General features: G+C 71.1%; 55 protein-coding genes and 1 pseudogene (1 of these 56 cut by a window edge). 11 read left to right on the forward strand and 45 right to left on the reverse strand.

Annotated features, from left to right (window positions below):
* The 3 genes from ACFY1L_RS35820 to ACFY1L_RS35830 form a co-directional block, all read left to right on the forward strand.
* Positions 1 to 1170: thiolase family protein (locus ACFY1L_RS35820; RefSeq protein ID WP_388833671.1), on the forward strand; the 1170-nt coding region annotated here is incomplete at its 5' end.
* A 23-nt stretch (positions 1171 to 1193) separates the two neighbouring features.
* Entirely contained in the window at positions 1194 to 1577 is a 384-nt protein-coding gene (locus ACFY1L_RS35825) for a Zn-ribbon domain-containing OB-fold protein (protein ID WP_388833674.1), read from the forward strand.
* Between the two features lie 71 nt (positions 1578 to 1648).
* Positions 1649 to 2344, forward strand: a complete 696-nt coding sequence (locus ACFY1L_RS35830; protein WP_388833676.1) for a TetR/AcrR family transcriptional regulator — start codon at positions 1649 to 1651, stop codon at positions 2342 to 2344.
* Between the two features lie 52 nt (positions 2345 to 2396).
* On the opposite strand, the gene ACFY1L_RS35835 is transcribed toward ACFY1L_RS35830, so the two are convergent.
* Positions 2397 to 3005 (reverse strand): TetR/AcrR family transcriptional regulator, encoded by a 609-nt coding sequence (locus ACFY1L_RS35835; RefSeq protein ID WP_388833679.1) that lies wholly within the window; start codon positions 3003 to 3005, stop codon positions 2397 to 2399.
* A 277-nt stretch (positions 3006 to 3282) separates the two neighbouring features.
* Between ACFY1L_RS35835 and ACFY1L_RS35840 the strand changes: the two genes are divergently transcribed.
* The 5 genes from ACFY1L_RS35840 (at position 3283) to ACFY1L_RS35860 (ending at position 8537) form a co-directional block, all read left to right on the forward strand.
* Positions 3283 to 4473 carry a cytochrome P450 gene (locus ACFY1L_RS35840; RefSeq protein WP_388833682.1) on the forward strand — a complete coding sequence of 397 codons (1191 nt, stop codon included), beginning with the start codon at positions 3283 to 3285 and terminating at the stop codon, positions 4471 to 4473.
* Between the two features lie 32 nt (positions 4474 to 4505).
* A complete protein-coding gene (locus ACFY1L_RS35845) occupies positions 4506 to 4718 on the forward strand; it encodes a ferredoxin (RefSeq protein WP_388833685.1) in 213 nt (70 codons plus the stop codon).
* 240 nt (positions 4719 to 4958) lie between these two features.
* Positions 4959 to 6497, forward strand: coding sequence for a long-chain-fatty-acid--CoA ligase (locus ACFY1L_RS35850; RefSeq protein ID WP_388833688.1), 1539 nt, complete (start codon positions 4959 to 4961; stop codon positions 6495 to 6497).
* A gap of 142 nt (positions 6498 to 6639) precedes the next feature.
* A complete protein-coding gene (locus ACFY1L_RS35855; RefSeq protein ID WP_388833691.1) occupies positions 6640 to 7041 on the forward strand; it encodes an SCP2 sterol-binding domain-containing protein in 402 nt (133 codons plus the stop codon).
* Positions 7038 to 8537 (forward strand): aldehyde dehydrogenase family protein, encoded by a 1500-nt coding sequence (locus tag ACFY1L_RS35860; protein ID WP_388833693.1) that lies wholly within the window; start codon positions 7038 to 7040, stop codon positions 8535 to 8537. Before ACFY1L_RS35855 ends, ACFY1L_RS35860 begins: the two co-directional genes overlap by 4 nt.
* 149 nt (positions 8538 to 8686) lie before the next feature.
* Here the strand turns inward: ACFY1L_RS35860 and ACFY1L_RS35865 are convergent, their stop codons facing one another.
* Together ACFY1L_RS35865 and ACFY1L_RS35870 are read right to left on the reverse strand one after the other, a co-directional pair.
* Positions 8687 to 9346, reverse strand: a complete 660-nt coding sequence (locus tag ACFY1L_RS35865; RefSeq protein ID WP_388833696.1) for a S1 family peptidase — start codon at positions 9344 to 9346, stop codon at positions 8687 to 8689.
* A 333-nt stretch (positions 9347 to 9679) separates the two neighbouring features.
* On the reverse strand, positions 9680 to 9955 hold the full coding sequence (locus tag ACFY1L_RS35870; RefSeq protein WP_388833699.1) for a hypothetical protein: 276 nt from the start codon (positions 9953 to 9955) through the stop codon (positions 9680 to 9682).
* Between the two features lie 359 nt (positions 9956 to 10314).
* On the opposite strand from ACFY1L_RS35870, the gene ACFY1L_RS35875 reads away from it, so the two are divergent.
* Positions 10315 to 10983, forward strand: coding sequence for a TetR/AcrR family transcriptional regulator (locus ACFY1L_RS35875; protein ID WP_388833702.1), 669 nt, complete (start codon positions 10315 to 10317; stop codon positions 10981 to 10983).
* Positions 10984 to 11079: 96 nt separating this feature from the next.
* On the opposite strand, the gene ACFY1L_RS35880 is transcribed toward ACFY1L_RS35875, so the two are convergent.
* From ACFY1L_RS35880 to ACFY1L_RS35890, 3 genes are all read right to left on the reverse strand, one after another.
* Positions 11080 to 12279 (reverse strand): TetR/AcrR family transcriptional regulator, encoded by a 1200-nt coding sequence (locus ACFY1L_RS35880; RefSeq protein ID WP_388833705.1) that lies wholly within the window; start codon positions 12277 to 12279, stop codon positions 11080 to 11082.
* A 113-nt stretch (positions 12280 to 12392) separates the two neighbouring features.
* Positions 12393 to 13556: a hypothetical protein gene (locus tag ACFY1L_RS35885; protein WP_388833708.1), complete on the reverse strand. Its 1164-nt coding sequence runs from the start codon at positions 13554 to 13556 to the stop codon at positions 12393 to 12395.
* 12 nt (positions 13557 to 13568) lie between these two features.
* Positions 13569 to 14960 carry a protoporphyrinogen/coproporphyrinogen oxidase gene (locus ACFY1L_RS35890; RefSeq protein WP_388833711.1) on the reverse strand — a complete coding sequence of 464 codons (1392 nt, stop codon included), beginning with the start codon at positions 14958 to 14960 and terminating at the stop codon, positions 13569 to 13571.
* A 357-nt stretch (positions 14961 to 15317) separates the two neighbouring features.
* Here ACFY1L_RS35890 and ACFY1L_RS35895 point away from each other — a divergent pair, with 357 nt between their 5' ends.
* Complete coding sequence (locus ACFY1L_RS35895) at positions 15318 to 15908, forward strand: flavodoxin family protein (protein ID WP_388833714.1); 591 nt, start codon at positions 15318 to 15320, stop codon at positions 15906 to 15908.
* 99 nt (positions 15909 to 16007) lie between these two features.
* Here ACFY1L_RS35895 and ACFY1L_RS35900 read toward each other — a convergent pair whose 3' ends face one another.
* The 11 genes from ACFY1L_RS35900 to ACFY1L_RS35950 all read right to left on the reverse strand — a co-directional run bounded on the left by ACFY1L_RS35900 (position 16008) and on the right by ACFY1L_RS35950 (position 30264).
* Positions 16008 to 16457: an acyl-CoA thioesterase gene (locus ACFY1L_RS35900; RefSeq protein WP_388833717.1), complete on the reverse strand. Its 450-nt coding sequence runs from the start codon at positions 16455 to 16457 to the stop codon at positions 16008 to 16010.
* A gap of 55 nt (positions 16458 to 16512) precedes the next feature.
* Positions 16513 to 19761 (reverse strand): S8 family serine peptidase, encoded by a 3249-nt coding sequence (locus ACFY1L_RS35905; RefSeq protein WP_388833722.1) that lies wholly within the window; start codon positions 19759 to 19761, stop codon positions 16513 to 16515.
* Between the two features lie 97 nt (positions 19762 to 19858).
* A complete protein-coding gene (locus ACFY1L_RS35910) occupies positions 19859 to 21019 on the reverse strand; it encodes an acyl-CoA dehydrogenase family protein (protein ID WP_388833726.1) in 1161 nt (386 codons plus the stop codon).
* 54 nt (positions 21020 to 21073) lie between these two features.
* Positions 21074 to 22684 carry a CocE/NonD family hydrolase gene (locus tag ACFY1L_RS35915; protein ID WP_388833729.1) on the reverse strand — a complete coding sequence of 537 codons (1611 nt, stop codon included), beginning with the start codon at positions 22682 to 22684 and terminating at the stop codon, positions 21074 to 21076.
* Positions 22681 to 23292 carry a TetR/AcrR family transcriptional regulator gene (locus tag ACFY1L_RS35920; protein ID WP_388833732.1) on the reverse strand — a complete coding sequence of 204 codons (612 nt, stop codon included), beginning with the start codon at positions 23290 to 23292 and terminating at the stop codon, positions 22681 to 22683. The genes ACFY1L_RS35915 and ACFY1L_RS35920 overlap by 4 nt, the downstream gene beginning before the upstream one ends.
* Positions 23293 to 23330: 38 nt before the next feature.
* Positions 23331 to 24164 carry an ABC transporter ATP-binding protein gene (locus tag ACFY1L_RS35925; protein ID WP_388833735.1) on the reverse strand — a complete coding sequence of 278 codons (834 nt, stop codon included), beginning with the start codon at positions 24162 to 24164 and terminating at the stop codon, positions 23331 to 23333.
* Positions 24161 to 25168: an ABC transporter ATP-binding protein gene (locus ACFY1L_RS35930; protein WP_388833738.1), complete on the reverse strand. Its 1008-nt coding sequence runs from the start codon at positions 25166 to 25168 to the stop codon at positions 24161 to 24163. The genes ACFY1L_RS35925 and ACFY1L_RS35930 overlap by 4 nt, the downstream gene beginning before the upstream one ends.
* Positions 25165 to 26037: an ABC transporter permease gene (locus ACFY1L_RS35935; RefSeq protein WP_388833741.1), complete on the reverse strand. Its 873-nt coding sequence runs from the start codon at positions 26035 to 26037 to the stop codon at positions 25165 to 25167. The genes ACFY1L_RS35930 and ACFY1L_RS35935 overlap by 4 nt, the downstream gene beginning before the upstream one ends.
* Positions 26034 to 26993 (reverse strand): ABC transporter permease, encoded by a 960-nt coding sequence (locus ACFY1L_RS35940; RefSeq protein ID WP_388833744.1) that lies wholly within the window; start codon positions 26991 to 26993, stop codon positions 26034 to 26036. The genes ACFY1L_RS35935 and ACFY1L_RS35940 overlap by 4 nt, the downstream gene beginning before the upstream one ends.
* Positions 26994 to 26998: 5 nt before the next feature.
* On the reverse strand, positions 26999 to 28621 hold the full coding sequence (locus ACFY1L_RS35945; RefSeq protein WP_388833747.1) for an ABC transporter substrate-binding protein: 1623 nt from the start codon (positions 28619 to 28621) through the stop codon (positions 26999 to 27001).
* Complete coding sequence (locus ACFY1L_RS35950) at positions 28618 to 30264, reverse strand: CocE/NonD family hydrolase (RefSeq protein WP_388833750.1); 1647 nt, start codon at positions 30262 to 30264, stop codon at positions 28618 to 28620. The genes ACFY1L_RS35945 and ACFY1L_RS35950 overlap by 4 nt, the downstream gene beginning before the upstream one ends.
* A gap of 262 nt (positions 30265 to 30526) precedes the next feature.
* Between ACFY1L_RS35950 and ACFY1L_RS35955 the strand changes: the two genes are divergently transcribed.
* The gene (locus ACFY1L_RS35955) at positions 30527 to 31225 is read left to right on the forward strand and encodes a TetR/AcrR family transcriptional regulator (protein ID WP_388833753.1); all 699 of its coding nucleotides are present in this window, start codon (positions 30527 to 30529) and stop codon (positions 31223 to 31225) included.
* 349 nt (positions 31226 to 31574) lie between these two features.
* Here the strand turns inward: ACFY1L_RS35955 and ACFY1L_RS35960 are convergent, their stop codons facing one another.
* The 28 genes and pseudogenes from ACFY1L_RS35960 to ACFY1L_RS36095 form a co-directional block, all read right to left on the reverse strand.
* Complete coding sequence (locus tag ACFY1L_RS35960; protein WP_388833756.1) at positions 31575 to 32702, reverse strand: DnaB-like helicase N-terminal domain-containing protein; 1128 nt, start codon at positions 32700 to 32702, stop codon at positions 31575 to 31577.
* A pseudogene (locus tag ACFY1L_RS35965) lies at positions 32702 to 33954 on the reverse strand (DNA cytosine methyltransferase). Before ACFY1L_RS35965 ends, ACFY1L_RS35960 begins: the two are co-directional and overlap by 1 nt.
* Before the next feature lie 5 nt (positions 33955 to 33959).
* Positions 33960 to 34862: a hypothetical protein gene (locus tag ACFY1L_RS35970; RefSeq protein WP_388834721.1), complete on the reverse strand. Its 903-nt coding sequence runs from the start codon at positions 34860 to 34862 to the stop codon at positions 33960 to 33962.
* 89 nt (positions 34863 to 34951) lie between these two features.
* A complete protein-coding gene (locus ACFY1L_RS35975) occupies positions 34952 to 35674 on the reverse strand; it encodes a DUF317 domain-containing protein (protein WP_388833759.1) in 723 nt (240 codons plus the stop codon).
* A gap of 5 nt (positions 35675 to 35679) precedes the next feature.
* Positions 35680 to 36441 carry a hypothetical protein gene (locus tag ACFY1L_RS35980; protein ID WP_388833762.1) on the reverse strand — a complete coding sequence of 254 codons (762 nt, stop codon included), beginning with the start codon at positions 36439 to 36441 and terminating at the stop codon, positions 35680 to 35682.
* Between the two features lie 90 nt (positions 36442 to 36531).
* Positions 36532 to 37131, reverse strand: coding sequence for a hypothetical protein (locus tag ACFY1L_RS35985; RefSeq protein WP_388833765.1), 600 nt, complete (start codon positions 37129 to 37131; stop codon positions 36532 to 36534).
* Positions 37132 to 37213: 82 nt separating this feature from the next.
* The gene (locus tag ACFY1L_RS35990) at positions 37214 to 37789 is read right to left on the reverse strand and encodes a hypothetical protein (RefSeq protein WP_388833769.1); all 576 of its coding nucleotides are present in this window, start codon (positions 37787 to 37789) and stop codon (positions 37214 to 37216) included.
* A gap of 106 nt (positions 37790 to 37895) precedes the next feature.
* Positions 37896 to 38354, reverse strand: coding sequence for an XF1762 family protein (locus ACFY1L_RS35995; protein ID WP_388833772.1), 459 nt, complete (start codon positions 38352 to 38354; stop codon positions 37896 to 37898).
* Complete coding sequence (locus ACFY1L_RS36000) at positions 38351 to 40138, reverse strand: type IV secretory system conjugative DNA transfer family protein (RefSeq protein ID WP_388833775.1); 1788 nt, start codon at positions 40136 to 40138, stop codon at positions 38351 to 38353. Before ACFY1L_RS36000 ends, ACFY1L_RS35995 begins: the two co-directional genes overlap by 4 nt.
* Positions 40139 to 40170: 32 nt before the next feature.
* Positions 40171 to 40932 (reverse strand): DUF317 domain-containing protein, encoded by a 762-nt coding sequence (locus tag ACFY1L_RS36005; protein ID WP_388833778.1) that lies wholly within the window; start codon positions 40930 to 40932, stop codon positions 40171 to 40173.
* Between the two features lie 2 nt (positions 40933 to 40934).
* On the reverse strand, positions 40935 to 41534 hold the full coding sequence (locus ACFY1L_RS36010) for a hypothetical protein (RefSeq protein ID WP_388833781.1): 600 nt from the start codon (positions 41532 to 41534) through the stop codon (positions 40935 to 40937).
* Between the two features lie 2 nt (positions 41535 to 41536).
* Positions 41537 to 42364 carry a DUF317 domain-containing protein gene (locus tag ACFY1L_RS36015; RefSeq protein WP_388833784.1) on the reverse strand — a complete coding sequence of 276 codons (828 nt, stop codon included), beginning with the start codon at positions 42362 to 42364 and terminating at the stop codon, positions 41537 to 41539.
* Between the two features lie 153 nt (positions 42365 to 42517).
* Complete coding sequence (locus ACFY1L_RS36020) at positions 42518 to 43324, reverse strand: DUF317 domain-containing protein (RefSeq protein ID WP_388833787.1); 807 nt, start codon at positions 43322 to 43324, stop codon at positions 42518 to 42520.
* Positions 43321 to 43704 (reverse strand): hypothetical protein, encoded by a 384-nt coding sequence (locus ACFY1L_RS36025; RefSeq protein WP_388833789.1) that lies wholly within the window; start codon positions 43702 to 43704, stop codon positions 43321 to 43323. Before ACFY1L_RS36025 ends, ACFY1L_RS36020 begins: the two co-directional genes overlap by 4 nt.
* Before the next feature lie 176 nt (positions 43705 to 43880).
* Positions 43881 to 44759, reverse strand: a complete 879-nt coding sequence (locus ACFY1L_RS36030; protein WP_388833791.1) for a DUF317 domain-containing protein — start codon at positions 44757 to 44759, stop codon at positions 43881 to 43883.
* Between the two features lie 42 nt (positions 44760 to 44801).
* Entirely contained in the window at positions 44802 to 45203 is a 402-nt protein-coding gene (locus ACFY1L_RS36035; RefSeq protein ID WP_388833794.1) for a hypothetical protein, read from the reverse strand.
* Between the two features lie 15 nt (positions 45204 to 45218).
* Positions 45219 to 45872 carry a hypothetical protein gene (locus ACFY1L_RS36040; RefSeq protein ID WP_388833797.1) on the reverse strand — a complete coding sequence of 218 codons (654 nt, stop codon included), beginning with the start codon at positions 45870 to 45872 and terminating at the stop codon, positions 45219 to 45221.
* On the reverse strand, positions 45869 to 46624 hold the full coding sequence (locus ACFY1L_RS36045; RefSeq protein WP_388833804.1) for a hypothetical protein: 756 nt from the start codon (positions 46622 to 46624) through the stop codon (positions 45869 to 45871). Before ACFY1L_RS36045 ends, ACFY1L_RS36040 begins: the two co-directional genes overlap by 4 nt.
* A gap of 24 nt (positions 46625 to 46648) precedes the next feature.
* Positions 46649 to 48127 carry a hypothetical protein gene (locus ACFY1L_RS36050; protein WP_388833811.1) on the reverse strand — a complete coding sequence of 493 codons (1479 nt, stop codon included), beginning with the start codon at positions 48125 to 48127 and terminating at the stop codon, positions 46649 to 46651.
* 843 nt (positions 48128 to 48970) lie between these two features.
* Positions 48971 to 49408, reverse strand: a complete 438-nt coding sequence (locus ACFY1L_RS36055) for a hypothetical protein (RefSeq protein WP_388833814.1) — start codon at positions 49406 to 49408, stop codon at positions 48971 to 48973.
* 103 nt (positions 49409 to 49511) lie between these two features.
* A complete protein-coding gene (locus ACFY1L_RS36060) occupies positions 49512 to 49961 on the reverse strand; it encodes a hypothetical protein (RefSeq protein ID WP_388833817.1) in 450 nt (149 codons plus the stop codon).
* Between the two features lie 237 nt (positions 49962 to 50198).
* Complete coding sequence (locus ACFY1L_RS36065; RefSeq protein WP_388833819.1) at positions 50199 to 51998, reverse strand: hypothetical protein; 1800 nt, start codon at positions 51996 to 51998, stop codon at positions 50199 to 50201.
* Complete coding sequence (locus tag ACFY1L_RS36070; protein WP_388834723.1) at positions 51995 to 53137, reverse strand: AAA family ATPase; 1143 nt, start codon at positions 53135 to 53137, stop codon at positions 51995 to 51997. The genes ACFY1L_RS36065 and ACFY1L_RS36070 overlap by 4 nt, the downstream gene beginning before the upstream one ends.
* 192 nt (positions 53138 to 53329) lie before the next feature.
* A complete protein-coding gene (locus tag ACFY1L_RS36075) occupies positions 53330 to 53551 on the reverse strand; it encodes a hypothetical protein (protein ID WP_388834728.1) in 222 nt (73 codons plus the stop codon).
* A 319-nt stretch (positions 53552 to 53870) separates the two neighbouring features.
* Positions 53871 to 54983, reverse strand: a complete 1113-nt coding sequence (locus ACFY1L_RS36080; protein WP_388833822.1) for a hypothetical protein — start codon at positions 54981 to 54983, stop codon at positions 53871 to 53873.
* Positions 54984 to 55066: 83 nt separating this feature from the next.
* Positions 55067 to 55687 carry a hypothetical protein gene (locus ACFY1L_RS36085; RefSeq protein WP_388833825.1) on the reverse strand — a complete coding sequence of 207 codons (621 nt, stop codon included), beginning with the start codon at positions 55685 to 55687 and terminating at the stop codon, positions 55067 to 55069.
* Between the two features lie 38 nt (positions 55688 to 55725).
* Positions 55726 to 56139, reverse strand: coding sequence for a hypothetical protein (locus ACFY1L_RS36090; RefSeq protein ID WP_388833828.1), 414 nt, complete (start codon positions 56137 to 56139; stop codon positions 55726 to 55728).
* A 66-nt stretch (positions 56140 to 56205) separates the two neighbouring features.
* Positions 56206 to 56620 carry the 3' portion of a hypothetical protein gene (locus ACFY1L_RS36095; RefSeq protein ID WP_388833831.1) on the reverse strand. Its footprint extends 368 nt past the window's final position, so only the last 415 of its 783 coding nucleotides appear in the window; its start codon lies beyond the right edge, outside the window; it ends in the stop codon at positions 56206 to 56208.

The raw sequence follows: 56620 nt of genomic DNA on the forward strand, positions 1-56620 counted from the left end.
GGTGTCCTGATGGGCGGCGCGGCGATCGCCGGGGTCGGTCTGACCGAGGTCGGCAAGGTGTACGGCCGCACGGCCGCGGAGTTCGCCGACGACGCGGTACGGCTCGCGGTGGCGGACGCCGGACTGAGACTCCGCGACGTGGACGGGCTTCTGATCAACCCCGGCAAGAGCCCGGATCTCGGTCTGAGCCTGGCCAAGAGGCTGGGACTGCGTGACCTCACCCTGCTCAGCGAGGTGCAGTCCTACGGTGCCTCCGTGAACATCATGGTGGCCCAGGCGGCGATGGCCGTGCGCACCGGCGCGGCGACCACGGTCGTGTGCGTCTTCGCGGACGCGCCGTTGCAGCAGAACGCGCGCTCCGGAGACGCGTACATGGCCAGTTCGCTCGGCGCCACCGGCTTCCGCAGCGCCGAGACCGCCGGCGGACTCACCACCGTGAACCACCGTTACGCGCTCGCCGCCTCCCGCTACATGGCGCACTACGGGGTCACCAACGACCACCTCGGCGCGGTCGCCGTCAGCCAGCGGAAGTGGGCGGCACTCAACCCCGCCGCCCAGTTCCGGACCCCGCTGACCCTGGAGGACTACCACCGGTCGCGCTGGGTGGTGAAGCCACTGCACTTGTTCGACTGCTGTCTGGTGTCCAACGGGGGAGCAGCCGTGGTCGTCACCACCGCCGAGCGCGCCGCGGACCTGCGCAGGCCACCGGCCCATGTGTGGGGCTGGGGCCAGGCGCACCCCGGACACACCTTGGAAAGGGACAGCATGTTCGGCCTGGTCACGGGCGCCGCCGCCTCGGGCGCAGCCGCCATGAAGATGGCCGGGATCACGCCGTCCGACGTGGATGTCCGGGAGATCTACGACTGCTACACCTACACGGTCCTGGTCACTCTGGAGGACTACGGCTTCTGCGCGAAGGGGGAAGCCGGTGAACTGGCGGCCTCCGGCGCGCTCGCACCCGGCGGCGCCCTCCCCACCAACACCGGGGGAGGACAGCTGTCCAGTTTCTACCTGTGGGGCATGACCCCGTTCCACGAAGCCGTCCTCCAGGCCCGCGGCACGGCCGGGGAACGACAGGTGCCGCGTCATGACACCGTCCTGGTCAGTGGCAACGGCGGCATCCTCGACCACCACTCCACGATGATCCTCAGCCCACACCCCCGCACCTGAACCGTGCCTGAAGGGAGATCCTCATGAACCCCGACCCCATCGCCTGGAGGGACGAGGAGTCCGCAGTCTGGTTCGCGGGGCTCGTCGTGGGCGCGTTGCTGATCCGTCGCTGTGACGACTGCGGTCATCACGGCCGGCCTGACGCCGTGGCGTGCACGGCCTGCGAGTCCCGCACCCTGCGCTGGGTCGAGGCCGTGGGCACGGCGCGGGTCGTGGCCACCGTGGCGACCCCGGAACAGAACGGAGGCCACACGATCCAGGCACTCGTGGAACTCACCGAAGGACCTTGGCTGTTCGTACCGATCATCGGGACCTACAGCGCTCCGGCCCCGGGGACACCCCTGACCCTGACCATCCTGCGCCCGCCCGAGGGGGAACCGATTCCGGCTTTCACGGTTGCCGCCTGACTGATCGTTCGTACGGTCAGCGCAGGCGATAGGCTGAGGACGCTCGTGTCCTGAACTGGAGGGTTTCTCACATGGCTGCTAGGCGGGTAGGGGCCGGAAGGTCTGGCCTCATCCTGGATTCGTTCACCCGTCGGGTGGCCCAGTACGGCTACGACGGCACCAACTTCAGCGACATCGCAGCCGAGCTGGGCATTTCCAAGGGCACCATCGTCCACCACTACGGCACGAAGGACCGCCTGCTCGCGAGCCTGCACGAGTCCTATATGCGGCGTCGGCTCGCCGAGGCGTACCTGATCCTGAACCGGCTGTCCTCACCGTCGGAGCAACTCGCGGGCCTGCTCTTCTCCTTCATGCTCTACCACGAGCATGATCGTGACGCCACGGTCGCCTTCCAGCGGGAGATCTCCCGGCTGGCGGACCAGGAGGCCATGAGCGAGGGATTGCGTCTGCGCGGGGAGTACCTCGAACTCGTACGAGGAGTCCTGCGCAAGGGCATGGAAAGTGGTCAGTTCCGCCAGGGGGATCCGAAGATCCAGAGTCTGCTCGTCATGGGGTCGGCCCAGTGGGCCTGGACCTGGTTCGACCCGGCCGGACCGCACACGGCGGACGAGGTCGGCTCCAGCCTCGTCGACATGGTGCTCGGCGGCCTGCTCGTCCGCCCCGGTGCCGTATCGGGGCTCGCGGACCCCGATGGCGCTGTGCTGAAGGTCGTCCGCTCGTGTTTCTCCGATGCCGCGTCACCTGACGAACGGCCGGAGACGGCCTGAGCGCGGGTGCAGGGTCAGGGAGGGTCTCGTCTGCCCTTCCCCGTCCGGCCGGTCAGTCCTCCACGGTTGACCGGGGGCGCCATGCGTCGACGAAACGGCGGATCATCGTTTCCATCCGCTCGCGGGTGTAGGTCTCCGGGTCGAGGGCGGTGGCGACGCCGAGTCCGTCCACGAAGATCCTGACGGCTTCGGACGCCTCCTGTACCCCGTGGGGTGGGTCGAGCAGGCCTGCGGTGTGGCAGTCCGCCAGGAGGTCTCGCATGACCGCGAAGACGGCGTGGTGTTCGCGCAGTATGACCTGGGCGAGTTCGGCGTTGTCGGCGATGCGGCCCAGGAAGCTCAGCCAGATCTTGAAGTCGAGGGTGGCGGCCTCGTCGACCGGAAGGGTGCGCAGCAGCGTGCGGATCAGGCGCTCGACGGGGTCGGGCTGTTCTTGCGGTGTGGGGATGAACTCCGACTCCCGTTGGAGGGCGAGTCGGTAGGCGAAGAGCAGCAGGTCGTCGTGGTCCTTGAAGTAGTGGGCGATCACTCCGCGGGTCCAGCCGGCCTCGGCGGCCACCGCCCTGACCGACGCGCCCTCGACGCCGTCGCGTGCCACGACGGTCCATACCGCCTGCGCCAGTTCGACCTTGCGTGCGTCGCGGTCGACGATCTTCGGCAAGGCAACCCCCGTAGGTGATCCATTTTTGGCGGAGCCTAACACCCTGTCCACGCGCCTCGGGCGGTGAGGGTTCGGCCGGACAGACAGACGCGCCTCCCTCTTGTCAAGCGACACCCCACGCGTTTTAATGACAGTGTCATTTTAACGGGTCTTCGCTTCTGCGACGTGTTTGCCCGAGTGGCAAGTCTGCCTTCATGCCGTTGTCGCGGATGGAGATTCCGTGCCGGCGCACTGTTGGCCGCCGTATCGCGGCGGCCCCACCCGCGAGGTTGTCCTGATGGCTATTTCCGTACCCGAAGTGAACCTCACCACCGAACTGCTCATCGAGGAGCCGTGGGCTCCGCTGGGGCTCGTCCCGCCCGGGACCGAGGTCGTGCGCTCGCCCCGCGGCCTCGAAGTCCTGACCTACGAGGCGTGTGCCGCGGTGCTGCGTGACACGAACCTCGGCTGTGGGCTCCCCGAGATGTTCATGGCCTCGGGTGTCACCGACGAGCGTCCGCTGAAGGTGGCGACCGAGAGCGTCAACAACGCCGAAGGGGAACGTCATGTGCGGCTTCGTACCGCGATGGGCTCGTTCTTCGTCCCAGCCCGAGTGGAGGCGGTGCGCGGTCAGCTGCGCCAGATGATCGACGACCTGCTCGACAAGGCCGAGCGGCCGGAGGGGTTCGACCTGGCCGACGAGGTGATCAAACACATCCCCGCGAAACTGTTCGCCCTGCTCCTCGGCGTCGACGAGAGTGAGAGCGAGTTCATCGGGCGTATCTCCGAGGAGATCATCGCGGTGTTCTCCATGGACCCCGAGGTGCAGGACTCGGTCCGTCGGGCCTACCAGGAGGAGGACGCCTGGGTCGAAGCCCTGCTCAGCCGTCCCGGGGCGGCCGAGGGCGACAACCTGGTCGCCCACCTGCTCGCCCAGCAGGCGGCGGGGAAGCTGGACGCCGAAGAGGTCCACAACGCGGTGATCACCAATCTCTCCGCCAGTGTGGACACCACGCAGACCCTGGCCGGCCTGATGATGTGGTCGTTCATCGAGAACCCCGACCAGTGGGAGCTGCTGCGGTCCGACATGTCCCTGGTTCCCGGCGCGGTGCGGGAGGCGTCCCGCTGGCGGCCGGGCACCCCCTACATTTTCCGCATCGCCTTGACCGACACCGAGGTGCGCGGCGTTCCCGTGAGCGCGGGTGATCCCATCTTCGCGTCTGTCGGGTCGGCCAACCGCGATCCGAAGGCCTTCGCGGATCCGGAGCGCTTCGACATCAGCCGCACGGGTGCGCCCGGCGCCCTCAACTGGTCGGTCGGCCGGCACTTCTGCCTGGGCAGGATGTTCGCCGTGATGGAGATGGAGGAACTGCTGCGGGCCACCGCGACCCGCTACAGCCGCCTGCGCCACGCCGACCCCGACGCGGCGGCGGCAGCCCCCTACATGAGCCCGATGAAGTCGCTGCCCGTCATCGCCGACGCCGTCTGAGACGCCGTCACCGACCAGGTTGGGGAACCACCATGAAGATCATCGCTGAGACCGCGAACTGCGTCGGCGCCGGAATGTGCGCCAACGTGGCACCCTCGGTGTTCGACATCGACGCGGGCACCGGCCTCGTCCGCGTCCTGACGGAGGCAGGAGACGTACCCGCCGACCAGGTGGGCGCGGTCTCCGACGCCATCGCCGTCTGCCCCGCCCAGGCCCTGCAATGGGCCCAGGACGACGGAGCGTAACCCACCTCCGGCGCGCACGTTCGCCGCGGGCCCTGGTGTCGGGAAGGGGCGCACCGACCCGACCCACTCAGGCGCCCGCGGCGGGCGCTGGAACCCTCGCTCCGTCAGCCTCATGTGATGCCCCGTGACGGCCGTAGCGGCCTGCGATCTCTCGATCCGCCTCGGGGCTTGTGCTCGTATCTACGCCCTCATAGACTGACCGTACGTACGGTCTGCACACGCCTCAATGAGGAGGCTCTCTTGACCACAGACAATTTCGGCGTCTTCGCGACAGTCGAGCGCTGGTCCACCGAAACCCCGCACCGCGAAGCGCTCGCCTTCGGTGACCGCAGCTGGACGTGGTCGCAGCTCGATGAACGGGTGCGCCGCGCCGCGGGCGCGCTCCGGGCGGCGGGGCTGGGCCCAGGGGACCGCTTCGCGACCCTGGACAAGAACCATCCCGCATGCCTGGAACTCACGCTCGCGGCGTCACTCGTCGGTGCTGCCAACGCGGTTGTCAACTTCCGGCTCTCACCGGACGAACTCGCCCACGTTCTACACGATTCGACCGCGCAACTCATCGTTGTGGGCGCCGAGTTCGCCGGGACGGTCGAACAGCTCCGGGAACGGCTGCCGAAGGTCCGGACGGTCGTCGTACTCGGGGGAGAGGGCGACGAGTACGAGGACTGGCTCGCCGACGCGGAGCCGGTGACCGAGCCGAGGCTGGCGGCGCCCGAGGAGTGTTTCCTCCAGCTCTACACCTCGGGCACCACCGGTTGGCCGAAGGGGGCGATGCTTACCCAGCGGGGCATGCTCGCGCACGCCGCAGCCGTCGCACCCGCCTACGCGATGGACGAGAACACGGTCAACGTCGTGGCCATGCCCCTGTTCCATGTCGGCGGCACCAGCTGGGCGTTGGGAAGCATGAGCGTCGGTGCCAGGACGGTCGTGGTCCGGGAACTCGTCCCCGCCACATTGCTGGACCTGATCGAGGCCCGGTCGGCGACGCACGCGTTCCTCGTTCCCGCGGTCATCCAGATGCTGCTCGGGGACGAGGCCCGGGCCCGCGCGGTGCTGGGCGGGCTGAAGGTGCTCTGCTACGGGGGGTCACCCATGCCCCTGCCGCTGATGGAGCGCGTGTTGAGCGTCCTGCCCACACCCCTCTACTCGGTGTACGGCATGACGGAGTTGTCCGGGGTCCTCGGCGTCCTGCGTCCCGACGAGCACCGCGACGAGCGGCGCGGGCATCTGCTCGCATCCGCCGGACGGGCCCTGCCCGGCAACGAGTTGAGGGTCGTGGACCCCGCGACGGGCAAGGACGTCGAGCCGGGGCAGGTTGGTGAGTTCTGGGTGCGTTCCGAGCAGGTGATGGCCGGCTACTGGAACATGCCCGAGGCGACGCGGCAGGCGATCACCTCGGACGGCTGGTTGTGCACCGGTGATGCCGGGCGCGTCGACGACGACGGGTACCTCTACATCGAGGACCGGGTCAAGGACATGATCATCACCGGGGGTGAGAACGTCTACCCGGCGGAGGTGGAGCGGATCCTGCTCATGCATCCCGCCGTCGCCGAGGTCGCCGTGATCGGGGTTCCGCACGAGAAGTGGGGGGAGACCGTCAAGGCGCTCGTGGTTCCCCACGGTGAGTTCACACTCGACGAGTCGGAGCTCATCACCTTCAGCCGCGACCGGCTCGCCCACTACAAGTGTCCGACGTCGATCGCGTCGGTCATGGCCCTGCCACGCAATCCGACCGGGAAGATCCTCAAGCGCGAGCTGCGAGCGAGGTTCCAGGCCTGACGGCGACGCCGTCCCGGCAGGTGCGAGCCGACCATTCTTGACCGTTCGTACGGTCGAGTGCATCCCCATCAACAGAGCCAGCATTCACCTGTCGGACCGACGACTGATCGGTCCGGCCGTGCTGGGGAAAGAGGGTTCGACGGTGAGTTACTTTTCCAGTGCCGAGGAGATCTACAAGTACCTCGGCGGCGTCTTCCTGGTCGCCAATGACACCGACGGCGTGGGCGATCAGCTGCGGGCGGGAAACCTCGTCCTGCGGATCGACTACTCCGCTCCGACCGCCTCCATCACCGTGGTGCTCAAGGAGCCGGCCATCGAGGTCATCGAGGGTGAATCAGACCTGACACCCGACATCCGGATGTCGATGTCCGGCGACAACGGCAACAAGTTCTGGCGAGGCGAGTACAACGTCGCCGTGGGACTGGCCAAGGGCCAGGTCAAGGCCAAGGGCCCGGTGTCCAAGATCCTCAAACTGATCCCCATGACGAAGCCGGTCTTCCCGCTCTACCGCGAGCTGGTCGCCGAGAAGGACGCTGCCCTGTGAAGCACTACCTGATGTACATCGACGGGGAATGGGTCGACACCGCCGACCGGTTCGAGATCGTCAACCCGGCGACCGAGGAAGTGGTGGCCACCGCCGCCCATGGCACGGTAGTCCACGCCGACCAGGCCGTGGCCGCGGCCCTGCGCGCCCATCGCGAGGGCGAGTGGCGGCTGACTCCGCCCGAGGAGCGGGCCGCGGTCATGACCCGGATGGTCGACCTGCTCAACGAGCGCATGGACGACCTGGTCGAGCTGCACGTCGCGGAGAACGGCGTGACCGTCCGCCAGGCCATGGCCTTCCACGTCGGCTTCTCGATATCCCATCTGCAGTACTTCGCCGACCTGGCCCGTGCCTACCCCTTCGAGGAGCCGGGACCGCTGCTGGGTTACCCCACCGCCGCCGCCGGCGTCGTCCGCAGGGAACCGATCGGCGTCGTGGCGGGGATCGTGCCCTGGAACTTCCCGCTGCTGCTCGCGGTGTGGAAGCTCGGTCCGGCGCTCGCCGCCGGGAACTGCGTCGTGATGAAGCCGGACGAGAAGACCCCGGCGACCCTGCTCGAACTGGCCAGGGCAGCCCACGACGCGGGCCTGCCGCCGGGAGTCCTGAACATCGTCACCGGTGACGGGAAAGAGGTCGGTGCCCGCCTGGCCGCCCACCCGGACGTGCGCAAGATCGCCTTCACCGGATCCACCGCCGTCGGGCGTGAGATCGCGCGTCTGGCCGCCGACAACGTCAAACGCGTCACGCTGGAACTCGGCGGCAAGGGTCCGAACATCGTGCTGCCCGACGCGGACGTGGACACCGCGGTGGACGCGGCGCTGTTCGCGTGCTGCCTCTACCAGGGGCAGGCCTGTGAGTCGGGCACCCGCCTGCTGCTGCCGGACGCCCTGCACGACGAGTTCGTGGAGAAGCTCGTGGCTCGCGCGGCGGCCGTCCGGGTCGGTGACCCGGGCGACTTCGACACCGACATGGGGCCGATCATCTCCGCCAGACAGAAGGGCCGGATCGAGGAGTACCTCGACCTCGGAGTCAAGGAGGGCGCCACGATCGCTTTCCAGGGCGTCACCCCTGACGGGCCGGGCCACTGGGTCGCACCGACGATCTTCACCGGCGTCACCAACGACATGCGCATCGCCCGCGAGGAGATCTTCGGCCCGGTGCTGTGCGTGCTCCGCTACTCCACGGTGGACGAGGCCGTCGAGATCGCCAACGACACCGAGTACGGGCTGTCGGCGGGTGTCTGGGGCGAGGACATCGACGCGGCTCTCGACGTGGCGAACCGCATCGAGAGCGGCACGGTGTGGGTGAACGACTGGCACATGGTCAACGCCCGGTACCCGTTCGGCGGTTACAAGCAGAGCGGTATCGGCCGGGAGCTGGGACCGCGTGCTCTCGACGAGTACACGGAAGAGAAGTTCGTGCACATCGACCTGTCGCGCAGTCGTGACCGACGCGTCTACGACCTGGTGATTCCGCGGGCGGACGAGGCGCAGTGAGGCGGCCGTGCCGGTCGGCCTCCGGCCGATGAGCAGATGAGAGGTGAGTGCGAGGGGGCTGTCCCAGGGGCCGGCCCCCTCGCTCGTGCGGCGTTGCCCGGGACACCTCACCGGTCGGACAAGCCCTCCGGGGGTCCGCGAGCAGGCGCTCAGGCGCCCGTGACCTCCCTGATCCAGGCGCGATGGGAAGCGACGCTGCTGTACTGGTTCGGTCCGAACAACACGCCGACCTGCCTGCCCTTGTAGAAGGCCGGGCCGCCGGAGTCGCCCCCTTCGGTGCCTCCACTGACCTTCTTGATCCAGATGGCACGGCCGATGATGTCGTCGTGCTTGACGGACGTCACGCGGGCCGTGGCCGTGTGCAGGTTTTTCGGACGGGGCGCTGAGGAACCGTATCCATAGATGTCGACGACCGCGCCGCGGGCCGGATCCGCCGCCGCGAGCTTGATGTGCGGCGCCTTGACGGGCTTGGCGAGCCGAAACAGCGCCACGTCGTCGATGCCGTCCGTGTCGAGGTGCCGGATCTTCGTCACGGCGACCTTTGTGCCGTGCCCGATGCGTACGGAGCCGACGCGAACCGACATCGTGCCCGGATCGTCGTTGTAGCAGTGGTAGGCGGTGAGCACCCACCGGTCGGTCAGCATCGTGCCCGTGCAGGCGAAGTGACCGTCGTTGTAGACCTGAACGGCCCAGGGCGCGGCCGACACCGGGCTGCCGCCGCTGATCGCGTGGGCGGCGGCCGAGGGAAGCGCGGAGGCGACGGCGAGCCCCGCGGTGGCGGCGATGGCGAGTCGCTGGAGGTGGCGCATGAGAGTACTCCTCGCTGGGCGGAGCGTCCGAAGACATCGGGCCGGGGCGGGCGCCACCGACCTGTTTCCACCTTGGGGGAGGCGAGGCAGAGGGGGCCTCGGCCTTATGGCCGGACATGACCTCGCGAATGGGCTACATGTCGATGAAAGACTCAGTCTTTCGGCCGGATGCCGAGCTGCTCCGCATCTCACGCGGGTGTCCCGTACCCTTCCGGCACGGGTGAATGTGCGGGACCCTGACACCGCCGTGATCGGCATCACCTGTGAACGGGTCTGGCGTCCTGGCCGACGCGGCACGGTTCGACGTCGGTTCCGCGGATGCCCTGGCCATGGTCAGGGTGCGGCGACGTAGATGGACCTGGTCTCGGCCTTCCGGGCGTTCAATGCTGTCAGGGCGCGCTTGCCGCCCGGCGTGGTCGCCAGCTGCCGGAGGACGGTGCGGGCTGCCTGGTCCCGGCGGGTCTGCGGCACGAAGGTCACCAACTCCTCGCGGCCCAGGTGCTGTTGAGCGGCGATGAACGGCCGCATGCGCTGCTCCCACTCCCGCAGCGCCCGGGTGGGGTTGCCCTCGTTGCGCCGCAGGCGTGCCGAGCAGGTCCGCGCCCGCAAGGCCGTTGGAGGCGCCCATGCCGGCGTAGACGTCACGCACCAGGCGGCGTCGCCCAGCCGATCTCGTGCAGGCGCAGGGCTGTGGCCAGGCCTCCTATGCCCATGCCGACGATCAGGGCGCGCGGCTTGCTCATGGCGGTCATCGCTCCTTTTCCAAGGTGCGTAGTCGTGTACGGCGGCCGGGTATCCGGCCCAGGTGCTCCTGCCCCGACTTCCTGCCCGATTCGCTCGTCCGTGACAGCCCTCCCGGCTGTCTCCCGGACGTGAACAAATAAGCGGAGATGGATTCTCCACTTGTCATCTTCACCGTAGCTCGATTACCGGAGGTGCTATCTCCACTTCGGGGTTACGGTGCAGCCATGAGCCGCAGAAATCCAGCCACTTCGCTCGCCGGGACGCCGATCTCGCGCCCCCTGAGGGCGGATGCGGAACGCAACCGGAAGCGCATCGTCGCCGCCGCTCAGCAGGTCTTCGCGGAGCGCGGACTGGCGGTCACCCTCGATGACATCGCCCATCACGCCGGCGTCGGTGTCGGCACGGTGTACCGCCGTTTCGCCAACCGTGAGGCGCTCATCGAAGCCGTCCTGGAAGACGGCGTCCGGCGTCTGGTCGCGGTGGCGGAGGCCGCGCTCACCCGAGAGGACGCCTGGGACGGCTTCAGGGAGCTGTTCCTGACCGCCGCCCGGGAGTTCGCCGAGAACCGCGGACTGAGGGAAGTCCTGCTGGACAGTGCGCAAGGGGGGACACAGGTTGCGTCCGCCCAGGACGATCTCATGCCCGTGGTGGCAGCGGTCGTCGGGCGTGCCCAGGAGGCCGGCGCACTTCGCGAGGACTTCGAGGCGATGGACTTCCCGCTCGTCCAGCTCATGCTCGGATCCGTCACCGAGCGCTCTCGGGAGGTGGCCCCGGACCTGTGGACGCGCTACGCCACCCTCCTGCTTGACGGCCTGCGCCGCGACCAGTCCGAGCCGAGCCCGCTGCCCCACCGATCGCTCAGTCAGCAGGAGTACGACCAGACGCTGAAGTGACCTGCCGGGACCGGATGCCGAGCCGCGACCGCCGTTGAAGCACTGACCCCTTTGATTGCCCCACGCGCCTGTCGCAGCATCCGCCCCCGCGGTGCGTCAGGCCACGGGACTCGTCGTCGGCACCAGGGCGTGGAGCAAAGGAAGAGCGACCGCGCGGTGGTGGTCACCCGGGTCGATCTCCTGATGGAGGCCGAGACCGAGAATCGTCGCGGCGGCGGCGTCCACCGACGCCCCGGCGGCGGGGGAAAGCGCTGTGGCGATGATCGCGTGCAGTCGACGGCTCACATCGGCCAGGGCCCCTCGGACCGGCCCCTCGTCGGGCTCGCCGAGTTGCAGGGCGAGCAGAAGGTGGAAGTCGAGGCCGCGTGCGGGGTCCAGCAGCGCCTCTGCCACGGCCGGCAGTGTCGGGGCCGGTAGGCGTTCCAGGCGTCGAAGCACAGGGTCACAGCCTTCGAGGACGGTCTGCGCCAGGAGATCCTGGCGTCCCTCGAAGTGGTGGCGGATGGCGCCGGTCGTACAGTCCGCGGCGCGGGCGATCTCGCGCAGGGTGGCCCCGGCCAGGCCGGAGTGGTGAAGGACCTCGCGGGTCGCCTCGATCAGCACTCTGCGGCGATCCGGAGCTGACGCCACCTCACCGGGGGCGCGGCCCACGGAGAGTTCGACGGAGCTTGTCGGCGAAGGCGTGAGCCGGCTCGGTGCCGGTGGCGTCGGCATGAGAAGCCGGTCCACCAGGTACGACATGGCTTCCCGAATTCTCCCGAGGTCGCCGGACTGCCGAGTGGTGTCCAGGAACAGGCCGTCCTGAAAGGCCAGGAGCAACTCGGCGAGCGAAACCGTCTGCGGGACGGAGTCGATGCCACGTTCCTCGGCCGCTGTGCGGAGGCGGTCGGCGATGAGGCCCCGCCACTGGTGGAAGCGGTCGCGGAAGTGGCCGGCGCTCCCCTCGTGTTGCAGCGAACTGGCCAGGAACGACAGGTAGACGACTGCCTCCATGTCGCGGGTCCGGTCGAAAGGCAGCGTCGCTTCCAGCGCGGCCTGCAGTGCCAGCGCGCTGGTCGTCTCGCCGGCTGCCCGGGCGAGGCGGGTTTCCACCGCGGTGACCGCTTGGTCGAACGCGAACCGCATCAACTCGCGCTTGTCGCGAAAGTAGTGGGTGAGGACCCCGGTCGAGCAGCCTGCCTCGTCCGCGATCTTGCGGAGGCTGGTCTGTTCCAGTCCTTCTCGCTCGATGACCGCCCAGGTGGCGCGGGCCACCATGGCCCGCCGGTCGTCGGGGAAGTCGTGTCGGCTCGTCATGGGAGCCATTGTCGACGATCCGCGTGAGCTGTGGCGCAGGGCACCCGAAGCTCGCGCCGGGTGCCCTGCCGTTCCCCCGTGGTCCCCATACGGCAGCCTCCGGGATGCCCTTCCTACGTGTCTCCCATGGCCACCAGCCGACCGGAGGCCGGCTCGGCCTCTGTCCGCCCGGCGGGCAGGAGCAGCGCGAGGAGCAATGCGACGGCCATCGACAATCCGGCCATCAGCGCCAGTCCGGACCCGTCTGCGTGGGTCATCACCACTCCCGCGATACCCGGCCCGAGCGCCGCACCGAGGGAACTGCCGGTGGCGACGACGGCGGCGAGCCGTCCGGACGGGTCACGGCCGGCGGCATAGACCAGTTGCACGACGAGGACCCCCGCCGTGCCGACGGCCCAGACGAACTGGCTGGCGGCCCAGCCGAACTGACCGCTGACGAGTGTGGCCCCGAGCTTGCCGACGGTGTTGATCGCGAGCGCGATGGCCAGGACCCTCTCCGCACGGCGCCGGAGAGGAAAGCCGCTGAGGGCCGCGGCGACCGCCAACGACATCAGGATCGACGACGCCAGGACGATGGAGGCACCGTTCGACGAGTACCCGCCGTGCCGCATGCCGAGGTCCTTGGCGTAGGCGTACGCGCCGACGTCACTGAGGCCGAACAGCATCGAGATCAGCAGGACCTTCACCATCAGTGAGCGTCCGTCGGACGAGGCCTGGGACGTAGTGACCGGGCGGGCAGTCGGAGGAGGCAGCCACCGACAGGCGACCCCGGCCACGAAGAACACCAAGCCCAGCCCGGCCAATGTCATCGCTCCCGTCCCGGCGACGTGCGGGACAAGGGGCAACAGCGCCGTCAGCAGAGCGATGAACACGATCCCGATCATGGACATCAGAGCCGCGGCGCGGCTGGGGTCCTCGGTCGCGGTGACACACGCGTTGGCGATCACCGCGGACACCCCCGCCCCGCAGCCCGCCACGATCAGCAGGCCGGTGAGGGCGGGGCCCGGTGGGGTGAAGGCGGCCGTGAAGAGGGCCACCCCCGCGATGACGGCCGCCGTCGTCGCGAACGGCCGGCGCAGCGGGGAGGCGGCCGCCGGAGCCGCAAGCGCGGCGGCTCCGGCGGCCGCCAGCAGCGCGAGGGTGGCCAGAACGCCGACGTCACCACCGCTCATACCTCGGTGCTCTTCGAGATCGGTGACCCATACGGGGAGCAGCTGGATGAGCCCGACTCCGACCAGGTACGCGGACGAGACCGCCGTCATGACGCCGACGCGCATGGCCCGCTCCCGCTACTCGACGCCGGCCGCGGAGCGGCTGCCGAGGATCCGCTGTGCCGCGATGACACCGGTCATGTGCGCCGACCCGACGGTGCAGCTCTCGAGCCAGTCTCCGGCCAGCGCGAGCCGCTCGGGCAGCGGCTCGGCCTGGAAGGCGGCCTTACGCTTCTGATAGCCCACGGGATACGTACACAGGCCGACGTCGTTGCGGGACAGGAACCGGTCACTGACCGTGGCCTCGGCCGCGCCGGGGATCACCCGGCACAGTTCGGCCCACGCGGTGTCGAGCACGTCGTCGTCGGACTTGCCGAGCAGCCGTTCGCACTCGCCGCCCTTCATCTCGCCGTACACCAGCACGCCGTCGTCGATGCGCCGGTAGTGGAAGTTGCTGATCACGTCGTATCCCTCGGCGGTGGGGAGCAGCAGGCCGACCCCCTCACGCGCCACCGCCGACGCGGCTCCGTCCGCCTCGCTGTCGTCCAGGTCGTCCAGCAGGAAGTAGGTGATGTGGTGGCCCCGGTAGGTGATCCAGTCCAGGAACTCCGTCTGGGCGGCGGGCAGCGTGATGCCGTTGAGCAGTTCACGCGTCTGCGGTGCGGGGATCGCGACGATGACCGCGTCGGCCTCGATCTGCTCTCCGTCCACCTCGACTCGCGCCTTGTCGGCCAGTACCTCGAGCCGGGAGACCGTGGCTCCCGTGCGGACCTCGCACCCGGGATCTGCCGACAGCCGCTCGCCCAGGTGATGCGTCAGGGCGCCGACGCCCCGTTCGGCGAAGGACCACCAGGTGAGCTTCGCCGACTTGTCACTGCGCACGCGGACCGGGCCCAGGGAGGCCAGCAGCCAGGCGAGTGAGTAGTCGCCGGCCTCGTAGCCGCAGAACATCTGCATGGTCGGCTCGACGACGTAGTCGGTGAACACCGGTGCCCACTTGCGCAGGTGGGCGCAGGCGTCGATCTCGTCGAGTTCGGCGATCGCGGCCTCGGCCTTCTGGGGCGAGCTGCTGTGCACTCGCTGGGACAGCGGCAGCAGCCGGGCCAGGTTGGCCTTCTCCGTGAGCGGGATGCCCTTCGCGGCGAGCAGGCCCGACGCGGTGAACTCGTCGACTTCCACGAGCCCGTCGCCGCGGACGATCCGTTCGCTGTGCGCGTCGGACAGGTCGAGCAGCCCGTCGCCTCCGGTTCCGCGGATCCCCAGTTCCTTGCTCAGCTCGACGAGGTTCTCGTCCGCCTCGTGGAAGGCCATCGCACCGGTGATGAGCCACTCGTCGTGCCAGTTCACCGACCGGCAGCGCCCACCGAGCGTCTCGTCGGCCTCCAGGAGGGTCACCTCCACTCCAGCAGAGCGCAGCTCATGGGCTGCGCCGAGTCCGGCGATTCCGCCGCCGACGACGATGACGTGCATGGATCCTCCAAGGCAGTGACAGGGAGATGGCCAGGTCGGCGGACACAGACGGCGCCGACGCTCTCGGATGGAATGCGATGCGCGGTTGGACGGCCTCTCGCGGCCGGGCAACCGAGGGGAAACAAGAAGAAACAAACCGGGCGGAAGCCCTTGGGGTGCCGTTACATTACAACTGTTGTGATGTGTCGTCCAGGGTTGATTCCGCGGTCGAGGTCCAAGGTGGCGTGACGTGATCTCCGTCACGAACACTTACTCGGAGATAGCGCTCACTTTATGAAAGTGCTTTCCTGGAGTGGTCGCCGATGAGCTGCACGTTCATCGGTCAGCCGTTCGTATTCGTTGCATAGGAGCATGTACATGGCCAGCGCTGTCGTCTCGATCGCCTACCACTCGGGCTACGGCCACACCGCCGTCATCGCCGAGGCCGTCCACGCCGGTGCCGTGGCGGCCGGTGCCGAGGCGCACCTGATCAAGGTCGACGAGATCACCGACGAGCAGTGGGCGACCCTCGACGCGTCGGACGCGATCGTGTTCGGCGCTCCCACCTACATGGGCTCCGCCTCGGCCGCGTTCCACGCCTTCGCGGAGTCGACCAACAAGCGCTGGTCCGCCCAGGCCTGGGACGGCAAGCTGGCGGCCGGCTTCACCAACTCCGGTTCCAAGAGCGGTGACAAGCTCCAGACCCTGAACTGGTTCCAGGTTCTGGCCGGACAGCACGGCATGCACTGGGTCAACCTCGGTCTGAAGCCCGGCTGGAGCTTCAGCACGTCCTCCGAGAACGACCTCAACCGTCTGGGCTTCTTCACCGGCGCGGCGGCCCAGTCCCACGGCGACCTGGGCGTCGAGGGCGTCCACAAGGCCGACATCGCCACCGCTGAGCACCTCGGCCGCCGAGTGGCCGAGACGGCGAAGGTGTTCGTGCGAGGGAACGCCGCGACCGGCGTGTGACGACACCCTGTACAGATCGGGCTCCCGCAGAATCCTGCGGGAGCCCGATCTGTTGCCGGTCCGGGTCGAGGGGCGCGGGACGCCCTCGACCCGGGATCGTCACTCGGGACGCATCAGCGTGCCGCCGACCTTCCGGAGCTGCTCGCTCCAGGGCGTGGGGCGTCCTGTGCCCGGGTCGACGCGGATCAGGGTGCGGGTGCCGTGCGCGTGGGTGGTGCCACCGTCGGCCGCGCAGAATCGGAAGCCGTGCGTCATGCTGCTGGAGCCGATCCGCTCCAACCACACGTGGAGCGCGTAGTGCGGGCCCGCGTGGGGCACGGGCACGTCGTAGGTGATCTTCAGTTCCTTGACCACGTGGGAGGCGTCGCCGGCGTTCCGCCAGTCGTCACCCTCGAACCCGAACCCCTCCTGCTGCCAGAAGGAGAGCCAGGCGCGCTCCACCAGCAGCGGGTAGCGGGCGTTGTGCAGCATGCCGAGCGCGTCCAGTTCGTCGAAGTGGACGGTGATGGGGATGAGACGGCCGTAGGAAAGGGTGGGGTCGGCGGTCATGTCCGAGACTCCTGATCTTCACGAGGGTTCGTATGAGGTCGATCCGGGGCGTGTGTCAACCGTTCACCTTCCGGATCGTCAGGCGGCCGACGCCGGCCACCGACCCCCGGGTGTCGGTGAGCCGGAGCTCACCGGTGAGTTCGCGCCCGGTGGTCGCGGCGGCCCTCGCCGTCACGTTCGCCGTCACGTTCGCCGAGTCGCCCGTGCCGAGTTTCACCTGTGCCGATCCGTCGGCCGCCACCGTCCCGAGCGCCGAGGAGTAGAACACGTCCTGGTAGTCGTACGCGGTCGAGCCGGACGGCGCGTCGTAGGCGTCGACCTCGATGGTGTAGGTGCCGGGGGCCGGATGGTCGAGGGAGACGGACTCCTCGGAGTCCGCGTCCGCGGAGGTCGCCACCCGGTTCCCCTTCGCGTCGTACACGAACAGGTCGAGGTCGGCGGCCGGATCCGAGGTGTCGCCGATGGCGACGTCCAGCGAGGTGGCGCCCTCGGGCACGTCCACCGTGGTGGTCCGGGTGGCCCCCTTGGCGATGGTCGGCCGCGCGGTCAGGGAGGATCCGAGCGGGCCTCCCACCAGGGTGGCGTCCACCGGGGCGTACCTGTTGGTCACCTTCCAGTCGACGGGGGCCGGAGCGCCGGCCGTGACCTCGGCGAGGGTGGCCGGATCCGGGGAGAAGTCCGCGCGGAGCACGGTGACGCGCACGGAGTAGGGGTTGTCGAGCACGGCGGAGTCGGCCGCCGCCTGGACGTCGACCTCCCAGACGCCGGGGACCGGGTCCGCGAAGGACGCCTCGGTACGGCTGCCGGAATCGGCGGGCGTCGCGGGGAAGCCGAAGGGCTGGTAGGCGCTCAGGCTCGTCGAGCTCCCCTTCGCCAGACCGCCGAGGGTGACCTGGAGCGCCTTGGCGCCCGCGGGCACGGTCACGAAGTACGGGCGTACTCCGGTGCGTTGCACCGAGCCCGCCGCCGAGAACGTGTGGTGCAGCGGTGCGGAGACCACCACCGTCGTCATGACCTGCTTGTCGACTCCCTGCGTGGCCGGGTCGTCGAGCTGGAGGATCGCGCTCTTGATGCCGACGGACGCGGGTGTGGCCCGTACCCGGACGGTCACCGGCCGGTTCTTGGCCAGCTCCACGGTGGGGGCGCCGACGAGGGAGAAGGTGTGACCGGTGTCGTTCTTCAGCCGCAGGGTGTGGCGGACCGGCCGGTCGGGACCGGAGGCGCGGGTGACGACGACGTCGTACGTCTTCGTCCGGCCCACCGTCAGACCACCCTCCCGGTCGTAGACACCTGCGCCGAAGCCCGGGGTGCTCAGGTTCGGGGCGTAGGTGGTGTCGACCGGTGCCTTGACGGTGTAGTCGTGGGCGGTGGCACCCTTCGCGACCGAGTTCCACGCAGCCGCCACGTCGATCAGGCCCGCGCCCTCCTCGTACGGTTGCAGACCCGGGACGTGCCGGGCCGTCGACGTCAGCGCGGTGCGCAGTGCCGCGGGGGAGAGGGGGCGTCCGTGCTCGTTCGCCGCGGACAGCAGCAGCGTGCCCGCGCCCATGGCCTGCGCCGCGGCTGTGGAGCTGCCGTCGTACATGGCGTATCCGGCGGGCAGTGACCAGCCCGCGGCCGGAACGGTGACGCTGGGGAGCCAGGCCGGAATGGTGCTGACCGCGGCGCCCGGGGCGATGAGGGTGGGGAAGAAGCCGCCGTCCTCACGCGGCCCCCGGGCGGAGGAGGCGAGCAGCCCCTGCTGCCTGGTCACGGTGACACCGTAGTCGGCGGCCCAGGTCTGCCTGGACACGCTCCCGCCGACCCAGACCACCTTGTCGTTCAGCCCCACCGGGTCCTCGGTGGTGTCCAGGTAGGTGCTGTTCGCGCCGGGACCGAAGTTGCCGACCTGGACGAACGGCTGGACCTTGTAGGTGTCGATGAGGCGGTTGATGATCTCGGCGTCCGCGCTGTTCGGCGGCATGTTGCCGGGCAGGCTGACGATGTCGACGTGGTAGTTGACGACGAGGTCGATCAGGCCCTCGGTCACGGCGGTGTCGGGGCAGCGCGCGGCCGAGACGCACGCGCGGGCCGAGACGATCTTCGCGCCGGGAGCGGCGCCGTTCATCCGCCCGCCGAGCAGGCCGTTCCCGGCGGCGAGCCCGGAGACGAACGTGCCCCCCGAGTTGGAGACGAGGCCGATGTTGACGAAGTCGGCCTTCTTGCCGACCCAGTCGCCGCCGTAGGGGTCCGTCGGCACGTCCTTGCGGATCTGCACCACGAACGGGACGCGTTCGACGGCCGGGGTGGACGGGTCGTCGGTACCGAAGTACCCGATCCGGTACCCGTCCTTGTACGGCTTCATCGGCTTGTCGTCGGTGAAGTCGTGGTCGCCGTCGGTGTCGACGGTGACGGTGCCGGCCTTCGGGTCGTAAAGGACGCCCCATTCGTCGGTGGTGTCGCCGTCGCGGTTCACGTCGCCCCGGAGGCTTCCGGCGGAGGTGGCGGACTCCTTGAAGACGTTGATGCCGTAGGAGCCCGCGGGGGCCTTCCAACTCTGGCCGCCGTAGGTGAAGGCGGGGCCGGTGACCGTCGTGGTCATCGGGCGCCAGGTGGCGTCGCCGTCGGTGATCGGGTCGGTCGAGGTCACCCAGTCGGTGATCTTCCGCTCGCCGGTCGTCGTCTTCTGCAGCGCGGGGGTGGTCGGGTCCACGCCGGTGTCGAGGACGCCTATGGTGACGCCGCGGCCGTCCGCCTTCGGGTGCTTTTCGACGAAGGCGACGGCCCCGGTCTCGTGGGTCGGGGTGTAGGGGTTCCCGGCGGGCGTGTTCTTCCCCGGCCCGGGGTACGGGCTGGACGCCGTCCTGGCCGACGTGCTTGTCGAGGAGGGTGCCGACTGCACGCGCGCGATGTCGTGCCGCAGGTCGATGGCGTGCACGGTGGACGACCTCGCGACGGTGGCGATGGCCGTTTCCGCCCGGTCGGTCGGGACCGTGGCGCGGACATAGCCGAGCCGGTCGTCGACGCGGCCCAGGGAGCCGCCCTTGATGACCCTGAGCTTCTTGACGGCCTGGTCGGTCTCGCCGGGCGCGGTCGCGATGGTCATGGTGACGGTCTTGGCGCCGTCGGCCTCGGCCTCGGCGAGTCGCTCGGCGTCGTCGGAACCGAGCTTGTCCGCGGCGGAGCCGACGGGGGTGCTGCGCTGCGCGTCGGCCTGGTCGGGCGCGTCGGCGGCCATGGCCGTGGGTGTCGTCCCGGCCGCGCAGAGGACGGCCACCAGAGTGATGGCGGCCCATGGAGTGGTGTGACGGGATGTGGGGGGCATTCCGAGTTCCTTGGTGGTGGAAGGCAGCCGCGCACGCCGCAGGGCGCACTGAACCGCCTGCGGCTCGGGCGCGAATGACCGGACCCGATGGTCCGGGTCAGAGTCGGGAGAGGTCCGTGGGGAGCCCCAGCAGGGCGCGGCCCGTGGTCTCCCAGGTGGCGGGGTTCACCTGGATGTGGGCGGTGGCGGTGGTCGCGTCCCGGAAGCGGCGCTGGAGGGGCGAGTCGTCGTAGATCGCGGACCCGCCACCGAGGTCGTACATGGACCGGACCACGTCGGCGGAGGTGCGGGCGGCGTGCGTCGCGGCCAGGCGCAGGCCCGTACGGAGTTCGAGGGAGACCTCGTCGCCCGCGGTCGCCGCACGCCAGACGTCGTCGACGGCCGAGTAGAAGAAGGCGCGCGCCGCCCTCAACGCCGCCTCCGCCTGGGCGACGGCGGTTTGCGTCGTCGACTTCTCGGCCAGCGTGCGACGGGCGCCGAAGGCGACCTTCTGTCCCGCGAGCTCACGCAGGTCGTCGATGGCTCCGCGAGCGTTGCCCAGCGTGGTCGAGGCGACGGCCAGGGCGAAGTAGCCGTACAGGGGGAACCGGTAGAGCGGGGCGTCGATCACGGGGGTGTCCGTCAGTGACAGCATCCGGTGCTCGGGGACGAACACGTCCTCGGCGACGACGTCATGGCTGCCGGTCCCGCGCAGCCCCGAGGTGTGCCAGGTGTCGAGAATCCGCAGTTGGTCCGTGGGAATCCCGACGATACGCATCGCCGGAGCGCCGGTGCCGTCGTCGATGAGGCAGCCGCCGAAGAAGTGGTCGGCGTGGGTGACGCCACTGCAGAAGGACCAGCGGCCGGAGACGATCACGCCTCCGTCGACCGGGCGGGCCGTGCCGCGCGGTGCCCATACCCCGGCCGGGATCGAGCCGCGGTCGCCGAGGGTCTCAGCGGCGCCCTTCGGGGGAAGATAGGCGCCGAGCAGGCTCGTGGTGAGAGCGATGGCGACGCACCAACCGGTCGCGGCGTCGCCCCGGGCGATCGTCTCGGCACACTCAAGAGAGACGGCGGGCGGGGTCTGCGTCGCACCGAGCTCGGCGGGTGCTCCGCAGCGCATCAGTCCGGAATCCCGGAGCGCCTCGACCAGTTCGGGCGTCAGCCGGCCGCTGTTCTCGTTGTCCACGGCGGCGGCCTGCGCTTGCAGGCGTATGCGGTCCGCCGTCTTGAGAAGCTCGGCGTGCGTGGGGTCGGTGGGGGAGGACGAGCTGTTCATGGGGTCTCTCTTCGACTTGTGTGTGGGGGGTCGGCGCCGCGTGAGCGCCATGTCTCAGGCGTGGGTGCGGACGGGGAGCACGATCGCGGACGGGTGGTCCGGGCCGTGGTGGACGGTCTGCTCGGCGGCACGCAGGGTCGTGGCGGTGGCGCGGGACTCACCGGTGCCGGGATTGCGGGCGTAGCGGGGGAAGGCACCGCTGGAGACCTGCACGCGGATGCGGTGGCCGCGCTTGAACCGGTGGGCGGTGGGCCAGAGCCGGACGTCGGCGAGCCGGGCCTCGTCGGCGCCGGTGAGGCTGGTGAGACCGTCACAGACGTTCCAGGAGCGGCCGTCCTCGTCGACGTCGCAGAGTCTGACGAACACGTCGGCGTGGGGCAGGCTGGAGCGGAAGAAGATCTCGGCCCGGACATCGCCGATCACTTCGACGTCCTGGTCCAGAAGGGGCGTGGTGTAGGTGAGGACGTCCTGCCGGGCCTCCAGCGCGGAGTTCTCGACGCGCCCGCTGTCCTTGACCATGCGTACGCCGCCGACGGCGGGCGTCGGATCGGCGGGGTCGTAGCGGTAGTGGTCGGGCGCCGACTCCGGGGGCGTTTCGGGGGCGAGTGCGCCGTCCGGTTGGAGATGGAAGCGCTGCGGCTCGTATCCGCGCGGCGGCCAGGACCCGAAGTCCCGCCATGCCTCCTCGCCCATGACGTACAGCCGGACGGGCAGCCGGTGCGGGGGCTCTTCACCGCGGGCGTGGGCGAGGCCGAACTCGACGGCCTCCTCGATCGGTTCGGGCCCGAACGTGGTGTGGGTCCAGGATCCGACCGTCAGCCGGGCGGGGCGTCCCGTGTCCTGCAGGACCTTGAAGTCACGCAACTGGCCCGGCAGGAAGATGTCGTACCAGCCCCCGAACGAGCTGACCGGCACCAAGGCGTCGGCGACCCGGTGGCGGTGGTCGAACCCCTCCCAACGCGGCGCGTCCGCGTCATGCGCGAGGATGTCCTGGATGTACGCCGAGCGCGTGCCGATCGCGGCGGTGTCCGCCCGGCCCAGCGGCAGGGTCCCCAGAGCGCGCGCGGTGCGCCTCGCCTGGAGCGGATGGCGCAGCATCGCCAGAGGCAGTTCCTGGGTGCCGACCATCGCGCCCCAGCCGAAGGGCGTCTCCAGGGACATGCCGTCGGGGCGCAGGAACTCGAGCGTCAGCGCGGACTCGGTGACGATCGGGATCATGGCCTTGACCTGGGGCGGCAGCCGGTCGGCGACGGCCCACTGGACATGCCCGAGATAGCTCATGCCGAACAGCACGACGGCCTCGCCGCACCAGCGCTGCTCCACCAGCCAGTCGAGGGTGGCCAGACCGTCCGCGCGTTCCTGGCGCATCGGGTCGAACGTGCCGCCCGAGCCGAATCCGCCGCGCGTGCTCTGGATGAGGACCTGGTAACCGCGCTCCGCCAGCGGCCGCGCCATCAGTGCGCCGATGGGTCCGCTCCGGCCGTACGGGGAGCGCAGCAGTGCGGTCGGCAGCCCCTCGCCACCGGCCTTCGGTGCCCAGCGGTCTGCCAGCAGGACCACTCCGTCGGGCATCGGCACGCGGAGATCGCGCTCGACCGTCAGGTCCCGGGTCAGAGGGGGCGACAGCTTCAACCGGCGCTGGAGAAGGTGGCTGACCACGTTCACGGGGACACCTCCGGGCCGGACGGGACCGCGAGACCCAGCAGGACCGTAATGACGGTCATCAGACGGTCGGTGAACGCCTCGGGGTCGAGCGGTCCGGCCGCTTCGACCAACCAGGTCGTGATGAACGCGCTCGCCCCACCGGTCACGAAGGCCGCGAGGTCCTCCAGGGCCTGCGGGGCGAGCCGGTGGCCGAGCCACTGCTCGACGCCCTCGCGGTTGACCGGGAGGAGCAGGCTGATGAGTCCGCGGTCCAGGGCGAACGCGCAGGGTCCGGTCAGCAGGGCGCGGTAGTAGCGGCGGTGCTCGGCGAAGTGCCGGCACACGGCGAGTGCCTGCTCGCGCCCGTCCGAGTCCTTGGGCAGGTCAGCCAGGTGCGGCAGCAGCTCCCGCCGCGCGAGATCGAGGCCCGCCTCCAGAAGCAGTGAGTCGCGATCACCGAAGTGCTGGTAGACGACCCGACGGCTGATGTCCGCCGCCTCGGCGAGGTCGGAGAGGGGCACCGCGGATGTCTCGCGCTCGCTCACCAGCTCGATGGCCGCACGCATGAGAGCCGTACGGGACCTGCGCACCCTCGGGTCCTGTACGGCTTCGGCGGCTTCCAGATCCATACGGCGATAATGCACAGCTGTTACTAAAGAATCAAGTGTTATTTTTCTGTGGAGGCGTGTGAAGCCGTCGGGCGTGTCCGCCGGGGACGCCAGCCCGGCCGCGGAACGGAATCGAGCAGGACCCGGGTGTACGGATGCTCGGGCGCCGTCAGGATCCGGGAGACCGGTCCCGTCTCGACCACACGACCGCCCCGCATGACCACCGCGCTCTGGCAGAGCTGTCGTACGACGGCGAGGTCGTGGGTCACGAAGACCAGCGTCGTTCCCCGTTGCTCCCGCAGGTCGGCGAGGAGGTTGAGGATCTGGGCCTGGACGGAGACGTCGAGGGCGGCGACGGCTTCGTCCAGGAGCAGGATGTCGGGTTCAACGGCCAGTGCGCGGGCGATGGCGGCACGCTGGCGCTGGCCGCCGGACAGCCGGGCGGGGCGGGCGTCGGCGAGACCGGGGAGGCCGACCGTGTCCAGGAGCTCGGTGACCCGCTCCTCCCCGTTTCCGGCCCCGTCCCGGCCGAGGCGACGCGCGTGCAGCCGCAGCAGCTCGGCCAGCCCGGCACCGATGGTCTGGCGCGGATCGAGGCAGGAGTACGGGTCCTGGTGCACGATCTGGACGGCCGCCGCCCGGGCCAGGCGCGCGGCACGCCCTCTGGGGCGGGCGTCCAGAGGGTCGCCGCGCAACAGGACGCGCCCGTCGCTCGGTTGCTCCAGGCCGGCCACGAGACGGACCACGGTCGACTTCCCGGCACCGGACTCCCCGACCAGGGCGAGGGCGTCGCCGGCGCGGACCTGGAAGCTGACGTCCTCGCAGGCCGTGGCCTCGCCCTGGCGGCCGGGGTAGCGCTTGGTCAGCCCGGTGACCTCCAGCAGAGCGCTCACACTTCCTCCTTCGTACGGTCGAGGTCGCCGGCGAGTTCGTCGGCGCGGTGGCAGGCCACGGCGCCGTCGGAGTCCTCGCGCAGCAGGGGACGTTCGGTCCGGCACCGGTCCTCGGCGAAGGCACAGCGCGGCGCGAAGGGACAGCCCTCCGGTGACTCGTCTGCCGCCGCCGGTCGGCCCGGGATGACACGCAGTCGGGCTCCGGGCTCGCCCAGTCCGGGCCGGGCCGCCAGCAGTCCGGCCGTGTAGGGGTGCCGGCGGCCGGAGTGCAGGGCGGCGGCTGAGCGCTGCTCGACGATGGTGCCCGCATACATCACGGCGATCCGGTCGCACACCGCGGTGGCCAGTTCCAGGTCGTGGGTGACGAAGAGCAGGGCGAGACGGCGTTCGTGCCGTTGCTCGTCGAGGATCGCCATGACGTCCTGCTGGGTGGTGACGTCCAGCGCGGTGGTGGGTTCGTCCGCGAGCAGCAGACGCGGCCCGGCGACCAGCGCGGAGGCGATCATCATGCGCTGTAGCAGACCGCCGGAGAGCTGATGCGGGTACTGCCCGAGGCGGCGCGCGCCGTCGGGGATGCCGATCTCCGCCAGCAGCGGCACCAACCGTTCCTCCGCCTGAGCGCGGCTGAGCCCGTGGTGGCAGATCAGGGGCTCGGTGAGGAAGTCGCCGAGCGTACGGACCGGGTTGATGTGGGCACGCGGGTTCTGGAAGATCATCGCCGCGTCGTGGGCGAGGTAGCGGGTGAGCCGGTCGCCGTGCATCGCGCGCACGTCGTGGCCGTCGAAGGTGATCGTGCCGCGCGGGCGGGTGTCCCGGGGCAGCAGGCGGATCATCGCGCGAGAGGTGAGTGACTTGCCGGAGCCGGACTCGCCGACCAGGCCCAGGGCCTCGCCGGGGGCGAGGGCGAAGGAGGCGTCGCGGACGAGGGTCCGGGGTTCCTGACGGCGGCGGTGCAGGTCGATGCCGAGGTGCTCGACCCGCAGCAGGGGCGCGGGGGCGGTCATCGCAGGGTCTCCTGGTGGCTGCGGGCGATCATCGTGTCGCCGAGGAGGTTGAAGACGACGACGGTGACGACGATCAGACCGCCGGCCATCAGGCTCTGCCCGGGTGCGCCGGCGAGCAGCGAGGACTGTCCCTCGGACACCATCAACCCCCAGTCGGGGGTGGGCGGTTGGACACCGAGCCCGAGGAAGGACACTCCGGCGAGGTCGATGAGCGCCGAGCCGAAGGCGGCGGTGGCCTGCGCGACGACGAACGGCGCCAGGTTGGGCAGCAGATGGCGCAGGTTGATCCGCCACGCCGACATCCCGGCGGCCTCCAGGGCCGCGATGTACGGCAACCGGCGCTCCCGGACCGCCACACCGCGCACGATCCGCGCCATGTACGGCAGGTAGGCGATCGCCAGGGCCACCACGGGCGCGGTCAGCCCGGGACCGAGCACGGCCACGGTCAGAACGGCCAGAAGCAGGCCTGGAAACGCGAAGAGGATGTCGTTGACGCGGCTGACGATCCGGTCGAGCAGACCGCCCCGCCACGCGCACAGCAGGGCCAGGGCGACACCGCTCACGGTGGCGCCCGCGATGACGAGGGCGGGACCGAGCAGGCTGATCCGCGCCCCGTACAACAGACGGGAGTACAGGTCGCGGCCGAGGGCGTCGGTGCCGAGCCAGTGCGCGGCGGACGGGTCCTGGCTCGCGGCGGCCATGTCCACGGCGTCCGGCTGGTGGGTGGCGAGCACCGGGGCGAACACGGCGAGGGCCACCAGGAGCGCGGCCAGCGCGCCCAGCACCGTGGTGGACGGGGACAGGCGCCGCAACGGCAGACGCAGGGACAGCCCGCGGGTGCCGAGCCGCACGGAGGACGCGTTGCTCATCGGGTGCTCACCGCCCGGATCCTCGGGTCGAGGGCCGCCTGAAGGGCGTCGGTGGCGGCGTTGACGACGATGAAGACCACGACCATGAGCAGGCCCACGGACTGGACGACGGGGGTGTCCTTCTGGGCCACGGCGGACACCAGGGTCGCCCCGAGACCGTTGAGACCGAAGGCCTGCTCGACGACCACGTCCGCGGCGATCAGCCCGCCGACGGTCAGCCCCGCGGCGGTGGTGATGGGGATCATGGCGTTGCGCAGGATGTGCCGGCGCAGGATCCGGCGCCCGGGCAGGGCACGGCTGCGCGCGGTCTCGACATGCTCGCGCGCGGCCTCCTCCCGTACGGCCGCCTTGGTGATCTGGGCGAGATAGGCGGCCGAGGTGAGCGCGAGGGTGAGCGCGGGCAGGGTCAGGTGCTGGAGCCGGTCGGCGAGCGAGGGTCCGCCGCCGCCCAGGGCCGGGAACCAGTGGACCCTCACCGCGAGCAGGGCGACGAGCGCGGAGGCGGCGACGAACGCGGGCACCGCCAGGCCGACGCCGGTGAGCGCGGTGATGAACGTGCCGGTACGGCGGGACAGCGCGGCCCAGATGCCCAGCCCCAGACCGAACACGAGGATCAGGACGGCGGCGTACCCGACGAGCAGCAGGGTGTCGGCGACGCGCGGCCCGATGAGCGAGGAGACGGACTGACGGTACGTCAGTGACGTGCCCAGGTCGCCGTGGAACAGACCCGTCAGCCAGTTCCAGAACCGGATCGGCAGCGGCTCGTCGAGACCGAGCTGATGACGGATGGCTACCAGGGTGCGCTCCGAGGCGTGGGTGCCGGCCAGGCGGCTCGCGGGATCGCCGGGCGCCGCGTCCAGCGCGACGAACAGGGCGAACGCGGCGACTAGGACACTGACGGCGACTCCGAGCAGCCGTAGCAGGGCGGTGGACGCCGTACGGGCGAAGGGTTTCATCTCGCTCACCTGCTGCCGATCAGTGCGAGGGACGGGGAGAAGATCCGGGCGAAGGAGGTGGTGGCGCCGGTGATGCGCTTGTTCATGTACGTCACCTCGGACGGGGAGAGCAGCGGTACGGCGAGGGTGCGGGCCTCCCAGCTGCGTTGTGCGCCGGTGATCAGCACGGCCCGCTCGTGCGGGTCGGAGGTCTGCTGCGCCTTGGTGAGGGCGGCGGTGACGGCCGGGTCGTTGAAACCGGCCCAGTTGAACATCGCGTCCGGCAGGACCAGGTTGGGGATCCAGTCCAGCGGGTCGGGGATGTCCAGGAAGGTCTCCGCCAGTACGAAGTCCAGCCCACGGCGGTAGGAGGGGTCGTAGAACATGCTGGAGAACTGGAGGGCGGGCAGTTGGCGGATCGTCAGCTTGATGCCGATGGACCGGGCCGCCTGCTGGATCACGGCCGCCGTGTTGACCTGGTCCTGGTTTCCGGCCCCGATGGCGAGGGTGCCGGAACGCAGACCGGGATGCTTCGCGACCAGGGCGCGGGCCTGTCGCAGGTCCGCGGCGGTGGGGGAGGCGTGGACGAGCGGCAGGGCAACGGCGGCCTTCCGGTAGACGTCCCTGGTCTCTGGGTCCCAGCCGGTGGTCGGCAGCACGGTGGTGCTGGGAGTGGCGGCGCCCCGGAAGACCGTGTCGGCCAGCTCCCTGCGGTCGATGGCCAGGGACAGGGCGCGGCGGATGTCCGGCTCCGCCGCGATCCCCTTGTCCTGGAGCGGTGCCACCTGCACGGACTTGAGGCTGGGGCCGAAGTGGAGCTGCCCGGCGACGCTGCCCTTGAGGGTGGCCAGAGCGGCGTTGGGCACGTCGAAGGCGCCGTCGATGGCACCGCTGGCCAGGCCCTGGGTGAGCGCCGTGGTGTCGGTGACGAACAGCAGTGTGACCTTGCGGGCGTGGGCGCGGTAACGGGCGTCCCAGTACTGGGAGTTGGCCTTCAGCTCGATGCTCGCGCCCGATTTCCACTGCGCCAGTTCGAAGGGGCCGGAGCACATGACTCCACCCGCCGCGGTACCGAACTTCTTGCCCGCCTGCCGGGCGTAGCGGGCCTGTACGACGGTGCCCGCGGTGGTGGCGAGTTCCTTGAGGAAGAGTTCGTCGGGGCGCGTGAAGCGCACGGTGACCGTGTGGGCGCCGTTCGCCTCGATCGACTTCACGTTGACGAAGAAGGAGCCGGCGATGGCGTTCGGGTCGAGCTGCCGCTTCAGGCTGTAGACCACGTCGGCTGAGGTGAGCGCGCTGCCGTCCCAGAACCGCACGTCGTCACGCAGGTGCAGCACCAGCGTGCGCGGATCGGGCCGGTCCCAGGAACGGGCCAGCGCGGGGGACGTGCTGAAGTCCGGGTTGAGCCGCAGCAGGCTGTCGCACAGGTTGCTGACCAGCAGATACGGCGACACGTCGCCCGCCTGCTGGTAGTCGAGGGTGGTGGGTTCGCCGGACGGCAGGTCCCACACCAGCGAGTCGAGGGAGCCGGTGGCCTTCTCGGACGTGTCGCGCAGGGTCGTGCTGCCGAGCTCGGCGCGTGGCAGGCCGGTGCAGCCCGCCAGGGCGAGCGCGAGCAGCACGAGGAGGAGCCGCCGGAGCGCGCTCACGACAGGCTCGCCGCGTCGACGACGGTCACCGACAGGTGGGAGGCGTGCTCCCCGCCGATGAGCAGGGTCTGCGTGGTGGCCTTGCCGTCGGCGGCCAGCCACGGGTTCTCCTCCGTGCCCGGGTGCGGCAGATAGGTGGGGAAGTCGCTGGAGGCGATGTGCAGCCGCAGCGCGTGCCCGGGGCGCAGCCGGTACCCGGTGTGGGTGAGGTCGAAGGTCACCGGCGCGGGCGGCCCGCCCGGGATCAGCCGCTGTCCGCGCACGAGCACGTGCGCGGCTCCGTCGGGGGAGACGTCGAGCAGCTTGAGGTAGACGTGCGCGCTCGGCCCGTCCGTGCCGACGGTCAGTGCGGCCCGCACCGGGCCGGCCAGGTCCAGTGGTTCGGTGGCCGGGTCGGTGGTGAAGACGACGACGTCCGTACGGCGGTGCAGCGGCGACTCGTCGAGGTGGTACCGGAGCGCGGAGAAGGAGTCCTCGAGGAGGCTGGGCACCAGGTCCGACGGATCGTGCACCCAGGAGACGGCCTGTTCCACGGCGGGGGTGTCCGGCCGGAGACCGCCCGAGTCCAGGTACAGGCGCTGGGTGCGGGCACCCGGGGGCGGCCAGGTCGGCGCCGTACGGTCGCCGACGTGCCCGTGGTGCCAGCGCACCCGGGGCAGCCGCCGCGCGGATCCCTCGCCCTTGACGAACACGTCGAAGAACTCGACGAGCGGGTCGAGGTGGCGCGGCAGTAGCCGGTCCACCGCCGTGTCCACGGTCCAGTGGTCGAGTTCCGGCGGGACCGGGACGTCGTCCAGGTGGTAGCCCTCGTGGTCGATCGAGTCGACATGCAGGTACTGGAGCTCGGCCCAGGCAGGGCGGGCGGCGAGCTCGGCCCAGTCGTTGATGCTGGGCTGGAGGCAGTTGTCGAACCAGCCGGCCTGGTGCAGCACGGGCAGCGGGCTGCCGTCGAAGGGGTGGCCGTGCGGGAAGGCGGGCACCTGCTTCACCTCGGGGACGAAGGCGTCCCACATGGCGGGGCGGGCGCCGATGCCCTCGGCTATCTCCTCCATCGCCTCGATCAGCGGGCGGCGGGTCAGGTCGGGCTCGAACTCGTACACCCAGCGGTCGGTCCAGTAGGCCGCGTAGTAGAGGGCGCCGAAGAGCTGGGTGACACCGTCCTGTTCCCAGTAGTCGGGGCGGATGCCGTCCGCGCCGGTGACGCGTGGGGCGATCGCCTTCAGCGCGGGGTGCCCGGCGGAGGCGGCCGCCCACTGGGTGGCGCCGTAGTAGGAGTCGCCGAACATCCCGACCCGGCCGTCCGACCACTCCTGGCGGACGATCCAGTCGATCGTGTCGTAACCGTCGTCGGCCTCGTGCACGAAGGGCATGGTCTCGCCCTCCGAGCGGAACTTGCCCCGCACGTCCTGGACGAGCACGGCGTAGCCGCGCGCGGTCAGGTAGGCGGCGATGCGGTCCATGAAGACGTAGCGGCTGTCCTTGTCGTACGGGAGCCGGACGAGGGCCGCGGGAAGTGGGTCGTCGTGGTCGGCCGGCAGGTAGAGGTCGGTGGCCAGGCGGACCCCGTCCCGCATCGCGACCATGAGCTGGGTCGCGGAGTCGGGCACGGGGGCGGGCTCGGCGCGGTGCACGGGCAGGGGCATCTCGCGGCTCCGAATAGGGAAGCGGGTGCGCGTTCGCGATGCGGGTGGGGCTTGGTCCGGCATCGCGGGGCGGGAGGGTGCGGATCACGGGTGTGTGCGATCACGGGTGTTTGCGGCTGACGGCGCCGGGAGGGGTGCGTGGCGTCGACGTGGCCCTGATTGAACAGCAATGTGAACACTGTTGTCTAGAGCGTTGTCTGGACTGGTGACCCTGATGTTCCATAGGATCACCGCAGGTATTGGGGACAGTGGAAGGAGGCCCATGGGGGCGCCAGAAGCCACCGGAGGACGACGCCGGGGCAGCACGCTCACACGGGAGCAGATCATCGAGGCGGCCGTGGAGATCAGTACGGCCGAGGGCCCCGCCGGGGTCTCGTTCCGCGCCCTGGGAGCACGGCTCGGTGTGGTCGCCACGGCGCTCTACCGGCACTTCCGCGACAAGGACGAGCTGATGCTCGCGCTGGCCGACCAGATCTTCGTGGAGATCGCCGACCGCTTCACCCCCAGCGGTGACTGGGCGGCAGATCTGCGCCGACTCGCCCTGCTGGGCCGTGAGGTGGGGCGCCGTCACGCGGTCACCCTCGCCTGGCTCGGCTACCGGAACACCGGAGGCCCGGGCGACGAGGCAGTGGCCCTGGCCACCCTCCGTCTGCTCCTGGACGCCGGGCTGTCCGAGGAACAGGCGCTGTTCCACTACGAGTTGTACACGGACACCGTGATGGGTCTACTCACGGTCGACGCCATGCGCGCCTCCTTGGGCGAGGACATCCGCCGCAAGGACGACGCGGCCCTCGCGGCCCTCTACGTCAACATCGCCCGCAACGAACCGCGGGCCTCACGGGTACCGGCCCTGGCCGTCGCCAGCGACGAGAACGCACTCTTCGCCGCCCAGATCGACCTCCACGTCGAGGCGATCCGTGCGGCGGCCACGCGCACGAGAGTGGGGGCGCCGTCGGCTTGAGGAGGATTGGTTGCGCCATATCCCCGCGCCGGGGCGTGCGGCGGCCAGATGGCCGGTTCTTCTCCTGGACACCCGCGCACTGGCACCCGGCGGCCCGGACCGCGGTCTCGGCGAGCCGGCCGGTCCGGTTGGGCGTACGCGGGCCCTCGCGCTCTCGCGGCGGCCGCAGCGTTTACACGGGGCCGCGTACCGGACGTGCGCGGAGTCCGGCATGGTGCCGATGAGGTGAGCGATGACGGCACTGGGGTGGGCGGGGTGGGTGTCGAAGCGGACGAGGACGTCGGGGGACATGGGGGGCAGGCTCGATTCGGTCCGGGCCCAGCAGCGGTGTGGGGCGCGGCGGTTGAAGTCAGCGGTGGGCTCGTGGAGCGGCCGGGGCGGTGAGCGGCGGGGGCCCGGCTGCCCGGGGTAGCGGCGCGGCGCGAGCGGGCGGATGGGCGGCAGGCGTCGTGGCGGGGGCCGTGGCGCGGCGGTAGCGGGTGCGCAGGGTGTTGAGGTCGGCCAGGGCGCGGCGGCTGCCGGTGATGAGCTGGTGGGGCGTGTTGGAGAGGTCGTCGGTGTAGGCGGTGATCCGTGTCGCGACTGTCTGGGCGCGCGCGAGGAGAGCACGCCGAAGGATCTGTTCGCCCCAGTGCTCCGGAGAGCCTGCGGGGGTGGAGACCAGGGCCATCAGATCCTTCGGGGTGAGGGCCTCGGTGATCAGTCCACGGTGCTGTGCTTCGCCGAGGACGGTGACTGGGTCGACCATGTCACCGCGGTGGACCAGGGCGGTGATGGACTGCCAGATTCCGGCGTGCAGCGGCAGGACGAAGTCGTCCGTCGTCAGCCACCGCATCTGCTGCACGTCCTGGGGGCTGGCGGTGGCCGAGGCCAGGAGTAGCTGCTCCTCGTCGAGTTCCTCCTCCCCGGCCTGCCGAGCAGCCGGGGCGGGGACCGCGGTACGGGGCAGGGAGCCTGGGTGCGGGGTGAACTCGCCCGCGAGGGTGTCCAGGAGGCGGCTGAAGTCGTCGGCGAGTACCAGGACCGTGGCGGCCGGATCGGGCAGCCCGGGGTCGGAGGCGGTGAGGCCGAGGCGCTCGGCGTGGCTACGCAGGAGCCGTCGGGCGTGGTCGGCGCGGATCATCCTCGCGTACGCGGCGGCATGGGCGGCGCGGGGGCAGAACTGGATGAGGGCGTGGAGGTAGGAGGCGTTCAGGCCGGGCGCGTGCGGGCGGGCGACGTCCAGCACGGTGTTGAGCCAGGCCGTGTCCTTGGCGTGGTCTGCGGGATCGGGTGCCGGGAGCGTACGGATCGCGGTGAACAGGGCGGCGTGGGTGTGGCTTTCGAAGTGGTCGGCGCTCAGCTGCTTGATGTCGGCGAGGCGTGCGGGTTCGAGGAGGAGGGCGCCGAGCAGGGCCTGCTCGGCGTAGTGGACGGGCTTGGGCGCGGGTACGCGGTCGATGCCGTCGTCCTCGAAGGCGTCGGGGGTGTGGGGCATCAGGCGGTGAGGGTGAAGTCGTCGGGGTTGAAGGGCTGGTCGGGGCGCAGGTGGGGCAGGAGTAGGTGCGCGGCCAGGCGTGGGGGGACCGCGTTGCCGATCTGGGAGAACTGCTGGCCCTTGGTGCCCTGCCACGGGTAGTCGGCGGGGAAGGTCTGCAGGACGCCCGCTTCCCGGGCGGTGATCTTGATCGGGGCCGGTCGCTGCTCATCGTCCGGCATGCCCGAGGGGGCGTCGGCGACCCAGGTGCATTCGTTGGCCCGGTGGCCGAAGAACAGGGTGCCGGCGGGCTCGTTGGCACGCCGCACGGTGGCGTTGGCCTGGTTGTTGCTGCGCAGCGACCATGACCAGCGGTGCGCCTCGCCGGTGAGGGCGGCGGCCGGAGGGGCCGTGGGCCGGTCGTCACCCGGCCGGGGCCCTGTCGGCGGGAGGCGGGGACGGTCTCGGTGTCGGGGTGGGGTGTCCAGGTGCCGCGGTCGCGGGCGTCGATGAGGGTCTTGCGGGAGCCGGAGGGGAAGGGTTCGGGGCCGCCGCCCGGCCCGCCGCCCGCGCACACGGTGGGTACGGGACGGTCGGTGGCGCCCCAGCCCAGGGCCTGGGCCATGGACACCCACCGGTCGCGGCCCGGCCCGAACAGCGACTCCGGCTCGGCCAAGGGTGCGTGGGTGGGCGGCGGGGGGCCGGCGGCGCGGACCCGGGAGGCGAGCAGAATCGCCCGCCGCCTCGTCTGCGGTACGCCGTAGTCGGCCGCGTTCAGGATCCCGGTCCACACGCTGAAGCCCCAGCCGCGCAGCACGGCCGCGTACTGCCGCCACAGCGGCAGGACGTCCGGGACCTCCTCCATCAGCACCCACTCCGGCTCGCCCACCGCGTTGAGGGCGTGCAGGTAGCGCATGGGTTCGGCGGCCAGCAGCGAGCGCTCGTCCGCACACGCGCCGAGCAATTGCTCGCGGGTGTCGCGTCCGGCGGCGAGATCGGCGACCGCCTGGTGCACGAGGGCCTGGTCGATGAGGCCGAGCCGCTTGCCGGCCATCGACCATGCCTGGCACGGCGGGGAGGCGATGACCCCGAGTACCCGCCCGGAGAAGATCCATACGGGGTAGGCGGCGACGTCGGTGCGGATCGTCAACTGCCCTGCCTTGGCACAGGTCTTGCAGGCCCACTCGTCCCATTCCAGGCCGACATCCCGCGCCCCGAGGACGGTCAGGGCGTGGCTCCAGCCGCCGGGGCCGGCGAACAGGTCGAGGATGATCCGCCTCACGAGGCCAGGCCGAAGTCGCTCTGCACCGGCTCGGGTTCGGCGCCGCGGCACGCCCACGGGGAGCAGCCGTCGACCACCCCCGTCTCCAGCTCCTCCACGACGGCGGCCTGGTCGTCGAGGTTCTGCTGGCGGGCCGCCCACTCGGCGGCCGTGACGTGGTCGATGGGGGCCTCGTCGAGGGGGACGCGGGAGCGGTGCAGGTACGCCTGCCCCAACAGTCGGTTCCCGGAGGCGTTCGCGCGGGCATTGCCCTGCCGGATGGCCGCATCGAATGCGACCACATCCGCCCATTCCTCAGGACTGGTATCCCGGATATTTCTCCACTGCTGATTTCCATGAAAGGGACAGCCCAGACAACTCGATTTCGGAGTATCCGCCAGACCGATAGAGGTGAGATACCGGACGCAGTCCGAGCGGGACAAGTCCAGGTCGATGAGAGGGTGCCGGTTGCGCATGTACTTGACGTCGGCGTCTTTGGCCCGATGGAATTCATCCGTCGAGATACCCACCCACTGCTCGACGAACACATCCTTCGGGATGCGCTGCGGATAGGGATATCCGATAAGGTCCCGAACCTTCTTCTTGATAGGCTTAATTTTATACTCCCCTGTACACTGGCGCCTGGTCATGCCCTGTTTCCCGTCCTGGTTGAGGACGTAGAGAGGCATGGACGCGAACCGGTGATCCGGGTCGAGAGCGTCGTTGCGGATGTTTCCCGAAGAAACCCTGAGGACGGGTATTCCGGCCGGCCGGGCGATTTCACGTTCGAGGCGGTCGAGATGGGCGTATACCGCCTGGGGTTCCCAGCCGGTATCGGCGAAAATTGCGTAATCGACCTTCGGGAGAATTCCGTGCGCGGAGAGGGCAAGTAGAGTGCTGGACTGAACTCCGGCACCCAGAGAAAGGCAGGTGAGGGCAGGCGTGTCGGAAATGACGGTGTGCTTTCGGTTATGTGATCGTTTGGGTGCGTGAATCCAGGGCCGCGGGGTCAGCGGCTCGTTCTGCGGGAGGGAGATGCCGCGACGGGCCCCGGGGAGGTGGAGTGGGGCCGGAGCTGGGCGGTGCGCCGGGGTGCCGCGTGCGGCTCGACGGGCGTCTGCGTGACGACGTGCGGGTCAAGGACCGCGCCCCTGGCTCGCAGAACGGGCTCTGAGCGGGGCAGGGCGGTGGCGAATTCGGCGACGAGGTGCGGGGGCACGGCGTGCAGTTCGGCGTTCCAGAAGTAGGTGCCGAGGTGGACGGCCGCCTCGGCGGTGCAGGAGTCCGCAGGCGTGGTACCGGGGCGGTGCCGGGACAGGACGAGGGACCCGGAGGGGTGCCGGGCGGTGACGTCGTCCTGCTCGTAGTCGTAGTGCTGCCAGCCGGCTGCGGTCAGCAGCGGCCAGACCTCGGCGGACGTGTCGGGCGCCGGGTGCAGGAGGGCGGCGGTGAACTCGGCGAGGATCTCGCAGGGGATGTTCCCGCCGAACTCCGCGCTCCACGGCTGGCCGTCGTGGGTGCCGGTGAAATACCACCACGGCGCGTACGCCGAGGGGACGGGGCGCAGAGCCACCGTCCGATCGCTGAAGCGACTGGCGTAGAAGAGATGCGCGCTGTCCGGCCGGGAGCGGCTGATCCAGCCGGCGGCCTGCAGCGGCTGGATGACCAGGGACGGATCGCCGGGGCCGGCGAGGTGGCGTGGGGCGACGAACACGGGGTCGTCGGGAGCCAAGCCTGTCACCGCCGCCTGTCGGCCGCGGCGGGAGCGGGCGCCTTGGCCATGGCGGGTGCCGGTGTGCGGGTGGGGTTCTGGGTGTCCAGGGCCAGGCGTCCGGTGGTGGTGACCGTGACGCTCTGGTCGAGGAAGACGGAGGGCCCGCGGTGGACGCGGATCAGCTTGTTGTCCGCGAGCACGGTGAAGGGCTTGTTGTGGAGGGTGCTGCCGTCGCCGGCCCGGACGCTTTCCCGGCCGCCTCGCAGCGACCGGGAGACACGGGTGCCGCCCTGGGCGACCTTCTCCAGGGCCGTGTACTGGGCCCGGGTCAGCTGCGGAAGCGGTGGCAGATGTTCCGGGTGTTCCTTGAGGTCGCGGATGATGAACGATGCGGTGTACTGGCAGCCGTTTGCACACAGGTCCAGCTGGTGGGTGGCGTCGCCCAGGGCCTTGGCCAGACGAGGGGCGGCCTCGGCGTGACGGGCCTCGCGCACGCCGGTGTCGTCGAGCGGTGGGCCGTCGGCGAAGGCGGCTCCTTCCAGCGGGTTGTCCGCCACCGCGCGCGCGAGTCCGAGAGCGGCCAGGGAGGCCGCTTCCACGATGGAGCCGAGTGCGTCCAGAGTGGAGCGGCTGCCGGGTACGAGGGTGTACTGGCTGTTGTCGAGGGCGGCCAGCCGTACCAGGACGCGGCCTGTCAGCTCGTGCACCTGGGTGATCTTCGGGGTGAGCTGTTCCAGCATTTCGCTGCCCGGCTGCGCCTTCAGCGTGCTGACGTTGGTCTTCAAGGCGTCGAAGTTGGCGCCGAGTTGGAGGAAGTGGTCGACCTGAATGGTCAGATCGATCTGGCGGGTGGCGATGAGGGGTCTCCGGGGAGGTCAGTGGCTGCGGCGCCGTGTCGGTTGGGTGGCGGGGCCGCCGGGGACGGCGGTCGAGATGCGCTGGGGTGCGGCGGGGATCGCGTCGGGGGTGGGGATGCCCAGGTCGACGTGGACGACCAGTCCGTGGGCGTAGGCGTGGGATTCGGCGCGGACGACCGCGCCCAGCAGGTCACGCTCGCTCAGGAGGACCGGCGATTCGTACGACGATCCGGCGCAGGGCGTGAAGCCGTGTTGTTCCAGGAGGGAGCGGGCTTCGTTGGTGGCGGCGGTCGCGGTGAGGGCGGTGTCGGTGAGCGTGAAGCACAGGTCGGGTTCGGGACCAGGGTCTTGTGGGCTGTGGCGGGTGGTCCAGGACAGGTCGACGAGGTCGTGGGTGTGGGACAGCAGCCCGTACATCGCGATGCCGGCCCGCTCGTTGGCCTCCTCGGAGGCAGTGGGCGGGAGCAGGTAGATGCTCCGGCCGTTGATCGTGCGGGCGGTGAACCCGGCGCCGGTCAGCAGGCGGTCGGCGCCGCGGATGGGGCGGTTGAGGACGACGAACGTGTGCGCGTCACCGGTGGAGCCGATGAACACGTCCGCGTGGTCCACGAAGGACATGGATCTCCAGGAGAAGGGGGCTGCGGATAGCGCGGTGAGCAGGCCCGGCGCGTTGACGGGTGAGGGGTAGGCGCCCCCGCCGTCAGCGCCGTGTGTGGGTGAACGGCTTCGGCGCGGGGCGTGGTGGCGCCGGGGAGGACGGCGTGGATGCGGGGGCGGACGCCTTCTCTGAGCCGTTCGCCAGCGCATGGGCGATGAGCTGCTGGTCTTCGGTGCGGGAGGCGGTTGAAGCCAGCCGCCGCGAGAGCAGTCGTGCCAGAGCGCGGTATGTGGTGGCCGCCCGCTGCATTTCGTCACCGGCTCGTCGGAGCTGGTCACGGCTGGTCTTGGGGGTGGGGTCGGCATCCTCGTACAGCAGGACCTCGGTGCGGTGGTGGATGGCGAGGTTGCACAGCGTGGCCGCCAGCGAGACCTGGGCACAGGCGCCGGCGAGGTGAGCGAGGTTCTCCTGGCCGCCCTTCATGACCGCGTACTGGCTCGTCGACAGGTCATGGAACTGCCGGGTGCATTCCATGGCCAGCTGCTGGACGCGCAGGCTGAGGGGCGCGATCTCGCGGACCGGCCGGGTGATGTCGCCTTCCCGGATGCGTTCCGCCTCCTCGCGCAGGTCCTTTAGTGCGGGGGCCACCTGGCCGAGGAGACGGGTGTGCTCGCTCATGTCGAGGCTCTGCAAGGCAACTCCGGACTGGGGACGACGTGAGGGAACGGGTGGGTGAGGAGAAGGGACGGACGGCGTACGACGGGCCGGTGCGGGCTGCGGGTGGTCAGGGTGCTTCCCACAGGAGACGGGCGGTGCGGTCGTTGCCGTGGCCGGCGCGGGGCCGGGAGGGGGTGTGCCATCCACTGCGGGGTGGGCGGCTGGCGATGATGCGCCAGCCGCTGCCGCGCAGCGACGCGCCGCTTTCGCCCTCCTGCGGGTAGGTGATCAATCGCCGGTATCCGAGCGCCTTCGCTGCCCGCCACGCAGCCCCGTACAGCAGGGAGTTGGCGTTGCGCGCGCCGTCGCTGGCGGTGCGCGTGACTTCCAGGGTGGTCCCGTCGTCGAAATGGCGGGCGACTGGCCGGCCCACGATGGCCACGGCCCGGAGGATGCCTTCTCCGTCGGCGGCTCCGACGGCGAAGATCTGTCCGGCGGGCGGTGGATGGTGACGGTGCCAGGTCCGCACGAACTCCTTCGCGTCGCGTGAGCGGACCGGCACCAGGTGCAGCCGGGATCGGTTCACGCGGCCTTGCCGAAGTCGGACTTCGCCGGGGTGTGTTTGGCGACGGCGCGCGCGGTGATGCCCCTGGAGGCCCGCTCCGAGGCGGCGGCCAGCTCACCGGCACCCGGCTCCGCGTACCACGGGCGCAGGTCGAGCATGGCGGCCCGCAAACCGGTGGCGAAAACGAGAGCGGTGCCCTTGGGCAGCGCGCGGATCGCGTCCGCGGGCAGGATCCGTTCCTGACGCATCGACACCGAGGTCGACTTCCCGGACTCGGAGGTGGAGGTGGAGGTGGTCTGAACGTCGTGGTCGCCGATGAGCCGGGAGAGCTTGTCCGCGAAGTCCGGGTCGTCGATGCCGGAGCCGATCACCTTGACGGTGGAGGCGGACCACATCGCGTCCATGCCCGCGTCCCCCCAGACCTTCTGGCCCTGGCGGTAGGACTGCAGGATCGTGATCGGGATGATCCCGCGCGAGCCCAAGTGGCTGTACAGGTCCGGCAGATCGGAGATTTTGCAGACGTTGGCGGCCTCGTCGAGGATTGCGAGCATCGGCGGGTCGAGGCGCCCGCCGGCGCGCTCGGCCTGGGCGGTCGCGGCCCGCATCACGGAGTCCGCGCACGCCGCGATCAGCGCGGATGCTCCCCCTCCGCCATCCTTGGACAGCAGGTACAGGGTGTCGGCAGAGGTGACGAACTGCGACGGCCGGAACTCGGGGACGTCCTTCTGCGGGGTGACCCAGGCGGCGATCTCGGAGTTGAGGAGGGCCGCGGCGTACTGCCGGGCGGTCTCGTAGATACCGTCACGGGTCTCGGGCGGTCCCTCGACGGTTCCCTTCAACTGGGCGGCGACCGCGGTGAACTGGTGGTCGCGCAGGATGTCCAGCGGGGTGCGGTCGGCGGGGAACGCGAGCCACTGCATGACGTCCGTGACGGGGCGTTCGTCGAGCGCGGCGGCGAGGAACAACTGCGAGAGGATGTTGCTGCCAGCCTTGGACCAGAAGTCGCCCTGCTGGGAGGCGTCCACAGAGGCGGCGAGGAAGTGTCCGGCCAGGCGGCCCGCGCCGTCGAGGGTCTTGGCGTCGGCGAGCGGGTTCCACCACATCGAGCGTTCGGCGTGCGCGATCTGCTGCGGGTCCATCGACCACACCCGTCCGATGACGGCGCGGGCGTCGAGGGTGGCGGTGTAGGCGTCGCCGGCCGCCTTGTTCGAGGTCAACAGGACCGCGCCGGGGGCCGCCAGGATGGAGGGGATCGCGAGGCTGGTGGTCTTGCCGGACCGGGGGGCCATGATCGCGACGGCGACGTCCTCGTATCCCATGCGGACTTCGTGACGGGTGCCCTGGAGGTTGCCGAGGAGGATGCCGGTGTCGGCGGCGTCGATGTGCTTGGAGTGTTTCAGGCTCGGGCGCAGGGAGCGGGCCTTGGCGGTGATCGCCTTGGCCATCAGGGGTTCGATGTCCCGGGCCTTGGCCATGCCCGTGATCTTCTTCCGGCTGGTGCCGCGGTTCTTGTGCCGCCCCCACAGGAGGGCGGCGGTGGTGGCGAGCGCGAGGAGGATCACGATCGGGGCGATGCGCGCGCCGATCAGCAGGGGCGTTTCTCCGAGGTCGGGCCAGAGCCGTTCGGGGTGGAACAGGGCGATGGCCGGCTGGTAGGGGGCCCAGGCGCCTCCGGTGAGGTAGGCGGTGATGTTCCCGGACAGCCAGGCGAGGTGGGACAGGGGGACGACGACGGCGAGCGCTCCCAGCAGGAGCCGGAAGACAACGTCGTAGCCGTCGGTGCTGTTCGTAGAGGAGGAAGGCAAGAGGGGCTAAGGGTTCCGGTGAGGCGGCGGGATCAGCGGGTGCGGCCGGTGCCGGGCGGCCTGGGCTGAATGCCTGGCGGCGAGGGCAGGGCGGGGCGGCGGGCACCGAGTGCGCGGACACGCTCTTCGAGGGCGAAGGCGGCCTGTTCGGCGGTGACTTCGCGCCGTACCCGGGTGACGAGGCGGGGGTTGAGCGTGGGCAGCCGCTGGGTGTCGAGGGCGCGGGCAACCGGGCTGGGGTCGGCGAGCGAGGTGGTGAACGCGGCGAGCAGGTGGGCAGGGGTGTGCTCGCCGAACCGGGCCTGCCACACCGGCTGGGAGCCGCTGTTGAGTACGGTGGTGGCGAAGAAGGGCCCGTGGCACTGGACGTGGGTGGTGGCGTCGGGTGAGACGAGTCTGGTCTGGGTGCTGGCGGGCACCCAGCCTGCCTGCCGCAGCGGCTCGTACGGATCTGCCTCGACGGCGGTGGCAGCGTTCGGGTCGGTGAGGGCGTCGAGGAAGGCGCCGATCACGTCGACCGGGGTACGGGCGCCGAAACTCGCGTACCAGGCGGGCCTGCCGGGCGCGGGTGCGTGGTGGAGGGTCCACCACTGGCCGTCGGGGTCGGGGTCCAGCCGCAGGTGGGCCTTCTGGTCCGGGCTGGTGAGGACGACGCGCGGCAGCAGGGGGTCCTGGCCGTAGCTCCAGCCGCAGGCGTGGTGCAGGGGGACGGTGATCCAGGCAGGGTCACCGCCGTCGGCCAGGTGACGCGGCGCGACGAAGCCGACCTCGACCATCTCTGGTCCTGGGGCCATGGTCACCTGCGCACCGTGAGGGTCGGGCCGGGCGCGGGGAGGACCGGTATCGCGACGGGGGGCGGTGCCAGCGGGGACGGGGCGTGCCGGGCCGCGGTGTTGATATCGCCGATCACGCCGCCGTGGGTGGCCCAGTCGTCGAGATGGCTCCAGCACGCGGCGTGGTGCTCGGCAAGGACGTCGTCGAAGACCGAGGCGCCGGGCGCGGCACCGGCCGGGAGGCCGTCGCGGGTGAGCAGCCACTGCTCGTGCAAGGCGTCGAGCCGGTCGAGAGCGCCGCGCAGGACGCCGAGCCGGTAGACCCAGTGCGCCTGGACCGAGCCCGGGGGCAGGGTGGGCAGTTGCGCGTCGGCCGTGGCCAGCAGGTGGCGGGCGCCGGCGCGTACGGTCTCGAACGCGGCGGCGGTGTCGGCGTCGCGCTGGCGCTGGCGCAGTCCGTAGGCGTGGTCGTCGTACGGCCAGCCGTCGAGGTCGGTGTGCTCGTCGGAGTATTCGTCCCACGCGGTAAGGATCTTCTCGCTGTCCTGGATGAAGACGTCGAGGTAGTGCAGGAAGTCGCGGTGAGCGAGATGGTCGAAGGAGATCGGAAGGGGTCCTCTCAAGATCAGCGGCGGGCGGTGGGCCGGGCGGCAGGGCTGGTCGCCGGGGCCTGGGCCGCTGTGGGTGTCTGCTGCTGTCGGCGGGCGGCGCGTGCCTGGGCGCGGATCGCGTCGAGGCGGCGGGTGTGCCCGGCGACGATCTGCTGCAGCGTGAGCGGGCTGGGCTCCTGAACGACGCTGTAGTGGGCGGTGCGTTCGTACATGCCGCGCTGGAGCGGAGCCGGGGCGGCGAGCGCGGCGACGAACGCGTCGATCAGATGGACCGGGGTGCGGCTGCTGAAGACGGCATGCCACAGGCGCGGGCCCCGGGGGATGCCGTGTCCCGGCTCGTTCGCCTCGATGTGCCAGAACCTGGTGCTGTGACCGTCGATGAAGCGCCGCTCCACCAAGCACATGTCGTCGGGCGAGCGCGCCGCGTCCGCCGCGTCGGTCGGCCAGTTCGCCGACTGCAGCCTGCGGAATGGATCGCTCTGCTCGGCCGGTGGTGGGGCGACAAGGGCGTCGGTCACGGCGGCGAGGAGTTCGGCGGGGACGAGTTTGCCGAACTCCGCGTACCAGCCGGGCTCGGAGCCGGTGTGCTCGGCCCGCAGCCGCCACCAGGCGGAGGTGGCGGACTGCGGGTCGAACTGGAGGCTGTGGCGCTGGCCGGGGCTGGTGAGGACGATCTCGGGGCTGAGCGGGTCGGAGGTGCGCCGCCATCCGGCGGCGGCCAGACCGTGGGTGACGCGGAGCCCGTCGCCGGGCCCGGCGAGGTGGCGGGGACTGGTGTCGAAGGGGATCCGCCAGGCGTGAGCGTCGGCGAAGGCCGCCAACTGCTGCTGGCTCACCGGCATCGGCCCCACCTCCGGGAGTTCGGCGGCGTGTCCGCTGACAGGGCGAGCCTCGGCCCCGTGGACGGGTAGCCGGCGGGGCGGGAGAGGAGTGAGGAGTGGACAGCGTCCACGATCGGGGCGCGCACAGGGCTCCTGGGCGGTCGGCGGGCAGGGTCAACGGCGGGCGCGGGCGCGGGTGCCGCCGGCGGAGGCGTGGGGGCGCGGTGCGGTCCGTGGCCGGTTGGCGTTCCAGGAGCGGGCCCAGGTGGCGGCACGGGCGGCGGTGATCCGGGCCTGCTGCCAGGCGGAGAGCTGGGAAGGCAGGACCGACACGGACGTGGTGCGGATCTTCGCGGTGTGCGGGACGCGCCCGCGGGGGCGCATCACCGGCTCCGGGCTGGCGAGCGCGGCGGAGAAGGCAGCGACGAGGTGCATCGGGGTGGTGGGGGCGAACTGGGCGCTCCAGCCGCTGCCGCGCGGGTCGCCCGCACCGGACCACCACAGGGCGTCACCGGTCGTGTCCTGGCGAAAGTGCAGCCATGCCGAACCGTCCCGGCTGGTAGCCGTGTAGTGGCGGCCCTCGCTCTGCAGCTGCCAGCGCTGCTCCTTGAGCGGCGCCCACACATTGGGGGCGTGGGCGGACGGGGGCTGGGTCAGGGCGTCGGTCAGCCCGGCGACGATCTCCACCGGGGTCTGCCGGCCCAGCGTGGCCCACCACTCGGCCTGGTGCCCTCGCGCTGCGCCGCGGATGGCCCAGCCGCCCGGCTGGATGTACGGGTCGTAGGAGATGCGGACCGTGCGGTCCGGGCTCTCCAGCGCCAGCGGACCGTCCTTCTTGGAGCGATCCCGCCAGCCGGAGGCGCGCAGGTACTCCGAGACGTGCCGGATGTCGCCGCCGCCGGCGAGGGCACGGGGTTCGATGAGGTAGTGCTGTTCGGGCTGCTCGCCCGGGCCCCAGCTGGCCCACTGCTTCCTCTTCACCGGTGCCGCCGCACGACCAGCGGGGCCGGGGCCGGGGGGTTTGCCGCCGCCGGGATGGGCTGCTGGCTGAGGTGGCGCAGGGTCGTGCGGTGTTCGTCGAGGTCGTAGGCGATGTCGTCGAGTTCGTTCGCCGCGCGGCCCAGAGCGAGCCAGACCTCTGCGGGCAGCCGCCCCTGCTCGGCCTGGGTCTTGGCGAACCGGCTGCCGGCGATCACGAGGCTGGTGACGCCGCCGAGGACGCCGTCGTCCGGATCGAGAATGCGGGCGATGACGAACGTGGCCTCGGTGGGGGGTAGTTGGGCGAGGTGGTCGGTGAGCCGGTCGAGCTGACGGGTGATTTCGTCGGCCAGCAGCACCGGGTTCACGGTGGGGTGGGTCATGCTCCTCCAGGGCGCGGGGTCGGGCTCAGTGGTGGTGGCGGTGGCCGATGCGTCGGGCGTCGGCGCGCACGGTCGCGGGGTGTGAGCCGGCCAGGGGCACGGTGTGGTCGGGGCGGACGGGGATGCAGGCGCGCAGGTAGCGGCGGAAGAGGAAGACGGCCAGACGGGGCGGACGCTCAGCGGTGATCGGAGGTGGTGCGGTACGAGGGGGAGTGCGGGGTACGGAGGGCTCCTGGACGAAGAAGGTGAGGTGGACCGGGGACGGCGGTGGCCCGCGGGTCAGCGGTGACGGCCGGCCGGAGTCGGCGAGGCGGGCTTCGGCGGCGCGGCAGCGGCCTTCGGCCCGCTGGCCCGTCTGCGCGGGCGTCGGCGATCCGCGCTTCGAGCAGGGCCTGCTCGTCGTTCCAGCCGTGCGATGTCCGGGCCAGTCGGGTGTAGGGCCCGCAGCCGTACATCGGCATGCAGATGGCCATCCGCGGCAGCGGGTCCTCGCGGGCGAGGCTGCGGGTGAACGCCGTGACGACCGCGGGCGGGGTATGGGTACTGAAGGCGGCTGTCCACCAGCGGTACCGGTTCACCGCGCACTCGGCGTGCCACGGTCTCGGTGCGTCGTGGCGGGCGGATTCCTCGGTGACGCGGACCAGGCCGTCTGGTGACACCGCCGTCGAGGCGGGGCCGGTGCCGTCCGGGATCCAGCCTGCCTCCAGCAGAGGGTCAAGGACCGTGGAGCTGCTGGTGGTTGGCGGGTGGCGCATGGTGTCGACCATGGCGGTGACGTACTCGACGGGCAGATGCGCGCCGAGGAGTACTTCCCACTGGCGTCCGTCCGGGTCGGTGGCGCGCAGGTTCCAGGTCCAGCCCGCCCGCCTCTGGTGGACGACGTGCAGGCGCCCGTCGGGGCTGGCCAGCGCGGTGTGCTGGTCGATCGTGGACATGTTGTGCCAGCCGTGTCCGCGCAGCAGCAACTCGGTCAGATGCTCCCAATCACCCCCGCCGGCGAGGTGGCCCGGAGCGGCCAGCACATAGGGGACGGCAGACGGCGGACGCGGCGGCAACCGGGGTGTACTCCTGTCGGACGGAGAGCGGGCTGGGACGGTTCAGCCACGCGGGCGGCGGGACGGGCGGGCCGCTGCGGGCGAAGCGGCTGCCGCTGTGATCCGCTGCGCGCGGAGGTCCTCCACGGCGCGGCGGTAGACGTCTTGATCGAAGAGATAGCCGGGGATGTGAACGGTGTAACCGGCCGCGAGGAGGGCGGGAACGGCACGGGTGGCCAGCTGCTTCGTCTCGTCCTCGCCGAGGTGGCCGGGGGCCTCGTGCCAGATGTAGGCAGGTCCCTCGTCACCGATGGGCCGGACGGTGTGGCGTTCGAAGCCCAACTCGTCGAGCAGCGCGAGGAGTTGTTCGGGAGCGCCGGTGAGGGTGTCGGCGTGGACGGTGTCGGTCAGGGGCCTGCGGTAGATCACTATGTCGGTGCCTTCGTCATCGGCACGATTTCCCACGAACGGGTCTCCGGTTCAGTGGTGGCGGGACAGGGGTGCGGAGGGACGTGCCGCCGCACTGGGCGTCGTCGTGGTGGGTGCCGGCCGGTGGCCAGTGCGCGCGGCGTGATTGCGGGCGAGGAGGATGCTGTCGGCGGTGCGGGCGAGGGCATGGGCCGTCTCCCCGAGCCGCGCGGCCGGTTCAGGGTCCGCGCCCGCGGCTCTCAGCACATGGGACCAGCTGATGAAGGTGCCGACGACGGCCTCGCGCAGGAGCGTCAGCAGGCCCGCATCGGGTTCGGCGATCTCGGTCAGGACCGCGGCGGCCTCGGCGCCGCTGCGCGCGTCCAAGGCCCGCCGGGAGAGCTGGGCGAGATAGCGCCGGGCGGCCTCGCGTTCGCCGTCGGGCGCATCGAAGGCGTTCAGCGCTGGGTCGAGGTGGACGCTGTAGCCGGCGCCGAGCAAGGCGTGCGAGGCGGCCGTGGCCTTTCCCCGCTCCTCTTCGATCGAGAGGTGGTGAGGGAGGCGGTGGTATTCGCCCCGGGGACCGGGGGCATCGAGGAAACCGTTGCGCTGGAGGATGCCGGCCGCTTCCTGGGTGCCGCCGAGGGCGATGACCAGCCCGGTGCGGGAGTCCTTGGTGATGGTGATGTACTCCCGCACCGCGAAGTCAGGCTCGCCCGGCGTCATCGCGTCCTGGTCGCCGAGGACCGGGGCGCGGCTGGGGCCGGCGCGGCGGGCGGGGTGGCGGCGGGGGCGACCCGGCCCGAGGGATGCGGGATTGCCAGAGCGATGCCATGGGCATTGAGCCGCAGTCCCAACGCGCGGACGGCGCGGGCCTGCACTGTGGTGTCGTCGCCTCTGAGACGGTAGATCCCGGTCTGCTGTTCGGGGACGAAGCCGTGGGCGGCCAGCACGTCCGGGGCGATCTCGCCGACGGGGGCGGCGGCCAGGCTGCCGTCTGGCTGCCAGGTCAGCATGACCCGGTCGGGTGTCGACGGCTGGACGTCGGCGGCGGCGTTGTGGCGGACCTGGGCGAGCGCGGTCTCGTAGCGGGCGAGCAGGTCACCGGCGACCCGCTCGGCCCCCAGGAACGGATCGTCCGTCAGCGTGATGCCGCTTGGTTCACGCACGCCGCGGTACGCCTCGTCCGGCAGACCGCGCGGGGCGACGGCGGCGATGAGGAAGCCCTCGCGCTCGCCGGGCCGGTCGATGACGGCGAGCTGGGCGCCGTCCGGGCGGGACAGGACGGCCGCCTGCCGCAGCGGCTGCTCGGCCAGGGCGGCGGCGACGAGGTCCAAGTCCCAGATACGGTCCGTCAGTTCGGCGAGGTCGTCCTTGTCGTCGGACGGGTGGTAGGCGCTAGTCCAGTCGCCGGGGAGTTCACCGGCGAGGACGTCGGCGTACGAGGCGAGGCGCTCAGGGTCATCGTAGGGGTGCATGGTGTCCTTGAGAGGGAAGGGAGATCAGCGGCGCAGCCCGGCGACCACCGCGGGTGGGGGTGGCACCGGCGCGGTGCGCGGCGGGGGTGGGCAGGCACACACGGCGGAGCGTTCGCGTTCCTCGGCCGGAACCTCTTGGGCGCAGGCGCGGCGGCGGGGGTGCGGAGCGTGCCGGTCGGCGAGGGCGTTGCGGGTGTGGATGAGGTCGGTGCGCAGAACGTGCAGATGCTCGTCGGCGAGATGGCGCAGCCGCCGGGCGGTGTACGGGCCGGCTGCCGCGCCGAGACCATCGTGAAAGTCGGCCGCGGCGTACAGGACTTGCTCGATCGCGGCGAGGACGCCGTCGTACGGGGCGGTCAGCTCGGTGAGAACGTCGGCCGCGTCCTCGGTGGTGGTCGCCTCGCGGAGGCGTACGGCGAGGTGGGCGACCGAGGACCCCAGCGTGGGATAGCGGGCCGGACGGCGATCGGTGGCGAACTCCTCGTCGCAGGCGACGTAGTAGCTGGCGGCGCGGAGGCGGGCGACAGCCTCGGTGGCGAGCCGGGTCTCGGTGTCCGGGGCCAGGCCGGTGGGGGCGCGGTGGAAGGTCTCGTGGAGGCGGACGACGGGCACGAAGCCCACGCGCTCCAGGATGCTGTGCGCCTCACTGCCGCCGCCGCGAGCGAGGACCTCAGCGGAGTGCGGGTCACGCTGGACGGTCAGGAAGCGATCGGCCGAAGGCAAAGAAGCGTTTCTCCTACGGTGCGTGGCGGGCGGAGCCGGGGCAGGCGCCGTACGCAGACGGGGTGGCGCGGCGAGCCGGCCGGCCGTGGCGTCGAGGTCCTCCTGGACGTGGTGAAGGCGGGTGGCGATCAGTTCCAGGCGGCGCGCGGTGTCCGAGCCGGCGGTGCCCGCCTGGTGCGCGAGGCGGTGGGCGGTGTGCTCGATCAGCCCCCGGACGGTGGCCAGCGGTCCCGACTGCTCGTCGGCCAGCTGCGTGAGCAGGCCCGCGAGCTGGGCCGACGCGGTTGGCAGGCTCCGCGTGGAGCCCGGGCCGGCGGAGGTCGCTACCGGGATGAGGTGCAGGTCCTGCTCGATGCGCCGGGCCTCGTCGTTCAGGCGTCGGCCGAGATCGACGGGCGGGTGCTGCCAGGTGCCGTCGAGGCGGATGAGGTTGGCGACAAGGTCGAGGCGGCCGGGCTTGGCCTGGACGGCGATCCACCGGCAGCTGTTCGCGTCGCCAGGGACCTCGATTCCGGCGGCGCGGGCGAGACGGTGGGCGATCTCGGCCCACTCCGCACCGCTGAGGTCACGGTCGTCGGGGTGGAGGCGGACATTGAGGTGGGAGATGGCCTGCCGGTCACCGCGGGGGCTGGCCGCGAACGGGTTCTCGAAGAGCGGGTCTTCGAGGTGGTCGGCCCACTGGACGGCGCTCCACGTCGCCTGCTCGTCGTCCAGGGTGTACGAGTCCAGGGCGGGCCAGTAGGCGACGATCGTGTGCTCGGTCAGACCGTCCTTCGGCATGACCGCCCTGCCGAGGGCCTCGCTGAGCGGATCGTGTGCGCTGTGGGTGCGTTCGTTGACGCGGGGGATCACGTGGGGTTGCCTCCGGGGACGAGAAGGTGGTGGTGAAGGTCGCGGGCGGTCGCGGTCGGGACCGCTCGCGCACGAGATCGGCGTGGACCGTGGTGTCGCCCGGCGGCAGCAGGTCCAGGGCGCGGTCGATGGCCGCGAGGGACGCGTCGTAGTGGCCGAGTCGGCGCAGCGCGCCCGCCCGCCGGAAGGCGACGATCGGGTCCGTGGCGGCGTGGAGGGGCGGCCGGGTGCTGAGGGCGAGGAGCCGCTGCGCACCCTGGTCCAGGTCGAGGCCGAGCCACAGTCCGTGCAGCAGGACGTGCAGGGTCTTGGCGTGATCGCCGGCCTCGTCGAGGACCTCGTCCATCACGGCCAGGCCCTCGGGGCGGGACTGGCCCAGAAGCGCGAAGGCGTACAAGGCCCGGCTGTAGCAGTCCAGCGGCCCGCGTTCACTCTTCAGGAGCGGTTCGGCGAGGGACTGGAGGGCGGCGCAGCGGAAGTCGTACCGAAGCCCCGAAAAGTACAGGTGCCGGTAGGTACGGGCGGTGACCGGGTCGAGGCCGGCGGCGGTGACCTGGCCGGGATGCAGCAGGGTGAGGACGGTGTTCCCGGCGGCGCGCGCGGCCCAGGCGGCATCCGCACACACCTCGGCCGACTCCTGCCAGTCGGCGCCGAGCTTGCGCAGGTTGCCGGCCAGGCGGGTCGGCCACAACGGGTCCGCGGTGTTCTCGGTGACGCGGGTGCTGGCCCGCAGCAGGCCGAGAGCGCGGCCGGGACGCCGCAGGGGAAGCGTCACCGGCAGGACCGGACATCGGCGATGTGGACCAGCTGGCCGAGGGCGGTGGTGGTGTACCAGCCGCAGTCGACGAGCGCGTCGGCTCCGGCGTGCCGGGGCAGGAGGCGGTCCTCCATGGCACGCAGGTAGATCAGGCAGTCCGGGCAGCGACGCGAGAGGTGCACCAGGTAGCGGGGGTTGGCGGTGATGTAGGTCTGGGCGCCGCCGGTGGCATCCCGCAGCCGCCATCCGTCCTCGTCGGTCGGGGTGTGCCAGGACGGGGCGACGACACGCATCGCATCCCCCCAAAGCTCCTTGCCGGCCACGCCTTTGAGGACGACGACCTGGTCTCCTGCCTCGAAGTGGGCGTGGGTGATGTCCCGGGCGGGGGTGAGCGGGTCGGGCGTCCGCGCGAAGGCCGGCGTCGGCGGAGGCGTTGAGGAGGGCGGGAACATGCAGATCCTTCCACGCAGTTGCGGGGTGTCGGCGAGAGGATCAATGGTCCGCAGGAACGCCGGTTTGGCTAACCGGCGATCGTCGGCTATGTTCCCCCGCCGGTCACCGGAACGGGTTCTCCGTCCCGCGGTCCTGCTCTCCTGCGGAGTCAAGGAGTTCGAGCAGGTCAGCGCCTTCTGCGTCGCGCTGGTCGATCCACCATCCGGCCCGGGTGACCGTGCGGGCCTTCTCCTCCAGCTGGGCCCAGTCGGCCTCGTCCCAGATGCCTTCGACGACCAGTGCGGTGTGCGCGGCGGTCACCAGCTGGTGACGGGAGCGCTCGCCCCAGTCCAGGGCCCGCTCGGGTCCTTCGAGCGGCGGCATGTCGAACTGCTCGGCCCACTCGCGGGCGGCCTGCTGCTCCTCGGCGCGCTTGGCGGCGAGCCAGGCTTCCTTGGATTCCGTGTCGGAGTCGCGGGCGGCCTTCCAGCAGTCGGTGCAGTCGCGGCCTTCGAGCCAGCGGGCAAATCCAGCGCGCCGGTCAGCGGCCCGGTCGGACAGGTTGTGTGCCACTTCGTGTCCACAGCTGTGGACAATTTTCCAGGTCGTACGGACAGCCATATTCGGGGTGATCTCCTTGCGGTGGCGGGCAGTTCAGGGGTTAAGGGCGGGTCTGTGCGGTCGAGCAGACAGATGGTGGCGTGCGTCGTCGCGGAGGGTCGTGCATCAGATGCACGATTCATGCGGCGGGCGGAGGTGGTCTGGAGTGCTGGGCGGTGGTCTCGGGGACGCTTCCGCCTTCTCGTCGTCTCAGCGTGTCCTGCGGATGGCGTCTGTGGCCGCCGTGGCGATGGCGACGGGAGCGCTGGAGGGCCGGGGCAGGTGCAGCAAGGTGGTCCCCGGCAAGTGCTGGGACTTCGCGGTGAGGGTGAGCTGGAGTACGGCGCAGCCGGCGGTCGTGAGCTGCTTGACGCGGGTGACGGCTTGAGCGGTTTCGTCGCTGCCGTAGTGGGCGTCGGTGACGATCACGAGGAGGCGGCCGGCGCCGGGGCGGCTGAGTTCGAGGCCGTGGTCGAGTGCGTCGATGGCGTAGCCGAGGTTGTGGTGGCCGCCGCCTGCATCGAACGTCGTCACGCGCTCTGGTGCCCGGTGGGTGGGCCGGGTCAATGCGGTCAGGTGCTGGTCGTAGGCGATGGTGGCGGTGAGGGAGTCGGGGTCGGTCAGGGCTGCTGCGCGTGCCACGATCCAGGCGGCGGACGCGACGGGCGCGCAGGCGGCGCGCATGGAGCCGGAGACGTCGACGGCGATGCCCACACGCAGCGGTGGGGTGGGGGAGTTGCGGCGGCGGGTGTGGGTGAACGGTTCCGCGGTGGGGATGGACCCGGCCGCGCGCTGGGCGTCGCGGGCGAGGGCCGCGCGCATGTTGAGGCGGCCGGGCGGGGTGGGGCTGGTGGTCGGCTCCTCGGTCCGCTCGCGGTAGGCGGCGGCGCGCAGGGCGCGGCTCAGGCGCGCGGCGGCACTCTGCTCGGCGGCGGTGGGCCTGCGGGTGCCGGTGACCGGGTTGCCGTAGGGGGCTGGTGTGCCGTCGGGGGTGACGGTGGTGCCACGCGGGTTGAAGACCGACTTGGCGGTGGCGGCGGCTTTGCGTCGCTGGCCGGCCCGCTGGGCGCGGTCCTGGGCCTGCGCCGTGGACTTTGCGGCCATGGCGTTGGTCGCTGCGGCCTGTGCCGCGAGGTCGGCGGCGTCGGTGGCGGCCGTGCTGTCCATGACGACCCCCACGGCGTCGGACAGCAGATCGGTGAGGTTCTTAGGCACGGGCAAGGCGGGGGTCGCGATGTCCAGAGCGTCGCACCATTGTTGGGCGTGCGCGAGCATGGCCGTGGCGTCGTGGTCGGCGCACTGGTGGGCTGCGGTCCAGATGCGGGTGAGGGTGGCCAGCAGGTTGGCGCCCAGCACCTTTGCGCACAGATCGGCGACGGCCCGGGTCTCGCCGGCGTCCAGGATGCCGACGTCACGGCGGCCCAGGACCAGGGCCGCCACGGCGGCGGCGTGCTCGATGCCCTGGAGGGTGGGGTGGGCGATGTCGGGCATGACCAGGGTTCGGGCACTGGTGCGCAAGTAGGTGCGGTCCGTGGGCCGCGTGATCAGGTGTGCGCCTTCGACGCGGCTCTCCTCCAGTAGGAGCGCGGCCTCGACGACACGGGGGTCCGCTCCGGCAGATGGTGTCCAGACGGAGTGGGCCGCGTGTGCGGCCTCGTGGACGAACACTCCCCAGGCGGCGGGATACCGCTCCTCGTCGCCCACGATCCGCGGATGGATCTCGTGGGGCTTCAGCGGGGCGAACAGGCCGGCGTCGAACTCGACCTCGCCCAGCGTGGGGAAGTACGCGGCCGGTGCGCCGCTGCGCGTGCCGGGGCGGCAGGTGACGAGGAGGTCGGGGCGGCCGGAGAGGGCGACCAGCCGGTCGCCGAGTTCGGCTCCCACGCGCAGCCACGCGGCCGGGGAGGAGGGGGGTTGCGCGGGCGGGGCGCCGTCGTCGTCCCAGCGCGCGAGGTCGGCGTCGTCGTCCCGGGTGGTGGCGGGGGACTGGACGTGGTGGTGGGCGCTCATCGCGAGCGGCCCCGTTGCGCGGAGGCGGTGCTGCCCGGGGGCTGCCGGACGGCCGAGGCGGGGAGCTGCTTGCCGAGGGTGAGGGGCGCAACCTCCTTGACGCCGGCAGCCTTGATGACGGCGGCGGCGACGGCGTCGCGATCCTCCACAGGAGCGATGCCGACGAGGTTCGCGAGCGCGGCCTTGGTGCCGAGGACGGCCTCGGTCTTCTGGTAGCTGAGCAGTTCCCGCAGTTGGGGGGCCCAGCCCAGCTCGCCGAGTTCGACTTGGTGGGCGAGGTGTCGGGCGACCCGGACCACCCGGGCATCGATCCTCAGCGCCAGGGCGAGGTCATAGTCCGTGCCGATCTGGATTTGCACGCTGAACCGGCTCGCGAGCGCCTCTGTCAACACCGCGCCGTGGACGCCGGGATTGTGGCCCGCCACCACGTAGAAGCCCGGCTCAGCTTTGATGGTCTCGCCCTTGTGGGCCTTGACCTGGATCTGCCTGCGCCCGTCCATCGCGGGATACAGCGCCGCCAGGACCTTCGGTGAGATCAAGGTGGCATCGTCGATCAGCAGGGCGCGGCCCTCGGTCATCGCGGTGACCAGCGGACCGTACTGGAAGACGTAGGCTCCCGCGTCGTCCTGTGTGTACTCGCCGACCAGGTCGCCGACCGTGGTGTCGCCGTCACCGGCGACGGTGAGCAGGTCCTCGAACGCCGCCTCGACCAGACTCGTCTTGCCGGTGCCCGGAGGGCCGTAGAGCAGCACCGGCACGTCGGCGTCGCGCAGACGGTTCAAAGCCTCGACGTCGGGCAGATCGGCCAGCTCCCGGGGGTGGTAGAGCTGGCCCCCCGCGCGGCGGATCGGGCCGGTCTGCTTCGGCGCGGCTGCTGCGGGAATGGTCGTGCGGGCGGTTGCCGCATGGGCGCGGGGAGCGTGGGTGCCCGGTGGGCTGATCACAGCGGTCTGCGCGGCTGCGGCGGTTTTCGCGTTCGCGCGGAACTCCGGCTGTCCGCTTCCGCTTTGGTCGGCCTCGCCGCGTCGCACCAGGGTGAGGGCGGCGTTGCGCACAGCGCCATGGGAGTGGCCCAGCTGCCTGGCCATGTCCCCGATGGTGAGCGTGTCCGCCGGCCGGTCGGCCAGCAGTCGGGCCACCTTGGCCCGTAGTTCGCCGCCCTTGGTGCGCGCAGGACTGGTAGGCGGTCCGGGTGTGGTCAAGGAGGGCCCTTCAACAGGTGTGGGTGCGGGATGGGTTGGCGATGCGCTGGAGAGGCTGGCCGTTCTCGGAGCGGATCACGGACTGTGCCGACATCGGCGACCGGGCCGACCGGGGCGTACCGTAGGCGCTCACCGGCCGACCGAGGGCCCGGTCCAGGTGCAGGGGATGGCCGGCGACGAGCAGCTCGCCGGCTGCCGAGCAGGCCCGTGCGTCCGCTCCGTACCGGGTTCCGTCGCTCGGCAGGCGCAGCCCGGCGCCTCTTCGAAGCCGTCCTGGAGCAGGATCCGCCGGGCGGCGGCGTTGTAGCCGGTGGTGGTGATCTCGCCGGTGACGGTGTGCCGGATCGTCATGAACGGCTCTGCTGGTGCTTCGGGCACGGCGGAACTCCTGTCGGTGGTGGCGGGGAAGCGGTGGGGTGTTGGGCGAAGGCGAGGCGGGCCCGGAGCTTCCAGCACATCAACGGTGCGTGGCTGGACCACGAACGATGGGCAATGACTGCCGACATGCTCCAGGGCGGGCCTCACCGCCCCTCAGCTACCTGACTCGCCTTTCCGCACGTTCTGATAGCCGGGTGTACCAACAACAGTCATCGGTCAAGCTCCTTAAACGTGCTGATGAGAAGGGAAGTTGAAGTCGTGTACTCGGACACGGACATGCCTGCGGGGTAGGTCACAGGCGCCGCGCGGGGGACGCGGTGCGTGCCGGCGGGGCAGGGGGTGCGGTGTCCAGGGCGGGACGTGACCGGATCCGCGGCGGTTTGGGGGTGCGGTGCGGGGGAAGGACGGCGACGGTGGCTCCGAGATCCTGGTCCGCGACGTGGACCTCGCGGACCAGGAAGGCGAACTGCCGGCCGAGCGTTTCGAGTCGGGCACCGATCTGCCGGCCCTGCACAGTGTTCAGGGCGTGGGAGAACTCGGCGACCGTGTCGAGGAGTTGTGCCAGCTGGACCATGGGACCTGCGGCGTAGCCCATCCGCGTGGCGCTGAGCAGGGCCTCGGAGACCTCGCCGGCGCCGCGCGCCTCGATGACATCCCGCAGGAGATCGTGGAGGGGCTGTTCGGGCGCGGCTTCCGGCCGGTTGAACCGGGAGGAGGAGTCCGCGCGCAGGACACCGGGCGTCACGGGCCTCGGCAACGCCAGCGAGGCCGTGTACTCGTTGTCGAACTGCCCGATCACCTGCCAGCCCGGCGCGTCCGGGTCGCCGACGAGAGCGATCACGGTGTCGGTGTTGCCCTCGGCTAGGTAGGCGAGCGTGATGAGGCGGCCGTCGACCGCGTACCACGACTCGATCAAGTCCAACTCCCGCCGCCGTTGGGCGGCTTGGGCCATCTCGGTCCACATCTGCCCTTCCTCCGCGGTGAGCCCGGTGCCGGACTGCTGGTTCAGGCGGGAGGCGTCGGCGAGGTCGGCGGCGAGACTGCCGTGCTCGGCCCAGAAGACGAGGTGGGGCCACACAGCGGCGTGCTGCTCCCGCTCGGCGGACGTCCCTTCACAGGCGGGGCGCTTGAGCACGCCGGTGATCTCGGTGTGGGAGGCGGCGAGGGCGTCGAGCAGGTCGCGCCAGGCGCTGGTGTGCCGGGCCGGAGGCAGCGTGTCGAGGGTGCTGCGGGCCGCGTCCAGCAACGCATCGGCGTGCGGGACGAGTTGAGCGGCGTAGAGGGCAAGGGCCGTCTGGTTGCGGCGGGCGCGGGCCGTTGCCCCGGCGCGGTGGTGGACGGTGCGGCCGTACCGGTCGCGAGTGGTGTCGAGCGCGGTCTGGATCTCGCGGTCGAGGACGGCCATGCGCGTCCGGAAGTCGCGTGCCCGGAAGACGAAATCGGCCGTGTCCCGTGCGGGGGTGTCGGGGATGGAGAGGCTCCTGGGTGTCAGGACCGGCGGCGCGGCGGACGGCTGGGTGGGGCGGCAGTCGTCGTGGCTGGGCGTACCGGGCCGGTGGGAGCTGTCGCTCCGGGGGCGGCTGCGTGCAGGTCGGGGGCGAGTTCTACGTGGTAGCGGGCGACGGTGAGCATCTCGGCTGCCCAGGAGGCGCGATCGTTCTCCCAGGCGTGGCCCATGTCGAACGGGAGACGGATCCAGACACTGCGCAGGGTGGGTTCGAAGCGGAAACCGGCTCTGCGCAGCACGTCGGACGCGAACGCGTCGATGTGGCCGGTGACTTCGACCTCGCCGCCCCGCTCGCGCACGATACGGATCGGCTCGGTGCCGGGTGTCACCGTGGCCGCCCGCTGTGCGACAGGGACGGCAGCGGAACGGCTGATCTCCAGGTCGGCGCAAGCAGTGATGCCCGCATCCGCATCGACCCTCTCCAGGTCGGCAGGATCCCCGAAGGTGATCTCTTCGATCGTCACCTCCAGCCTGGCGAGGGAGTCCAGACCGTGGGCCTCGTCCCCGAGCTGTGCGGCGAGTGCTTCCGCTTCTGCACTGGTCGCAGCGGTGATCGTGAAGAGGACGGCCGTGGGGAGCGTGGTGAAAGAGTAGTCAGGCATGCTTCCTGTGAGGTGATCTTGTGGGGCCGGGCGACCGGTTACCCGAAGTGGGTGAGGGAGCGGCTCAAGGGACCTTTGCCGGGGCTCCTGGGCGGGCGCACGGTGGGCGCGTGCGCGGCCGGGTCCGGCCCGGGTGGGACGGAGGTGGCGCGGGCCGGGCCGATCTGGGGGGACGGGCGGGCGGCTGCCTGGGCGAGACGGCTGCGCCGTTCGTGCGTCCTGCGGTCCTGGAGCGGGCGGGGTGAGGCCGGGGGGTCGAGGGCGGCGTCGGCGAGTACGCGGTAGCCGAGACGGCGCAGGTCGTGGACAGCCTGGCGGGCGCGGCGCTGCCCGTCGCGCTCGGGTGTGGTGAGCCGGTACAGGCCCGCGGCGCCGGGGACCGGCTCGAACTGTTCACGGGCGAGCAGCCAGTCGGCCAGGTGGCCGGGGAACGGGGAGCCGACTTCGGCCACGTAGCCGTGCTCGGGATGGACGGCGAAGCGGAAGTGGTCGAACAGGAAAAGGGGCCCTTCTTCTGGTCAGCGGTGCGGGGAGGGGGAGGGAGGCGGCAGGGCGGGCCGGACGGTGGGAGCGGGCGCCACGGTGCCTGGGGGCGGGGCATCGCCGGGGCGGGCGGCGTGGGCGATGCGCGCGAAGGCGTCGGCTTCGGCGAGCCAGGCCCCGAGGGACGGCAGTACCTGCCGTCCGAGCCGGGTGCGCAACTGCTCCGGCGGCTCCAGGGACATGGGAGGCCGGAACCGCAGCTCCCGGAGCCGGCGCTGCCACTCCTGCATAGCCGGGGTGCAGGAGGCCAGGGCGTCACCGAGGCGGTGGACGACGCCGGCGTCGGCGGGATGGTGTGGGAGGGCGGTGGTGCAGTTGGCCAGCACGCCGGGCGCGTACGTGAGAACGGGCAGGAACTCCAGCCAGACCCGTTCGACGAACACCTTCGCC

The organism is Streptomyces sp. NPDC001663, from assembly GCF_042893105.1.
Taxonomy (GTDB): domain Bacteria; phylum Actinomycetota; class Actinomycetes; order Streptomycetales; family Streptomycetaceae; genus Streptomyces.

Coding starts and splice junctions, on each gene's coding strand:
- ACFY1L_RS35940 (WP_388833744.1), bottom strand. CDS start 26,993: ATGAAACCCTTCGCCCGTACGGCGTCCACCGCCCTGCTACGGCTGCTC.
- ACFY1L_RS35845 (WP_388833685.1), top strand. CDS start 4,506: ATGAAGATCATCGCTGAGACCGCGAACTGCGTCGGCGCCGGAATGTGC.
- ACFY1L_RS36045 (WP_388833804.1), bottom strand. CDS start 46,624: ATGCACCCCTACGATGACCCTGAGCGCCTCGCCTCGTACGCCGACGTC.
- ACFY1L_RS36040 (WP_388833797.1), bottom strand. CDS start 45,872: ATGACGCCGGGCGAGCCTGACTTCGCGGTGCGGGAGTACATCACCATC.
- ACFY1L_RS35905 (WP_388833722.1), bottom strand. CDS start 19,761: ATGCCCCCCACATCCCGTCACACCACTCCATGGGCCGCCATCACTCTG.
- ACFY1L_RS35950 (WP_388833750.1), bottom strand. CDS start 30,264: ATGCCCCTGCCCGTGCACCGCGCCGAGCCCGCCCCCGTGCCCGACTCC.
- ACFY1L_RS36025 (WP_388833789.1), bottom strand. CDS start 43,704: ATGACCCACCCCACCGTGAACCCGGTGCTGCTGGCCGACGAAATCACC.
- ACFY1L_RS35910 (WP_388833726.1), bottom strand. CDS start 21,019: ATGAACAGCTCGTCCTCCCCCACCGACCCCACGCACGCCGAGCTTCTC.
- ACFY1L_RS36055 (WP_388833814.1), bottom strand. CDS start 49,408: ATGTTCCCGCCCTCCTCAACGCCTCCGCCGACGCCGGCCTTCGCGCGG.
- ACFY1L_RS35895 (WP_388833714.1), top strand. CDS start 15,318: ATGGCCAGCGCTGTCGTCTCGATCGCCTACCACTCGGGCTACGGCCAC.
- ACFY1L_RS35930 (WP_388833738.1), bottom strand. CDS start 25,168: ATGACCGCCCCCGCGCCCCTGCTGCGGGTCGAGCACCTCGGCATCGAC.
- ACFY1L_RS35990 (WP_388833769.1), bottom strand. CDS start 37,789: ATGAGCGAGCACACCCGTCTCCTCGGCCAGGTGGCCCCCGCACTAAAG.
- ACFY1L_RS35880 (WP_388833705.1), bottom strand. CDS start 12,279: ATGACGAGCCGACACGACTTCCCCGACGACCGGCGGGCCATGGTGGCC.
- ACFY1L_RS36065 (WP_388833819.1), bottom strand. CDS start 51,998: ATGAGCGCCCACCACCACGTCCAGTCCCCCGCCACCACCCGGGACGAC.
- ACFY1L_RS36085 (WP_388833825.1), bottom strand. CDS start 55,687: ATGCCTGACTACTCTTTCACCACGCTCCCCACGGCCGTCCTCTTCACG.
- ACFY1L_RS35840 (WP_388833682.1), top strand. CDS start 3,283: ATGGCTATTTCCGTACCCGAAGTGAACCTCACCACCGAACTGCTCATC.
- ACFY1L_RS36015 (WP_388833784.1), bottom strand. CDS start 42,364: ATGCCGGTGAGCCAGCAGCAGTTGGCGGCCTTCGCCGACGCTCACGCC.
- ACFY1L_RS35875 (WP_388833702.1), top strand. CDS start 10,315: ATGAGCCGCAGAAATCCAGCCACTTCGCTCGCCGGGACGCCGATCTCG.
- ACFY1L_RS35890 (WP_388833711.1), bottom strand. CDS start 14,960: ATGCACGTCATCGTCGTCGGCGGCGGAATCGCCGGACTCGGCGCAGCC.
- ACFY1L_RS36005 (WP_388833778.1), bottom strand. CDS start 40,932: ATGGCCCCAGGACCAGAGATGGTCGAGGTCGGCTTCGTCGCGCCGCGT.
- ACFY1L_RS35825 (WP_388833674.1), top strand. CDS start 1,194: ATGAACCCCGACCCCATCGCCTGGAGGGACGAGGAGTCCGCAGTCTGG.
- ACFY1L_RS35900 (WP_388833717.1), bottom strand. CDS start 16,457: ATGACCGCCGACCCCACCCTTTCCTACGGCCGTCTCATCCCCATCACC.
- ACFY1L_RS35935 (WP_388833741.1), bottom strand. CDS start 26,037: ATGAGCAACGCGTCCTCCGTGCGGCTCGGCACCCGCGGGCTGTCCCTG.
- ACFY1L_RS36050 (WP_388833811.1), bottom strand. CDS start 48,127: ATGCCGAAGGACGGTCTGACCGAGCACACGATCGTCGCCTACTGGCCC.
- ACFY1L_RS36075 (WP_388834728.1), bottom strand. CDS start 53,551: ATGACGATCCGGCACACCGTCACCGGCGAGATCACCACCACCGGCTAC.
- ACFY1L_RS35920 (WP_388833732.1), bottom strand. CDS start 23,292: ATGGATCTGGAAGCCGCCGAAGCCGTACAGGACCCGAGGGTGCGCAGG.
- ACFY1L_RS35865 (WP_388833696.1), bottom strand. CDS start 9,346: ATGCGCCACCTCCAGCGACTCGCCATCGCCGCCACCGCGGGGCTCGCC.
- ACFY1L_RS36080 (WP_388833822.1), bottom strand. CDS start 54,983: ATGGCCGTCCTCGACCGCGAGATCCAGACCGCGCTCGACACCACTCGC.
- ACFY1L_RS35885 (WP_388833708.1), bottom strand. CDS start 13,556: ATGCGCGTCGGCGTCATGACGGCGGTCTCGTCCGCGTACCTGGTCGGA.
- ACFY1L_RS35830 (WP_388833676.1), top strand. CDS start 1,649: ATGGCTGCTAGGCGGGTAGGGGCCGGAAGGTCTGGCCTCATCCTGGAT.
- ACFY1L_RS35955 (WP_388833753.1), top strand. CDS start 30,527: ATGGGGGCGCCAGAAGCCACCGGAGGACGACGCCGGGGCAGCACGCTC.
- ACFY1L_RS35960 (WP_388833756.1), bottom strand. CDS start 32,702: ATGCCCCACACCCCCGACGCCTTCGAGGACGACGGCATCGACCGCGTA.
- ACFY1L_RS35985 (WP_388833765.1), bottom strand. CDS start 37,131: ATGTCCTTCGTGGACCACGCGGACGTGTTCATCGGCTCCACCGGTGAC.